Annotated in this window: 55 protein-coding genes and 2 pseudogenes (1 of these 57 only partly in view); 23 read left to right on the top strand and 34 right to left on the bottom strand. The window is 67.2% G+C overall.

Features of this window, described 5'->3' with window-relative positions; genetic code table 11:
- Together NM2_RS50450 and NM2_RS38660 are read left to right on the top strand one after the other, a co-directional pair.
- Nucleotides 1-190: pseudogene (locus NM2_RS50450) on the top strand (condensation domain-containing protein); the annotation flags it as partial.
- A gap of 32 nt (nt 191-222) precedes the next feature.
- Nucleotides 223-996, top strand: coding sequence for a hypothetical protein (locus NM2_RS38660; protein WP_067680175.1), 774 nt, complete (start codon nt 223-225; stop codon nt 994-996).
- Here the strand turns inward: NM2_RS38660 and NM2_RS38665 are convergent.
- Nucleotides 902-2,263, bottom strand: a complete 1,362-nt coding sequence (locus NM2_RS38665; protein ID WP_245718426.1) for a lipase family protein — start codon at nt 2,261-2,263, stop codon at nt 902-904. The two genes, NM2_RS38660 and NM2_RS38665, sit on opposite strands and share 95 nt — an antisense overlap.
- Nucleotides 2,264-2,509: 246 nt before the next feature.
- Between NM2_RS38665 and NM2_RS38670 the strand changes: the two genes are divergently transcribed.
- A complete protein-coding gene (locus tag NM2_RS38670) occupies nt 2,510-3,955 on the top strand; it encodes an MFS transporter (protein WP_067680305.1) in 1,446 nt (481 codons plus the stop codon).
- Here NM2_RS38670 and NM2_RS38675 read toward each other — a convergent pair.
- Nucleotides 3,933-4,925 (bottom strand): alpha/beta hydrolase, encoded by a 993-nt coding sequence (locus tag NM2_RS38675; protein WP_084532011.1) that lies wholly within the window; start codon nt 4,923-4,925, stop codon nt 3,933-3,935. The two genes, NM2_RS38670 and NM2_RS38675, sit on opposite strands and share 23 nt — an antisense overlap.
- A gap of 342 nt (nt 4,926-5,267) precedes the next feature.
- Between NM2_RS38675 and NM2_RS38680 the strand changes: the two genes are divergently transcribed.
- A complete protein-coding gene (locus NM2_RS38680) occupies nt 5,268-7,427 on the top strand; it encodes an AMP-binding protein (RefSeq protein ID WP_245718427.1) in 2,160 nt (719 codons plus the stop codon).
- 15 nt (nt 7,428-7,442) lie between these two features.
- Here NM2_RS38680 and NM2_RS38685 read toward each other — a convergent pair whose 3' ends face one another.
- From NM2_RS38685 to NM2_RS52175, 3 genes and pseudogenes are all read right to left on the bottom strand, one after another.
- Nucleotides 7,443-8,699, bottom strand: a complete 1,257-nt coding sequence (locus NM2_RS38685; protein ID WP_067680181.1) for a hypothetical protein — start codon at nt 8,697-8,699, stop codon at nt 7,443-7,445.
- A gap of 509 nt (nt 8,700-9,208) precedes the next feature.
- Nucleotides 9,209-10,207 (bottom strand): aldo/keto reductase, encoded by a 999-nt coding sequence (locus tag NM2_RS38690; RefSeq protein WP_067680184.1) that lies wholly within the window; start codon nt 10,205-10,207, stop codon nt 9,209-9,211.
- Nucleotides 10,208-10,339: 132 nt separating this feature from the next.
- Nucleotides 10,340-10,492 (bottom strand): annotated as a pseudogene (locus tag NM2_RS52175) (dihydrodipicolinate reductase); the annotation flags it as partial.
- Nucleotides 10,493-10,509: 17 nt separating this feature from the next.
- Here NM2_RS52175 and NM2_RS53515 point away from each other — a divergent pair.
- Nucleotides 10,510-10,710, top strand: coding sequence for a hypothetical protein (locus NM2_RS53515; RefSeq protein ID WP_067680187.1), 201 nt, complete (start codon nt 10,510-10,512; stop codon nt 10,708-10,710).
- Nucleotides 10,711-10,756: 46 nt separating this feature from the next.
- On the opposite strand, the gene NM2_RS38700 is transcribed toward NM2_RS53515, so the two are convergent.
- Nucleotides 10,757-11,776, bottom strand: a complete 1,020-nt coding sequence (locus tag NM2_RS38700) for a GlxA family transcriptional regulator (protein ID WP_067680190.1) — start codon at nt 11,774-11,776, stop codon at nt 10,757-10,759.
- A 69-nt stretch (nt 11,777-11,845) separates the two neighbouring features.
- Between NM2_RS38700 and NM2_RS38705 the strand changes: the two genes are divergently transcribed.
- On the top strand, nt 11,846-12,808 hold the full coding sequence (locus NM2_RS38705; protein ID WP_067680193.1) for an NADP-dependent oxidoreductase: 963 nt from the start codon (nt 11,846-11,848) through the stop codon (nt 12,806-12,808).
- Nucleotides 12,809-12,862: 54 nt separating this feature from the next.
- On the opposite strand, the gene NM2_RS38710 is transcribed toward NM2_RS38705, so the two are convergent.
- Nucleotides 12,863-13,513 carry a TetR/AcrR family transcriptional regulator gene (locus tag NM2_RS38710; RefSeq protein ID WP_218026081.1) on the bottom strand — a complete coding sequence of 217 codons (651 nt, stop codon included), beginning with the start codon at nt 13,511-13,513 and terminating at the stop codon, nt 12,863-12,865.
- A gap of 325 nt (nt 13,514-13,838) precedes the next feature.
- Nucleotides 13,839-14,588 (bottom strand): SDR family NAD(P)-dependent oxidoreductase, encoded by a 750-nt coding sequence (locus NM2_RS38715; protein WP_067680199.1) that lies wholly within the window; start codon nt 14,586-14,588, stop codon nt 13,839-13,841.
- Nucleotides 14,589-14,902: 314 nt separating this feature from the next.
- Here NM2_RS38715 and NM2_RS38720 point away from each other — a divergent pair, with 314 nt between their 5' ends.
- The 4 genes from NM2_RS38720 (at nt 14,903) to NM2_RS38735 (ending at nt 16,897) form a co-directional block, all read left to right on the top strand.
- On the top strand, nt 14,903-15,427 hold the full coding sequence (locus NM2_RS38720; protein ID WP_084532005.1) for a P-loop nucleotide/nucleoside kinase family protein: 525 nt from the start codon (nt 14,903-14,905) through the stop codon (nt 15,425-15,427).
- A gap of 6 nt (nt 15,428-15,433) precedes the next feature.
- A complete protein-coding gene (locus tag NM2_RS51100) occupies nt 15,434-15,826 on the top strand; it encodes a hypothetical protein (protein WP_218026082.1) in 393 nt (130 codons plus the stop codon).
- Between the two features lie 37 nt (nt 15,827-15,863).
- Nucleotides 15,864-16,253: a cupin domain-containing protein gene (locus NM2_RS38730; protein WP_084532006.1), complete on the top strand. Its 390-nt coding sequence runs from the start codon at nt 15,864-15,866 to the stop codon at nt 16,251-16,253.
- Nucleotides 16,254-16,396: 143 nt separating this feature from the next.
- Nucleotides 16,397-16,897, top strand: coding sequence for a polyketide cyclase (locus NM2_RS38735; RefSeq protein WP_067680208.1), 501 nt, complete (start codon nt 16,397-16,399; stop codon nt 16,895-16,897).
- A gap of 73 nt (nt 16,898-16,970) precedes the next feature.
- Here the strand turns inward: NM2_RS38735 and NM2_RS38740 are convergent, their stop codons facing one another.
- The 5 genes from NM2_RS38740 to NM2_RS38765 form a co-directional block, all read right to left on the bottom strand.
- Nucleotides 16,971-17,177 carry a DUF397 domain-containing protein gene (locus tag NM2_RS38740; RefSeq protein ID WP_067680211.1) on the bottom strand — a complete coding sequence of 69 codons (207 nt, stop codon included), beginning with the start codon at nt 17,175-17,177 and terminating at the stop codon, nt 16,971-16,973.
- Complete coding sequence (locus NM2_RS38745) at nt 17,174-18,052, bottom strand: helix-turn-helix domain-containing protein (RefSeq protein WP_067680214.1); 879 nt, start codon at nt 18,050-18,052, stop codon at nt 17,174-17,176. Before NM2_RS38745 ends, NM2_RS38740 begins: the two co-directional genes overlap by 4 nt.
- 1,201 nt (nt 18,053-19,253) lie before the next feature.
- Nucleotides 19,254-19,883: a LysE family translocator gene (locus NM2_RS38755; protein ID WP_067680317.1), complete on the bottom strand. Its 630-nt coding sequence runs from the start codon at nt 19,881-19,883 to the stop codon at nt 19,254-19,256.
- Between the two features lie 248 nt (nt 19,884-20,131).
- Nucleotides 20,132-21,610, bottom strand: coding sequence for an HNH endonuclease signature motif containing protein (locus NM2_RS38760; RefSeq protein WP_067680220.1), 1,479 nt, complete (start codon nt 21,608-21,610; stop codon nt 20,132-20,134).
- 203 nt (nt 21,611-21,813) lie between these two features.
- On the bottom strand, nt 21,814-22,842 hold the full coding sequence (locus NM2_RS38765; RefSeq protein WP_067680319.1) for an alpha/beta hydrolase: 1,029 nt from the start codon (nt 22,840-22,842) through the stop codon (nt 21,814-21,816).
- Between the two features lie 297 nt (nt 22,843-23,139).
- Between NM2_RS38765 and NM2_RS38770 the strand changes: the two genes are divergently transcribed.
- The 7 genes from NM2_RS38770 to NM2_RS38795 all read left to right on the top strand — a co-directional run bounded on the left by NM2_RS38770 (nt 23,140) and on the right by NM2_RS38795 (nt 32,175).
- The gene (locus NM2_RS38770) at nt 23,140-24,558 is read left to right on the top strand and encodes a condensation domain-containing protein (protein WP_067680223.1); all 1,419 of its coding nucleotides are present in this window, start codon (nt 23,140-23,142) and stop codon (nt 24,556-24,558) included.
- A gap of 2 nt (nt 24,559-24,560) precedes the next feature.
- A complete protein-coding gene (locus NM2_RS38775) occupies nt 24,561-26,210 on the top strand; it encodes an MFS transporter (RefSeq protein WP_084532007.1) in 1,650 nt (549 codons plus the stop codon).
- Complete coding sequence (locus NM2_RS49760; RefSeq protein ID WP_157121662.1) at nt 26,207-26,419, top strand: hypothetical protein; 213 nt, start codon at nt 26,207-26,209, stop codon at nt 26,417-26,419. The genes NM2_RS38775 and NM2_RS49760 overlap by 4 nt, the downstream gene beginning before the upstream one ends.
- Nucleotides 26,416-28,230, top strand: coding sequence for a glycosyltransferase family protein (locus NM2_RS38780; protein ID WP_067680226.1), 1,815 nt, complete (start codon nt 26,416-26,418; stop codon nt 28,228-28,230). The genes NM2_RS49760 and NM2_RS38780 overlap by 4 nt, the downstream gene beginning before the upstream one ends.
- Before the next feature lie 35 nt (nt 28,231-28,265).
- Nucleotides 28,266-29,267: a glucosyl-3-phosphoglycerate synthase gene (locus NM2_RS38785; RefSeq protein ID WP_084532008.1), complete on the top strand. Its 1,002-nt coding sequence runs from the start codon at nt 28,266-28,268 to the stop codon at nt 29,265-29,267.
- A gap of 226 nt (nt 29,268-29,493) precedes the next feature.
- Nucleotides 29,494-30,783 (top strand): PucR family transcriptional regulator, encoded by a 1,290-nt coding sequence (locus tag NM2_RS38790; RefSeq protein ID WP_157121664.1) that lies wholly within the window; start codon nt 29,494-29,496, stop codon nt 30,781-30,783.
- Between the two features lie 63 nt (nt 30,784-30,846).
- Entirely contained in the window at nt 30,847-32,175 is a 1,329-nt protein-coding gene (locus tag NM2_RS38795) for a class I SAM-dependent methyltransferase (protein ID WP_067680232.1), read from the top strand.
- Nucleotides 32,176-32,251: 76 nt separating this feature from the next.
- Here the strand turns inward: NM2_RS38795 and NM2_RS38800 are convergent, their stop codons facing one another.
- The 4 genes from NM2_RS38800 to NM2_RS38815 all read right to left on the bottom strand — a co-directional run bounded on the left by NM2_RS38800 (nt 32,252) and on the right by NM2_RS38815 (nt 35,097).
- Nucleotides 32,252-32,932, bottom strand: coding sequence for a CPBP family intramembrane glutamic endopeptidase (locus NM2_RS38800; RefSeq protein WP_067680235.1), 681 nt, complete (start codon nt 32,930-32,932; stop codon nt 32,252-32,254).
- 37 nt (nt 32,933-32,969) lie between these two features.
- The gene (locus NM2_RS38805; protein WP_067680238.1) at nt 32,970-33,761 is read right to left on the bottom strand and encodes an SGNH/GDSL hydrolase family protein; all 792 of its coding nucleotides are present in this window, start codon (nt 33,759-33,761) and stop codon (nt 32,970-32,972) included.
- Between the two features lie 126 nt (nt 33,762-33,887).
- Nucleotides 33,888-34,544, bottom strand: coding sequence for a maleylpyruvate isomerase N-terminal domain-containing protein (locus NM2_RS38810; RefSeq protein ID WP_067680241.1), 657 nt, complete (start codon nt 34,542-34,544; stop codon nt 33,888-33,890).
- Between the two features lie 94 nt (nt 34,545-34,638).
- The gene (locus tag NM2_RS38815; RefSeq protein WP_067680243.1) at nt 34,639-35,097 is read right to left on the bottom strand and encodes a hypothetical protein; all 459 of its coding nucleotides are present in this window, start codon (nt 35,095-35,097) and stop codon (nt 34,639-34,641) included.
- Nucleotides 35,098-35,457: 360 nt separating this feature from the next.
- Here NM2_RS38815 and NM2_RS38820 point away from each other — a divergent pair, with 360 nt between their 5' ends.
- The gene (locus NM2_RS38820; protein WP_245718432.1) at nt 35,458-35,874 is read left to right on the top strand and encodes a nitroreductase family deazaflavin-dependent oxidoreductase; all 417 of its coding nucleotides are present in this window, start codon (nt 35,458-35,460) and stop codon (nt 35,872-35,874) included.
- 263 nt (nt 35,875-36,137) lie between these two features.
- Here NM2_RS38820 and NM2_RS38825 read toward each other — a convergent pair whose 3' ends face one another.
- From NM2_RS38825 to NM2_RS38865, 8 genes are all read right to left on the bottom strand, one after another.
- Nucleotides 36,138-36,746: a TetR/AcrR family transcriptional regulator gene (locus NM2_RS38825; RefSeq protein WP_245718429.1), complete on the bottom strand. Its 609-nt coding sequence runs from the start codon at nt 36,744-36,746 to the stop codon at nt 36,138-36,140.
- A 73-nt stretch (nt 36,747-36,819) separates the two neighbouring features.
- Nucleotides 36,820-38,160: a cytochrome P450 gene (locus tag NM2_RS38830; protein WP_067680249.1), complete on the bottom strand. Its 1,341-nt coding sequence runs from the start codon at nt 38,158-38,160 to the stop codon at nt 36,820-36,822.
- An 86-nt stretch (nt 38,161-38,246) separates the two neighbouring features.
- Nucleotides 38,247-38,489, bottom strand: coding sequence for a hypothetical protein (locus NM2_RS38835; RefSeq protein WP_067680327.1), 243 nt, complete (start codon nt 38,487-38,489; stop codon nt 38,247-38,249).
- Between the two features lie 334 nt (nt 38,490-38,823).
- Nucleotides 38,824-39,471 carry a TetR/AcrR family transcriptional regulator gene (locus NM2_RS38840; protein ID WP_067680253.1) on the bottom strand — a complete coding sequence of 216 codons (648 nt, stop codon included), beginning with the start codon at nt 39,469-39,471 and terminating at the stop codon, nt 38,824-38,826.
- Between the two features lie 540 nt (nt 39,472-40,011).
- Nucleotides 40,012-40,158, bottom strand: coding sequence for a DUF1059 domain-containing protein (locus NM2_RS38850; RefSeq protein ID WP_067680259.1), 147 nt, complete (start codon nt 40,156-40,158; stop codon nt 40,012-40,014).
- A 55-nt stretch (nt 40,159-40,213) separates the two neighbouring features.
- Entirely contained in the window at nt 40,214-40,480 is a 267-nt protein-coding gene (locus NM2_RS38855) for a hypothetical protein (protein WP_067680262.1), read from the bottom strand.
- Nucleotides 40,481-40,807: 327 nt separating this feature from the next.
- On the bottom strand, nt 40,808-41,683 hold the full coding sequence (locus NM2_RS38860; protein ID WP_067680265.1) for an SDR family NAD(P)-dependent oxidoreductase: 876 nt from the start codon (nt 41,681-41,683) through the stop codon (nt 40,808-40,810).
- A gap of 150 nt (nt 41,684-41,833) precedes the next feature.
- On the bottom strand, nt 41,834-43,303 hold the full coding sequence (locus NM2_RS38865) for an aldehyde dehydrogenase (RefSeq protein ID WP_067680268.1): 1,470 nt from the start codon (nt 43,301-43,303) through the stop codon (nt 41,834-41,836).
- Between the two features lie 266 nt (nt 43,304-43,569).
- Between NM2_RS38865 and NM2_RS38870 the strand changes: the two genes are divergently transcribed.
- The 4 genes from NM2_RS38870 (at nt 43,570) to NM2_RS38885 (ending at nt 47,476) form a co-directional block, all read left to right on the top strand.
- Nucleotides 43,570-44,775: a cytochrome P450 gene (locus tag NM2_RS38870; RefSeq protein WP_067680271.1), complete on the top strand. Its 1,206-nt coding sequence runs from the start codon at nt 43,570-43,572 to the stop codon at nt 44,773-44,775.
- Nucleotides 44,776-44,832: 57 nt separating this feature from the next.
- The gene (locus NM2_RS38875; RefSeq protein WP_157121666.1) at nt 44,833-45,381 is read left to right on the top strand and encodes a Cif family virulence factor; all 549 of its coding nucleotides are present in this window, start codon (nt 44,833-44,835) and stop codon (nt 45,379-45,381) included.
- Nucleotides 45,382-45,400: 19 nt separating this feature from the next.
- The gene (locus tag NM2_RS38880) at nt 45,401-45,976 is read left to right on the top strand and encodes a TetR/AcrR family transcriptional regulator (protein WP_067680276.1); all 576 of its coding nucleotides are present in this window, start codon (nt 45,401-45,403) and stop codon (nt 45,974-45,976) included.
- 255 nt (nt 45,977-46,231) lie between these two features.
- Complete coding sequence (locus tag NM2_RS38885; protein ID WP_067680279.1) at nt 46,232-47,476, top strand: cytochrome P450; 1,245 nt, start codon at nt 46,232-46,234, stop codon at nt 47,474-47,476.
- An 84-nt stretch (nt 47,477-47,560) separates the two neighbouring features.
- Here the strand turns inward: NM2_RS38885 and NM2_RS38890 are convergent, their stop codons facing one another.
- The 3 genes from NM2_RS38890 to NM2_RS38900 all read right to left on the bottom strand — a co-directional run bounded on the left by NM2_RS38890 (nt 47,561) and on the right by NM2_RS38900 (nt 50,088).
- The gene (locus NM2_RS38890) at nt 47,561-48,193 is read right to left on the bottom strand and encodes an MBL fold metallo-hydrolase (RefSeq protein ID WP_067680282.1); all 633 of its coding nucleotides are present in this window, start codon (nt 48,191-48,193) and stop codon (nt 47,561-47,563) included.
- Entirely contained in the window at nt 48,190-49,275 is a 1,086-nt protein-coding gene (locus NM2_RS38895) for an S-(hydroxymethyl)mycothiol dehydrogenase (RefSeq protein WP_067680330.1), read from the bottom strand. Before NM2_RS38895 ends, NM2_RS38890 begins: the two co-directional genes overlap by 4 nt.
- A gap of 75 nt (nt 49,276-49,350) precedes the next feature.
- Nucleotides 49,351-50,088, bottom strand: a complete 738-nt coding sequence (locus tag NM2_RS38900; RefSeq protein WP_067680284.1) for a glucose 1-dehydrogenase — start codon at nt 50,086-50,088, stop codon at nt 49,351-49,353.
- Between the two features lie 116 nt (nt 50,089-50,204).
- Between NM2_RS38900 and NM2_RS38905 the strand changes: the two genes are divergently transcribed.
- Nucleotides 50,205-51,281: an NAD(P)H-dependent amine dehydrogenase family protein gene (locus NM2_RS38905; RefSeq protein ID WP_067680287.1), complete on the top strand. Its 1,077-nt coding sequence runs from the start codon at nt 50,205-50,207 to the stop codon at nt 51,279-51,281.
- 63 nt (nt 51,282-51,344) lie between these two features.
- Here NM2_RS38905 and NM2_RS38910 read toward each other — a convergent pair whose 3' ends face one another.
- The 6 genes from NM2_RS38910 to NM2_RS38935 all read right to left on the bottom strand — a co-directional run.
- Nucleotides 51,345-51,947 (bottom strand): hypothetical protein, encoded by a 603-nt coding sequence (locus NM2_RS38910; RefSeq protein WP_245718430.1) that lies wholly within the window; start codon nt 51,945-51,947, stop codon nt 51,345-51,347.
- A gap of 44 nt (nt 51,948-51,991) precedes the next feature.
- Entirely contained in the window at nt 51,992-52,948 is a 957-nt protein-coding gene (locus tag NM2_RS38915) for an MlaD family protein (RefSeq protein ID WP_067680290.1), read from the bottom strand.
- On the bottom strand, nt 52,945-54,057 hold the full coding sequence (locus NM2_RS38920) for an MlaD family protein (protein WP_067680293.1): 1,113 nt from the start codon (nt 54,055-54,057) through the stop codon (nt 52,945-52,947). The genes NM2_RS38915 and NM2_RS38920 overlap by 4 nt, the downstream gene beginning before the upstream one ends.
- Entirely contained in the window at nt 54,054-55,160 is a 1,107-nt protein-coding gene (locus tag NM2_RS38925) for an MlaD family protein (RefSeq protein ID WP_084532016.1), read from the bottom strand. The genes NM2_RS38920 and NM2_RS38925 overlap by 4 nt, the downstream gene beginning before the upstream one ends.
- Nucleotides 55,160-56,182, bottom strand: a complete 1,023-nt coding sequence (locus tag NM2_RS38930) for an MlaD family protein (RefSeq protein ID WP_245718431.1) — start codon at nt 56,180-56,182, stop codon at nt 55,160-55,162. Before NM2_RS38930 ends, NM2_RS38925 begins: the two co-directional genes overlap by 1 nt.
- Nucleotides 56,179-56,322, bottom strand: part of the annotated coding region (locus NM2_RS38935) for an MlaD family protein (protein WP_067680302.1) (this coding region is incomplete at its 5' end). The annotated region continues 736 nt past the right edge of the window; 144 of its 880 annotated nt are in view. The genes NM2_RS38930 and NM2_RS38935, both read right to left, overlap by 4 nt.

Raw genomic sequence — 56,322 nt, forward strand, 5'->3', positions numbered from 1 at the left:
CTTCGGCATGGCCGACTGCGGTGTGTACGCGAACCGGGCGTCCTCGGAGGAGGTGCTGATGTGGATCAACCGTTTTCCCGAACACACCACGCTGAGCGTCATCTATCCGGACACGCCGGTGGCGCACGAGTCGGTGGACCGGTACATCACCGCGATGGCCGCGGTCTTCGCCGAGGTCGCCGCGGCCTGAACGCGTATCCGTTCACTCGACAGGAGTTCAAGGTGCACACGGTCTTTCGCGACCCCGGCATCCCGGACGGCGAGCGGACCGCCTGCACCGTCCTGGTCGAGGACCGGCCCGGACGGCTCGATCTGACCGGAGTGATCACCCGCGAGCGGGACGGCTACGCTTCGGTTATCGAGGCCCGTGCCGAGGCCGGGGATTTCGAGATGACGGTGCATCAGCGATTCCGCCGGTTCGAGCAGGGACTGCACGCCGAAAGCTATTGTGCCGAATCGCGATCCGGCGGAGTCGTGGTCTCCCGTGAGGAAGGCCGGTTCCTGGGCGTGGCGCATCTGCAGTTCGGCGGGATGATCACACCGTTCCAGGCGAATGTGATGCCGCTGCTGGGCGGGCTGATCCTGTTGCGCGGCTTGGACTTCACCGAGGGCGCGGAGGAATCGGTGGATCTGTGGCTGGCCTACTCGGTTCATCTGCCGCTGTCCGCGCGGATCGAACAGTGCGCGAACATCGATGTCCCCGCCGGGCGTATCCGCTGTCGGCAGGTGCGATTGCGACCCCGCCTACCGCAGCTGAACATGATGGCGGACAAGGTGATCGGCGCAATGCTGCCCCGGCGGTGGCGCATTTCGAGGTGGCCGACCCGCACCGGATGGTGCGGCTCAGCTTCCCCGTCGGGCCCATGCCGTGGGATCCTCGGGCCGTGCTGGAGTTGTCGGCTCAGCGAGGCGTCGGCGTTGCGGCTACGGCCGGGCATTCGCTCGGAGCCGGACGTCCCTGGAGCCGCTCGTCCAGCCATTGGATCGCACCGATGAATCCGGCGAACATGCCGATCGCGTGCTCACCGGGCACCGTGCGGATCACCGCCCGCACCCCGCGCGCACACTGGCTGGTGAACAGATTCCGCGAATCCTGCTCCGGAATCCAGATGTCCCACGCCGCGTGATAGATGTACAGCGGTGCGGCGGAGGTCCGCCCGCGCAGATCCCACTCGGCGAAGATTCGTTGCGCCAGTGGACTGTTCAGCGGATCGGCTATGGTGGTGGCGACCTGGACCGGGACGCCGGTCACCCCGAGCGGGCCGTTGCTGTCCCCGCAGGTGTCCTTCACCGGCGAGGTCGCGGCCCACCGGCCCAGATGGTTGAGATACCGCAGCAGTTCGGGATGTTCCCGCGCGGTCGCCAACGCCACCACCAGCAGGATTCCCGAGGCCATATTGCCGTTGAACTTGTGCGCGATATTCCGGAAATCGGTGACCAGACCACCGGTGGTGGCGCCCACCAGCGTCCCGTTCAGGTCCGGTGCGTACTCGCGCTGCAGCATCGCCGCCGCATAGGAGGCGATCGCCCCGCCGGAATAGCCGCCGATCGCGAATCGGCTGTGCGAGAACTGATCCGGCACCCGCGCACGCACGGCGCGGATGGCATCCAGCACGATGTGCCCGGCCACCTTCGGGTCCGCGTACGCCATGCGCGGTCCCTCGTGATCGGGGATCAGCACCGCGTAACCGCGAGAAAGGCCCCACCAGGTCGTCGGCGGAATCAGGTCTCCCACACTGAATTTCGAGTGCAGTCCGTGCGCCATCGCATAACTCGGCGTGCAGCGCGACCCGAGGGAGTTGATCGGCAGGGTATTCACCACCACCGGGCGTCCGCCGGGCCCGGTCCACTTCGCGGCCGGGATCACCAATGTCGCTGTGCCGAACGAGGGTTGGCCGTTGCCATCGGTGGTGCGGAACTTCAGCAGCAGCGCCCGCTGAATGGGCACCGCCGCGAGCAGGGTCGAGGTCGCGGTCACATCGCGTACCTCGACGATGTCGCCCGGATGTAGCTCGTTCAGGTTCGCGGGCCGGGAATCGAAGATCGGATCGCCGGTCGGCGGAGACAGCACCGCCCGCCACAGCGCCGCCAGATCCGGTGACAGCTGGGCGTTCGGCGGCGAGGACGCCGCCGGAAGACCCGGTGCGGGAACGGTGTTGTCGATCCACTGCTGCGGACCGCTGGGGCCGGCGTCGGCGGGGGCCGCGGCGGCGAGGCCGGGAATCGGCGTCGTCAGCAGACACCCGGCCAACGTGGTGATCACAACTGTACGCAGAGACTTCACAATTCTTGCCATTCGTCCGAAATGGGGAACCACCCGACCACGAACACGGTAGAAAAGGCCGCGCATCGCGGCCGGTGGGCGCGTGAATTCGTTGCGGGTTCACAGTAGCCGGTCACCGGATTTGTGGTGTGCCAAGGTCTTCCCCGGAGCGGGTCGGGCGGCGAGGATCGCGCCGATACGCTCCAGCCGGACGTGTTCGGGGCAAGCAGTGATCGAGGTGTGGCCGTGGCCGGTATCGGTATTCGCAATCCCACAGCAGCCCTGCGCGGTGAAGTGGCCGCCTGGCTGACCTTCGCGTCCTGCCTGATCTCGGTGTTCATGCAGATGATCGATGTGACCATCGTGAACACCGCACTGCCGGATATCACCCGGGATCTGGCCGCCTCGCCGTCGGCTCAGCTGCTGGTGATCTCGGGATACTCCCTCGCGTTCGCCTGTACCTTGCTGACCGCCGCGCGGCTGGGTGCGCTGTGGGGTCGTCGGCGGCTGTTCCTGGCGGCCGCTGTGGCATTCACGGCGGCCTCGATCTGGTGCGGAATGTCCACCGGAGCAACCGAATTGGTGATCGCCCGCGTCGTCCAGGGGATCGCGGGAGGTGCGATGGCCGCGCAGACCCTGGCGATCCTGGCGGCCAGCTTCCCGCGTAGTCGTCATCCGCAGGTGTTCGCGCTGTACGGACTGGCCGCGGGCGGGGCGGGGATGATCGGTCCCATTCTGGGCGGAATCCTGCTGACGCTGAACCTGTTCGGCCTGGGCTGGCACTGGGTGTTCCTGATCAACCTGCCGCTGGGCATCGTGGCCCTCGCGCTCGCGGCGCGTTTCCTGCACGTCGGGGCCGAATCCGGCAGTGAGCGTTTGGATCTGGGCGGGGTGGTGCTGTCGGCGGCGAGCCTGCTGGCGCTGCTGTACGCGCTGGCCGACGTCCAGCAGCACGGGTGGCGGGCGATGTCGGTGGGCATCGTTGTCGCGGCGATCGCGCTCGGCGCGGGATTCCTTGTGTACCAACGTCTTCTGATCCGCCGCGGCCGGGGGCCGCTGATGCGCCCGGACCTGTTCGGCAACCGCGGATTCGCCGTCGGCTCGGTGCTGGTGACCGGATTCTTCGGCATGTTCACCGCTTTCGTGTTCGCCGCCTCCATCACCCTGCAGGACGAACTGCACTTCTCCGCGCTGCGCACCGGCATCGCGATGACGGTGTTCGCACTGGGCGCGGGTGCGGGCGCGCTCGCGGCGCCACTGCTGGTGCGGCGCTGGGGAGTTCGCTCACTGGCCGGGGGCATCGCCCTGTACGCCGGATGTATGGCCGTGGCCGCGGTGTATCTGGTCCTGACCGGCGGTGCGGTCAGCGTCGCGCTGACGGTGGTCCCGGTCTTCGTCTCGGGGCTGGGCGTGGGGGTGTTCGGGCTGCAGTTGCAGCCGGTGATGCTCGCCGGCCTGGATCAGGGGCAGATGGGGGAGACCTCGGGTCTGTTGCCCACCCTCGAACAGATCGGCAACGCGGTCGGCCTGGCGGTGCTGAGCACGGTGTTCTTCCGCGCGCACACCCTCGGCGGGAGTGTCGCCATGTTCGCCGCGATCGCCGTGGTGGCCGCGGGGCTGGCCGGGGTGACGTTTCTGCTGCCCGAACCGCCGCGGCACGAGGATGCTCTCACCGATTCAGCGCCGCGCTGAGCGTGGGCCACGCATTGTGCAGATCGCGCTGCCAGTAGCCCCACGAGTGGGTGCCGTCCGGCCGCAGCACCACCGTCGCCGGAATCCGCAACCGCCGTAACCGATCTCGCAACTCCTGCGTGCATCGCCCGGTCAGCGCGTCCAGGATGCCGCCGACCAGGAGCTGATCGCCCAGCTTCATCGGGTTGTGCCCGATGCCAGGCCCGTCCAGGGTGTCCAGCGGGCCGGGCAGGCCGTTCCCGGACACGACGTACAGCGCCAGCCCGCGCAACCGGTCCGCGTGCAGATACGGATCGTTGGCCGCCCACGCCGGATCGGTGGGCGGGCCCCACATGTTCAGGCTGTCGCCGCCGGTCGCGGTGACGATCGTGTCGACCATGAGCTGCCCGAGCGGATCGCTGGTGCGCACACAACCGCTGAACGACCCCACCCCGCGATACAGCTCCGGCGCGGCCAGGGCCAGCTGGAACACCGACACTCCCGCCATCGACAGACCCGCGATCGCGTTCGCCCCCGATCCGCCGAACGCCGAATCGATGATCGGCGGCAGTTCCCGGGTGAGGAAGGTGGTCCAGCGCTGGCGGCCGTGCACCGGATCGTCGGCGTGCCAGTCGGCGAAGAAACTGCCCGCCCCGCCGACCGGCATGACGACGGTGACCTGCTTGTCCGCGAAGAACCGCGCCGCGTCGGTGCGGGTCAGCCAGTTGCCGCCCCCGCTCCAGCCGCTCGGACTGCCGCCGCCGTCTATGCCGTTGAGCAGGTACAGCACCGGCGCGCGGCGTGAAATATCCGGTGGTGGAAGAACTTCCACGGATATCACGCGCCGCATGGCGGCGGAGTGGACGGTCAGCTCCACCACCCGTCCGCGCCCGGCCACGGCGGTGAGCAGATGTGATCCATCGGGTCCGGGACGGGCGTGCGCTGATGCGGCCGAGACGGCATCGGCGGGGACGGCCCGAGCGGGAGCCATCGCCTGGCCGCACGTCAGCACCGCCGCCGCGCACACCGCGACGAGGCGGAATCGGTACGAGCGACGGAGCCCGGTCGGACGATGCACGCGACGCCTCCCACTTGCCGGACACGATGGCAGCGACGCTAGGAGCCCGTTCGGCGCGGGACAAGATTTCCGCCCGCCCCTTGGGTTTTCCGCCAATCCGGGGCCGAAGGCATTGGCCGGGACCACAATCGGCCGAACGTGGTGGAGAAGTCCGCGATCGCGCCACTGTGACGGACGCGGACCGTGCCCGGCGGGTGCTGTGAATTCTCCGAAGGCGGTGGTGATCGCTCGATGCGGAGGTGAATATTCGGCAACATGGGTCTGCACGCCTGGAACGAGGAGTACGACCTTGGTCACCGATATCGTGGAGTGACCGCGGATATGCCGGTCGCCCGAAACACAGTGTGGCAGTTGCTGACCGAACCCGCCACTTATGCGCGGCTGTTCACCGGAATCGGCGCCTGCGATCCCGTGGAGGCGATCGGCGGCCTGCCGCAATGGCAGGTGCGGGTCGGCGGGCCGCACACCGAGGTACGCACCCTGACGATCGGGCTGCTCGACGGCGGTCGCGGCCGGCGGTTCGAACTGCGGTGCGCGGCTGTAGGCAGTTTCGTCGCGGTGCGGTTGCGACAGCGCGAGGACGACGTGCGGGTGACGGTGACCTATTTCGCGCCGGGCCGCATCCATCCCGCGGTCGCCGCCCTGAACAACGATCAGCTCGAAGCATGGACCCACGACGGGCTGGGGCGGCTGGTACAGCTGGCGCGGGGATCGGAGACCTCGATCGTGGTCAACGGCCAGGATTCGGCGCTGTCGTTCCGTGCGGCGGTGCTCCGGCAGATGGTCGCCTCCGGTGTGGTGCGCACGTACCGGCCCGATCACGGTGCGCGGCAGATCGGTTCGCTGGCCACCTGGGGTTTCACCCTGGGTGGCGGATACGCCGCGGCGGCGGCCAGAGAACCCGACGGCGCGGCGATCGTCGATCGCGACGGCGTGCGCAGCTTCACCGAGATGCACGAACGAACCCGGGCGCTGGCGGGTGCGATGTCCGAGAAGCTCGGGCTGACCTCCCGCGACGCGGTGGGACTGCTGGCCCGCAATCACGCCGGTGCGGTCGAAACCATGGTCGCCGCAGGCAAACTCGGCGTCGACGTGGTGCTGCTCAATGCGGGCCTGTCGCCCCGGCAGCTCGAGGAGACCGTGCAGCGGCATCGTCTCACCACGCTGTTCGTCGATGACTGCCTGGACCCGCTGATCCGCTACCTGAACTCCGATGTGCATCGCTACCGCACCGATTGCGTTGCGGCCGAACAGTATCGCGCACCGGCCGACCCGGCGCGGATCGGCATCGACGAGCTGATCGCCCTCGGGCACAACGAATTCCGTCGTCCGCCCAGGCCCGGCCGATTGATCGTGCTGACCTCCGGAACCAGCGGCGCGCCCAAAGGCGCCAGGCGGCCGCATCCGAAGGGCTTCGGCACCGTGGCCGCGCTGCTGTCCCGGATTCCGTGGCAGATGAACGAGACCATGGTGATTCCCGCGCCGCTGTTTCACACCTGGGGCCTGGCCGCGCTGCAACTGAGTACCGCACTGCGCGCGACGGTGGTGCTACAGGAGGAGTTCGACGCCCGTGAATGCCTGCGACTGGTTGCCGAGAACCATGCCAGCACACTGATTCTCGTGCCGACCATGGTGCAGCGCATCCTGGATCTGCCGGTGGCCGAGCGCGCCCGGTACGACACCTCGAGCCTGCGCGTGGTCGCCAGTTGCGGTGCGCCGCTGACCGCGGCGACCGTGCTGCGGTTCGCCGACGTGTTCGGCGAGATCCTCTACAACGTCTACGGATCCACCGAGGTCTCCTGGGCGACGATCGCCACCCCCGAGGATCTGCGCATCTCGCCGACCACCGCGGGCCGACCGCCGCTGGGCACGAGAATCGCTGTGCTGGACCAGGATCGGCGTCCGGTGCCGATCGGGGCGACCGGCCGGATCTTCGTCGGCAACCGCATGCTGTTCGACGGCTACGTCAACTACGCGCCGCCCGAAGAATCCGACGGCCTGCTGGACACCGGCGATCTGGGCTACCTCGACGCCGCGGGCCGCCTGTTCATCGCCGGGCGCGGTGACGAGATGATCATCTCTGGCGGCGAGAACGTCTTCCCGCGCCCGGTGGAGGAGGCGCTGTCCTATCTGCCGCAGATCACCGACGTGGCCGTGGTCGGAGTGCCCGATCACGAATTCGGCCAGCGCCTGGCCGCTTACGTGGTCAAACGCGAGGGTTCGGGCCTGGACTCGGACATGATCCGCACCTACATCCGCAACCGTCTCAGCAGATTCTCGGTACCCCGCGACGTCACCTTCCTGGAATCCCTGCCGCGCGGAGAGACCGGCAAGATCATCAAACGCCTGCTGTCGGGCGAATACCTGCCCGGCTCACCCGCTTTCGCGGACGGTCTACCGGACAGCGGTTCCTGACCGGCACAACGGTTCTCATTGCAGTGCGCGGAACTCGTCCACCCACTGGGTCGTCTGCCCGGGCAGTCCGCCCGGCTGCGAACGCACGGTGTACGGGCAGAACAGACTGTTGAGCATCCAAGGCGTCGAGCCTCGTCCGAAGTGCGCGACCATCGCGGTGTCCTCGGTGACGCCGTAGGCGGCCGCGGCGAGCTTTCCGGTGCCGCGGAACTTGCCGACCTGATCGGACAGGAAGGACCTGTTGTTCGCGAACCACGGCGACATCAGCAGGAAATCGTTCCACTTCTGTTGCGGGAAAGGATTTTCGATCGCCTCCTGGATGACCTGCCACACCAATGTGCCCGCGGGCAGGTGGTAGTGCGAGGCGAACTCCGCGGAGATCTTGTCGCCGAGATGTTTCTTGTAGAGCAGCACGAGCGAGAACTCGGTGGCCAGGAACGTCTGGTCCGCCCGGAGCCTGGGCAGGACGTAATCCAGATACGCCTGGCCCGCCGCGACATCGGGCAGATGCGGGTGCATATCGGTACCGGCGACGGCCGGAGTGTCGTGCACGAACTTCATCCAGCGGTCGGTAGTGGTTGTGCGCCAAGACTTCTCGTTCAGATGATTGAGCGCGCCCATGTAGATCCTGGTCTTGCTTCCCGACCCGCCGTGCTGATCGCGATAGGCGATGACGCGCTGCGCGATGGCCTCGTAGAACACGTTGAGCGCCGGATCGTTCCGGTTCCGGCATTCGATGAACGGCTCGTTGCCGACCGCGAGGATGTCCACCGTGCCCATCACGGCAGCGAGCACCGCGTCGACCCGCCGCTGCGCCGTCGCCATCTCGGCACTGCCCGGGGTGGGTACGGCCTGATCGAAGTAGGGGAACTTCAGCGACAGCATCGTCCCGTATCCGCGCCCGGCGGCATCGAGCAGCGTACTGATCGGCCGCTGTGTGTTCACCGCGCCCTTGTCGGCGTCGGGCACCGGAAAGAAGGCCCGCAACCAGCTCGCCTGCACCGCCTCGAGTTCGGCGAAATTCGACCAGTCCGAAGCGCCGTTGATATTGGCCCCGAGCACATTTCGCGGTGGTGGAGCGGTGATGCGGGTAGCGCTCGTGTTCCGCGGCGCGCTGCTGCCGGGCCCGCTCGCGACATCGGCACAGGCCGTCACACCGAATCCCGTCACACCGGCCGCCGCTGCCGCGAACGCCCCGGTCAAGCCGAGAGCACGTCGTCGCGAGAGCATTGTCGTGGTGTCCCCGGGGGCCGGGATGGTCGGCTCGGCCATACGTCTCCTTCGTCGTGCTGCGGTCCAGTGCGTGCCGACGCCCCGACCGCGCGGTCACCAGAGTGGTCCGCCGATGTGTCCTGGGGGCCGGACTGGTTGGCTCGTACGTGAGCGTCCTTCGCCGGTCACAAGGCACGTGCCGACGACCCGGACCACCTCGTTGCGGCCGGGCCGTCGGCACGGGACACGACCCTAGGTTCACCCGCGCGATATCGCATCCCGAGACATTCGGTGGTCCGGCGGCAGAATCCGTCGTCCGGTATGTGACCAGGATGTGCTCAGCGCTCGACGCCTGATCGCATCCCGAAGATCGCGCGATTCTGCGCTCTCCGAGCGAGACTCGACCAGGTGCAGTGCGCGTCATCGGCCGGAGCGGGCGACTGCGGATCGACGTGACCGGCGGGTGTCGCTCAGCGGTGCGTGATTCCGGTCTGGGCGTTGGGTCGCAAGGCTGGTCCGGTGACGGGGAGATCGTCGTGTGCGTCATCGACGTGCCCGGCGGGCGTGGCTCAGCGGTGCGTGATTCCGGTCTGGGCGTTGGGACCCAGAGCTGGTCCGGTGACCGGGACGTCGCCGAGTGCCTTGTCGACGGCGGCGAGCAGATCCTCCGAGAGTTCCACCCCGACGGCGGCGCTGTTCGCGTGGACCTGTTCGGGCCGCGAGGCGCCGATGATGGCCGAGGCGACCTCGCCGCGCCGCAGCACCCAGGCCAGGGCGAGCGTCGGCATGCTCAGGCCCGCGCCCTCGGCCAGCGGAATCAGTCGCTGCACCGCCTCGACCGCGGCCTCGCTGTTGACCAGGCCCTGCGCGATTCCCATTGCCTCACTGGCGAATCGGCTGTCCGCCGGAGCGGCCTGCCCGGGAACGTACTTGCCGGTCAGCAGCCCCTGAGCCAAGGGCGACCAGACGATATTGGAGATGCCGTTGCCCGCGCACAGGTCGAACAATTCGGCCTCGGGCGCCTGCCAGAGCATGGAGTACTGCGGCTGGGAGGAGACGAACAGATCGGGTCCGCCGATCTCGATCGCCGCCCGGATCTGCTCGACGGTCCACTCGCTGAACCCGAGATACCGAGCCTTGCCCTGCTCGACCACCCGCTGCAACGCCTCGACGGTATCCTCGATCGGCACGATCGGATCGAAGCGGTGCGCCTGATACAGATCGACGTAATCGGTCCGCAGGCGGGTCAGCGAGGCATCGATCTGCTTGGCGATCTGGGCGGGGGACAGGCCGCTGTCGGCGGGATCGTCGGACATCTGGCCCCACACCTTGGTGGCCAGGATGTAGGACTCGCGCGGATGGCCGGAAAGGATTTCGCCCCAAGCGGTTTCGGCCGCGCCGCGCCCGTAGACGTTGGCGGTGTCGAAGAAGTTGATGCCCGCGTCGAAAGCCGCCTCGGTGCAGGCGCGGGTCGCATCGGCGGCGACACCGCCGGAGTAGGTGAGCCAAGACCCGAGCGAAACCTCCGAAACCTGGAGATCGGAACTGCCGAGTGTGCGATACCGCATCGGTGCACCTTTCAGTGGTGGTGGCGCTGATCAAGGGTGCAGCCGGGGCAAAAACACTCGCCCCGGCACACCCACTCCATGTAACCAGCGCCCACCCGCACCCGCGCGGCCGGACCGCTCACCGCTCGAGGCCCCCGGGAATCCGCGAAGCGGCAGACCGGCACTGGTTAGGATCCCGGCGGGGCGGCGACCACCGAGCGGATGGCATCGAGGGCGGACAGACCGGTGATTTTCGATGCAGGCGAATGCGGTCGGATCGGACAGATCGACTCCCGCCCTGGGGAAACGGCTGCTCGTGGACGATGCCGCCCGCGACCCGCGAGAGTATGCGCGAGGCCACGCTGGCGCTGGCCTCTGGTGATGTGGCCGCGGTCTCGGACAATCGGATCGCCGAGGAGATCAGCGCGACCTGGGGTGCGGTGAAGTGTCGGCGTCTCGTCCGGCGTGGTCGCGTTGTCGTGGTCGGAATGATGAATAGCGTTGTGCTGGAAAGGGATTTGTAGACGACCGGGAGAACCGCCGAGCGCTCGGCCTGATCCAGGGGCGAGTTCAGTGTGCCGATGTGATCTGCGCGATGTCGGCCCGGGCTCGGAAGGTGCGGCGATAGGTCAGCGGTGCGATGCCGATCGCCTCGTGCAGATGTTGGCGCAGTGAGGTTCCCGTGGCGAAACCGACCTCCGCGGCGATCCGGTCGACGGACAGGTCGGTGGTCTCCAGCAACTCGCGGGCGCGGAAGACACGCTGCTGGATGAGCCAGCGGCCGGGGCTCATCCCGGCCTCGTCGCGGAATCGACGGGCGAAGGTGCGTCCGCTCATCCGTGCCTGCTGCGCCAGATCCGCCATGGTCAGCGGCAGGTGCAGATTCTCCAGGGCCCAGTTTCGGGCCGCGGCGGTGCCCCCGGAGGTCTGTGCGGGTATCGGCTGCTCGATGTACTGGGCCTGGCCACCGTCTCGCCACGGCGGCACCACACAGCGGCGCGCGACCGTGTTCGCGACCTCGCTGCCGTGATCGTTGCGAATCAGGTGCAGGCACAGGTCGATTCCGGAACTGGCGCCCGCGGAGGTGAGGATGTCGCCGTCGTCGACGTAGAGCACGTCGGGGTCCAGGCGCACGCGCGGGAATGCGCGACGGAAGATGTCGGCCAGATGCCAATGTGTCGTGGCGGGACGGTCGTCGAGGCGTCCGGTGGCGGCGAGGACGAAAGCCGCCGTGCAGATGGACACGACCCGCGTAGTCGGCCGGATCGAGTCGAGAACATCTGAAATAGCTTGTGGCAGAGAGCATATCGAGACCGCTCCGGATACTTCCGGATGGGGCGGGAGCGCCGCGAGCGCGATGTCACAGGGCGGGATCACGACGGTGTCGGCGGTGGGCACGATCGAGGCGTCGTGCTGCACGGCGATCGAGAAATCGCTGTTGGTGCGCACCGGATTTCCGTCGACCGAGCAGGTCAGCACCTGGTAGCGGTCGTCGGCGGCCCCGAATACCCGGTTCGGAATGCCGAGTTCGAACGGGTACACGCCGTCCAGTGCCAGGACGACCACGCGGTGCGGTTCGGAGCGCGTCATGGCGCGATTCTATCGAATAATGGCAATCATGCCATTTTCTCGGACGCTCGAGGGCGGCAGGCTGACCGTATGACGACGACGGACATCCCCGACACGATGCGAGCGATCAGCCAGGACACCCTCGGAGGTCCCGAGGTTCTGCGTGAGATCCAGCAGCCCGTCCCGCGACCGGGGCCCAGCGAGATCCTGGTCCGAGTCCACGCGACCAGCCTGAACCCGACCGACTGGAAACATCGTGCGCTGGGCGGTCTCTTCCTGCCCGAACCGCCGTTCGTACTCGGCTGGGACGTCTCAGGCGAGGTGGTGGCCGCCGGGCACGGTGTCACGCTGTTCGCGCCCGGCGACGAGGTTTTCGGAATGCTGCCGTATCCGCACGGCCACGGCGCTGCGGCGGAGTACGTCACCGGACCGGCTCGCGCCTTCGCCCGCAAACCCCGAACCGTGGACCACGTCCGGGCCGCCGCGGTACCGCTGGCCGGGCTGACCGCCTGGCAAGCCCTCATCGACACCGCGAATGTGCAAGCGGGACAACGTGTTCTGGTACATGCCGCGGCCGGCGGGGTGGGCCATTTCGCGGTGCAGATCGCCAAGGCTCGTGGTGCGCACGTCATCGGCACCGCGAGCGCGGCCAATCACGAATTCCTGCGCGGTCTCGGTGTCGATGAGGTGATCGATTACCGCGCAACCGATTTCGTCACCCAGGCGCGCGATATCGATGTAGCGATCGACCCGCTCGACACCGAGAACGTACTGCGCTCGATCCGCACCCTACGTCCGGGCGGGATCGTCGTCTCACTGCTGCGAGTGGACGCCGACCAAGTTCGAGCCGCCGCAGCCGAGGCCGGTGTGCGCTCGGCACTGATGCTGGTAGAGGCAGACCACACGGGTATGTCGGAGCTTTCCCGCATGGTCGACCAGGGAACTCTGCGACCCACGATCGCCAAGGCCTTCCCACTCGCCGAGGCCGCCACCGCCCACGCCCTCGGCGACACCGGCCGCACCGTCGGCAAACTCGTCCTCACCGTCCGCTGACGAATTCGGCGATCGGCAGGTGTACCGCTGGAATCCGCGCAACGGATCTCGGCATCAGGCGCCCGCGGTCTGCGGAGTCTGGTCAGCGTTGCGGGGGGAACCTGTATGAAGCGTTTTGTCCGGAAAGGCGAGGAGGGCCCGGTCGACGACGCGGTGCAGTTCGTCCCGAGAGGCGCCGGCGGCAGCCTGGACTGCGAGTCCGGCCGATACGGTGCTCACATACTTGGCCAAGTCGGCGGCGTTCTCGGAGCTCGGCAGGTCACCGTCCTCGATCGCACGTGCGAAGCGGTGTGCGAACCGAGCCTCGCCGTCGGCGCGTCGGTCGGCCAGGTACCGGACGACGCGATCGTCGTCGGGAGCTGCCGAGAGTCCCCCTTGGATCGACAGGCACCCCGCCGGCTTGCCCGGCGTCGTCACAGCGTCCACGTTGTCCCGAAGGTAGCGGCTGACGGTCTCATATGCCGTCGGCGCGGAGAGCGCGGTGCTCACATAGGCCATGTCGATGCGCGCGTACCGTTCGACGGCGAGTTTGAACATTTCTTCCTTGGTGCCGAACGCGCTGTAGAGGCTCGTCCGGCTGATGCCCATCGCCGCTGTCAGGTCGCTGAGGCTGGCGCCTCCGTAGCCCTGCCTCCAGAACACGTCGATCGCCTTGTCGAGCGCATCCTCCATGTCGAACTCGCGAGGCCTGCCTCTTTGCGCCACGACTGTTCCTCCCTTTCGAGCCCATTTAACTACCAACGGGAACAGAAAGGCGTGCTCGTCTCCAGTTCGACTCGGGAAATCCGGCCGCGCCTCGATGCCGACGGGTGCCCGGTCGGCCGGTCCGGTTGTTGCTCAGCGGCGCCGGACCGGTCGCAGGCTCAGCTCAGCGTCTGGACGATCTTGTCGCGCACCTCGCCGGACGCAACGTGCGTGACAGGAAGTGAGCGGTCCTCGAGCCGGAGCATGCCGGCCGCGAGCATCGGACGTCGAGCGCATCCTGCGGGAACACCTTGGTCAGCCGCCCCGCGCTCTACCCCCATCCTGATCAGATCTGGCTCGCGCCGCCGTCGACGTAGAGTTCCGCGCCCGTCATGTAGGAGCTTCGCGGACTCGCCAGGTAGAGCACTGCTTCCGCGATCTCCTCCGGCGCACCGAGTCGCTGCATGGGCACGCCGGCCGCGAGATCACCCAGCAGCGCCTCGGCCTGCGCGGGTTCGGCCGCGAGGCCGCTCAGGCCCGGCGTCGCGATGGGGCCGGGTGCGATGGCGTTGACGCGCACGCCACGACCGACGAGCTCCGCGGCCCAACTGCGCGTGAAGCTGCGGATCGCGGCCTTGGACGCGGCGTAGACGCTGAAGGACGGGCTGCCCTTGACGTCGATGTTCGAGCCGGTGAGCACGATCGACGCGCCGGGGTTGAGCAGCGGCAGCGCCTTCTGCACGGTGAACACGGTGCCGCCGACGTTCGCCTCGAAGGTTTCGGTGAAATGCTTCCACGTGATGTCCTCGAGAGCGGCGAACTCGCCACCTCCGGCGTTGGCGAAGACGACGTCGAGGCCTCCGCCGCGCTTGGTGATGACGTCGAAGACCGCATCCAGCTCGTCGAGTGAGGAGACGTCGCCGCGCACCGGGGTGACTGCGTCCCCGAACTCGGCCTTGACCGCGTCGAGCTTCTCGGGATTCCGGCCGGTCACCACGACGTGCGCGCCTTCCGCGGCGAACCGGCGTACGACCGCAAGGCCTATGCCCGACGTTCCGCCCGTGACGAGCGCCGTCCTGCCGTCGAGTTCTCCCATGATCCCGCCTCTCAATTGTGCACCGATCAGTACGTAAATGACGCTAGTACTACTGTCGTGCCTGGTCAAATTTTTGTACCGATCGATACATTGAAAATCTGAGCGTCGCACCGGCCGTCATCCGGCGACCAGGAATTCGCGGTGCGTGTTGACGTCGTGCTCGATGGCGCTGCCGTCGTCGAGCGCAGTCGCATCCGCCTCGATGGGGGGTCGGTACTCGCTCTCTTGCTGTCGCACGGCAGAGATCCGGTCTCCCGGACAGGCTGCGCCTCGTACCCGGTCGTAATCACAAGGGGTGCGGGGAGAATGCGCGAATGGGCAAACTGCTGGTGATGGTGAACGGCCTGCCCGGGTCGGGCAAGTCGACTCTGGGGAGAGCGCTGGCCCGTGAGCTCGACGCACGGTTCCTGTCGAAGGACGCTGTGAAGGAGGCGCTCGCGGCGACTGTCGATGGAGCCGCTGGTCTCCCGGCGCTGGGCGGTATCGCGATGGACACGGTATGGGCACTGGCACAGGCGATTTCGGGTGATGTCGTCATCGACTCGTGGTGGTTCGCGCCACGCGATCGAACCTTCGCTCGCGCGGGGCTCGCGGTCGTCGGTGTCGTCCATGCCGTCGAAATCTGGTGTGATGTACCTGCCGAGGTGGCCAGGGCGCGCTACGAGACCCGCAGCCGTCCAGCCCTGTATCGAGATCGGGAGCGACTGACCCGCGATTGGGATACCTGGGTGAGGAATGCCGAACCGCTCGGACTGTCCACCACGCTTCCGGTCGACACCTCGGCCCCGGTCGATTGTTCACTCCTCGCCGAACGGATCCGCTCGTCCGTCACCTACTGAATTCTCTTGTGCAGGTGCGACTTCGGCCGGACTCATGTCGCGCTCGGAGTGCAACTGTTCCATTCGCTGATCTCGGCCAACGTCGAGACGCGAGCCGCGATCGATTGCGCGGCCGAGGGGCTGCGCGCCGGTGTCGAGGCGCTGCTCTCCGGTTCGGGCACTGCGCTCGAACGCATTTCGGCCTACCTGCGCCGCGAGCGCAATGTCCTGAAGGGCTGCCCGATCGGTCGGCTGACCCAGGATCCGGCAGTCGTGGCCGAACCCGTCCTGCGGGAGCCGGTCGAGCAGACCTTCACCTGGTTGAGGTACGTCCTCGCCCGTGCCGCAGGCAGCGCAACTCCTTTCGAGCAGGCGGTCGACGGGATCCTTGCGCTGCTCGACGGCCATACGGTCCACTGATCATCGAGCACACAACGATCGAAGGAAGTCGGACAGCATGCGTATATCCCCTGCCGCTGACACCGGCGTGTCTGCCGAGGCCGAGCCTGTCCCCGGAGTGGGCCGGGTGATCATTCTGGAACAGAAGCTGCCCGAGCCCCTGTCCACCCAGCGCGTGGAGATTCGGCGGATCACCATCGCACCCGGGCACGCAGCCGGGCTGCATATCCACAACGGGCCGGTCTTCGGCAATATCGAGACGGGTTCGGTGGTTTACCAGATCGAGGGCGAGCCCGAGACCGTGCTCGGGCCAGGTGACGTGTTCTACGAGCCCGAGGGCGTGCGCATCGCACGCTTCGACGCCCGAGAGGATGGCGTCACGTTCCTCGGATACTTCCTGCTTGCCGATGGCGTGAACGCCGAACTCGTCTTTCCTGAAGCCTCATAGCACCGGAGAGTCCACCGCCGATCGTTCAGCGGCATGGGCGATGTCGCGTCGGAGACCTGTCCGAATGCTCTCAGCTCTTGGGTGCGGGTCGCCAACGGCTCAGCCACGTTTTCGGCAGGCCGACGTTGGCGGAGGATGGACGAATGATCGGTGACCGATGGGGCGTGAGCGAGAGCGAGGCCTTGCGCTCATACCCGTGCGACGACTTCGTCACCTCGCCCACGCTGGAGGCGTGGCGGGGCGTGACCATCCAGGCGCCTGCCGAAGTAGTGTGGCCCTGGGTCGGCCAAATAAGGCTTGCGCCATATTCATACGACTGGATCGACAACCTCGGCCGCCGCTCACCGCACGAGCTGGTCGACCTTCCGGAGCCTCGCGCCGGAGAAAGGTTCACTACTGCCGCCGGGCGCAAGCTGGGGCGGATCGTCTCGGTGACCCCGGGGGAACAGCTGACGGCAACCATCATGGGTGCCTTCATGTCCTACGTCCTCGCGCCCCGCGATCACGACACAACGCGCCTACTGCTGAAGGTCGTCATACAAACCAGCCCCTGGGTGGCCCCTTGGCTGTCAGTAGGCGATCTGATCATGGCCCGGCGGCAGCTGCTGAACCTGAAACTGCTCGCCGAGCGGCATCAGCACTGAGCCGCACGGCGTGGGGGCAGCCCCGGAGCAGTATGGACACCGGGGGCTCCCGATGTTTCATGAAGATGGTTGATCAGCTCTGTTCGAACGTGCCCGCCTGGACCTTCGCGGTGAAGGCGTCCCATTCGGTTGGTGAGAAGATCAGGGCCGGTCCGGTGGGATTCTTCGAGTCGCGTACTCCGACCATGTCGCCAGCGAGGAAGGCGGTTTCCACACAGTCGCGCTCCGGGCCGCTGTAACTGCTCTTGAACCACAGCGCCTCGGATAGGTTGTCGTTCATTCGAACTCCCTAGCTATGTCCAGGATCAGTTGCCTGGAGTCGTGCTCGCTCAGCGCCGCGGCTCGAATCGCCTTGCACGCCAACTTGTACCGGTCGATCTCACCGGGTTTGTCCAGGTACAGAGCGCCCGTGTAGCCCTCGACGTAAACAACCGGCGGCTCCGTCAGCCGCGATGTCGGATGCGAGGGGAACTCCAACAGTGTGAACGATCCAGCAACGAGATGCATGGGCATTTCGACTGTCAGAGGCACGACTTGAAGGGCGACTGTCGGCAACTGTGAAGCCGCGACGAGATGGTGAAGCTGGTCTGCCATGACGGCGCTGCCACCGACTCTGTGCCGGAGAGCCGCCTCGCTGAGGTAGGCGCGAATGCTGAACTGCCCGGGTGTTTCCCTCAGGCGTACTTGCCGTTTCAGAGCGAGCTCGATGCGGCGTTCGACTTCGACTGTCGGCATCGAAGGGAATGTCGCCCAGATCATCGCGCGTCGATAGTCGGCGGTCTGCAGCAGGCCGGGGAGCAAGGCGATCTGGAAGGTCGTCAGCCTGCACGCCGCCTCCTCCAAGCCGAGGTAGAGATCGAAATCAGTGGGCACCGCGTCCCCGTAGGCATGCCACCACCCCGGACTCTTCGTCTCGGCGACCAGACCGATCAGCACGGCCGCATCGTCTTCCGGTGCGCTGTACAGACGGCACAGCGTGTCCACATAGATGTCCTTCAGTTTGGGGCCGGGCTGGCCGGTCTCGATGCGCCACAAGGTTTGTGGGGCGATCTCGATGGCTCGGCACGCGGCGGCCTGTGACACTCCCGATCGTTCCCGCAGCTGCTTCAGACGCCGTCCCAGCATGCGTCGGGGGATCGTGGATCCAGCTGTCATTACCCTGCCTCACTATCGGTCGTGTCGAAATTTGGAATGGTTCCGCCGCCGGAATTGGATGTCGCGGAATTTCTCATCCAGTTCGGATTGCGGAAGGTTCCCCGGTGATGCCGGAGAGCGTACTACTGAACGTGCACCCGGTAGCCGGGATGGACATCTACGGCTCGAATCCAATTGTCTGCGAGCCTGTTTCGGTCCCTGCTATCGAGTGTTCCAAAACATCACATCCAGCCCGGAGTGTCCGTATGTATAGTTTGCCAGTTGCGAACCGCAGTGAATTGCCTGTGGTAACAATCGAATACGATAGGCTCGGTTACGAGTACGGCAATCACCTTGCCGCAGTTCTGTTTCCCGTCCCCACCTCCCGAACCGGACGTGCACAGTGGGGGTTCGCCAGTAAGGCGGGATATGGGCCCGAACCTCCTCGATTCCTTGCTGCCCTGTCTCACGCATCGGAGGTTGTGTGAGTGGCGTAGACGATCTCTGGTGCGATTGGTGCGGAAAGCGGAACCGCGAGGTTCACCGCCACGACGGTCGCGTGTTCTGCGGCGTGGACTGTATCGGCAGTTACCGGACCCGCCACGACATTCCGGAAACGGTCGAGCCGACCGAGCCCTGGGAATGAGCACCGACCACCCGCGCCACAGTGCACCCGATATTCCGCACTGCCGAACCGCATCACCGTGCCTGGCTCTGCTTGTCCGCGTCGCGGTCGGCGTGGACGACTGGGCCGACCGTCGTCCGAAACCTCACCAGGACAACAGGAATCAATGACCAAGGATCCGCGCCGGACGCCTCGAGTACCCGGCGAGCACGGTGCCGCCGAGTTCGGGCATCTGCTCAGACAGACTCGACCTACGGACACGCCCCCGCCAGAACTTCTGATCCGCGTCGCTGACGGCCTTGCCGTATGGAATCCCGATTCCCCACGGCGTGCGCCGGAGGTTCCGGCGGACCGCATCGCTTGCGGCCGGACAGTCGGTCACCCACAACCGAATTCATCGCCGTTGGCCTCGAATGACCAGTAGTGGCAACATAATTCAGAGAGGTACGAACGAACAGTGTCATGGTGGTCGCACCGGGAATGACCGGGGCAGAACCCTGTCGGCGGGATCGTCGGGGATCTGCCACCACACCTTGGTAGCCAGGATATGTAGGACTCGGATATATCCGAATGCTCCGGGCCGTTACGCGCTGGTCGTCACCGGTGACTTGCGGCCAACTTCAGCCCGAACCCAACCATGATGGTTCCTGTGACAGTGTCCATCACACGTTGTACCGCAGCGCGTCTCAACCACGTTTTCGCCAGGCTGGCAGCGCCGATGAGAGCGGTGAACCACAGCATGCCCTCGACATTGTGCACGACAGCAAGTGCGCAACCCATCAGCAGATGTGATACGCCGTCCGGCAGGAACTGCGGCAGCATGGCCACGTAGAACACCCCGACCTTCGGATTGAGCAGGTTGGTGCCCAGCCCGCGCCCCCAGGCCCCGAACACGCTCTGCGATGAGTTCTCCACGGGAGCTTCCGACATCGACCCTCTGTGCCGAAGTCCATTGCGGATCATGCCGATACCCATCCACGTCAAATAGATCGCGCCCGTGATTCGCAGCACCGTGTAGGCCAGCTCCGACGCGGTCAGCAGCATCGATACTCCCGCGGCAGCGGCCGCGCCCCATACCAGCGTGCCGCACCCGATCCCGATAGCGGTGGCGAATGCGTAGCGGCGGCCACAACTCACCGCCGCCCGCAGTACGAGAGCTGTATCCAAACCGGGGACGAGGGTGAGCAAACCGGCGACAACAGCGAAGGACAGCAGAGAATGCCACATGCGCACACAGTATGTCCGCTACCGCACGGAAGTGCGTGCGAATTGGCACATCGGCATTATGGGATTTCCCGCCGCTCACGCTTTGATAATCCGAGCCGGTGCAGCGAGTTGATTCCTACTTTGCGCGGCGGCCCGCCGTACCGATCCACCGCGTCCACGCCGCACAGGAGGTGGCAATCCGTGACAACAGTCGCGGGCGCAACCATCGCGCGTCGAAATACCCCGGCAGGGGGAGTTCCACGCCGGGGTCAGGCCGCGATATCACCAGGTCTTCGCCCCCGCCGATGCGCACCACGCTCCCTTTCCCGGCGAGCATGAATATCGGCCACGATCTGTGCGAGAAGCTCTCCCGCACGATGGCGATGGTTCACCCGTGGTGTCCCGGTAGGATCGATATGCTCCGGCGCGATCCACGCAGTCCGGCCCGCGAACTCTGAATCATCGCCCAACACAACAGTTTTCCAGCCTGCCTCGCTGTCATTGATCAGAGAATGACAGTGATCGCACGCCAGGACCAGGTTCTCGATATCGGTCGGCCCGCCCTTGCTGTAATCGTGGACGTGATGCACCGCGCACAGTGATGCGGGCGCATCACATCCCGGCCGTGAGCAGCCACTCAATGCGGCGATCAGCGAAAGCCGTTGCGCGGGTGAAGCCAACCGCCGCATCCGCCCGAAATGCAGCGGCAGCCCGGCATGATCGAACACCGCCAGATACGGGCGCGACCTCTCCGCCAACCGTAACGCCTCGGGAATCGCGACAGTGCCACCGGTCGCGGTGGTCGCTACTCCGGACAGCTGTTCCACATCCTCCAACCGGATCGTGAGCACGGTGGTGACCGGTATCCCTCGATGCGCACCGATCATGTTGGTATCGACCAGTTCTCGCAGCAGCAACGTGAACGCATCATGTGTCCGTTGAGCCGCAGTGCGGGTATCGCGTTGCGCGGCAGCGATGATCAGCTGCGGATCAGCGCGGTCGACTCCTGCGCCGGGACTGGTCGGATCCTCAGGGTTCGCTACACCCGGGCGCGCGTATTTGGCAAGCACCGGATCCAGCAGTGCCCGCAACACCGGATCGATCTCACCGCTGATCGGGGACATCCCGTCCGGACGTTGCCGTCCGATCCGGATTCCTCGCATCCGGGCACGATCGTCCTCATCGGTGATGCGTCCGTCCGGATCCAGATGCGCGAGGATGCTCTGGCCGACCTTGCCGATATCATCCGGTGATCCCGTGGCGGCGAACTCGGCCAGGAGTTTTTCGGCCGCTTCACGATCAGCGGCATCGACCCCACGAGGAACCCTGACCATCACCGCCGTGATCCGGCGAGCATGTTCAACCGAGATGTCTCCGCGGCGTAATGCTATTGCCGTACAGGGCAGTTCTGGTGCGAGCTCCGCGCCGGACATGTCACAGAACGTGCCCACCCGCGTAGCCGCACGCACCCGCGCACCAGCCTCCACATTGGACAACCGCAAGGTTTCCATCAGGAACAGTTTGATCGTCTTCGCACCCGTATCGGCAGGGATCGAGCGGGAATCCACCTCGATCAACACCCGATGCTGTACCGCGACCAACATGCGTGCGGCTCGTTCCACCCCACGCATCAGTTCCACCACGTCACGATCCGGCAGCGGGGTCAGGGACTGTTCGACCAGCTCACCAACCGCGGCCAGCAACGCATCCGCGTTGGGCCCTCCAGCCTGCTCACTGTTCGAATGCATGTTCGAACTCTATCGCGAAGATCGACCCGAAACACCCCCCCGAACCCATGTGAAATCAGAATCTTCACTCTGGACATTCGATCCAAAAAGGCTTGCACACACCACTTTTCGGACAAACCCATGGTCGCCCACGGCCGTGTATGCGGAATTGGTGTCCGCCCTGCCGGGTGGCCGATTCGGCCGCACGCCAACCAGAGGTGACCTCACCCCTGTTTCTCGGTCAGGGCGCGGCTGAACAGGGGCCACGATTTGTGGAGGTCTTCCTGCCAGTAGCCCCAAGAGTGGGTGCCTCGGGGGCGGAAGTTGAAGGTTGCGGAGATGTGGAGCTGGGCGAGGCGGTCGTGCATGAGGTGGGTGCACTGGTTGGTGGCGGCCTCGAGGATTGCGCCGCTGGTGAGTTGGGCGGCGAGTTTGCTCGGATTGTGGTTGATTCCGGGGCCGTCGAGGGTGTCCAGGGGGCCGGGGAGGCCGGTGCCCGAGGAGACGTAGATCGCGGTGCCGCGCAAGCGATCCGCGTGCAGGTACGGGTCGTTGGCGGCCCAGGCGGGGTCGCCGGGCGGGCCCCACATGTTCGCCGCGTTACCGGCCCAGCGGCTGACTACGGCGGTGACATATGCCTCGCCGAGGGGATTGCTGGTTTGCGCGCAGCCGCTGTCCGCGCCGATGGCCTGATACAGGCCCGGTGCGTCCATGGCGAGCTGGAATACCGATGTCCCGGCCATCGAAATTCCGGCCAGCGCGTTCTTGCCGGTCGTCCCGTGGAACGTGGAATTCATGATCGGCGGCAGCTCCCGGGTGAGGAAGGTGCTCCACCGCTGCCGGCCCAGCACCGGATCGTCGGTGCGCCAATCGGTGAAATAGCTTCCGCGCCCGCCCAGCGGGATCGCGACGGTGACCTGTTTGTCGGCGAAGAAATCGGCGATGTCGGTCTGCTCGGTCCAGCTCGAATCGTCGACGCCCCCGTTCGCGCCGTTGAGCAGGTACAGCACCGGCGCGGGTTTCGAATGATCCGGTGCGCGAAGCACTTTCACGGTGATGATCGAGTTCATCGCCGCCGAGTACACTCGCATGTTCACCATCCGGCCCGCATCCGGGGTGACGTTCACCAGATGCGAGCCGTCCACGGCGGGCCGGACGGCGGTGGTGAGCGCCGGGATCGAGGCCGGTGCGATCGGATCTGCACCGGCAGTGCCCGCCCATCCCGCGGCCAGCGCCACCACGGGTGCGAGCATCGTCGCCTGCCGGCCGCGCGAGCGTGACCTGCGTGGTGCGGAGTGTTTGCCCACCTGCTCCTCCCCGGAGATTCCGTTGGCCTGTTCACGGCAACGGTAGGGACGAATCATGAAGGGCGGCAAGCGCTGTCGGCGAATATTGGAAACGGCTGTCGCTTCCGGTGCGGGGTGCTGTCAATCGTCACAACATTGCTCCGCACCTATGGTCGGGGTTCATACGGCTGTCGTTGACTGGCCTGGAGTCGCCCGGCGATCGGGCGGCGGCACCTCTCCCGACGGCGTGAATCGAGGGCACTCGTGGTCAATTTCGGTTTCTTCGACGACTGGCACCCGCAGCCGGGCCGGGTCACCAGCTGGGGTGTTCCGGCGGCGGTGTTGGCCGCGATGCGGGACGCGCCTGAGCATCCGATCCCACCCTCGTATCAGCAACAGGAATATCTGCGCACGACCCAGCGCACCGCCGCCGCGGGCCACCGTGCCTCGCGGCTGTGCATGATCTCCTACGACATTCCGGGCGCCCCCGATATCGAGGCGATGACGCGTGCGGTCACCGCGTTCGTGCGGCGGCACGAATCGTTCTCCAGCTGGTTCACCGTGGAGCCCGGCGAACGTGTGGTGCGGCACGTCGTGGACCCGGAAATACTCGAGCTCGCGCCCACCGAGTACGGCGAGTTCGCCGACAGCGACGCGATCCGCCGACACGTACAGGACACGACACCCGATGCGCTGCACTGGAATTGCTTCAGCTTCGGGATCATCGAACAGGACCAGGCGTTCACCGTGTACGCCGCGGTCGACCACCTGCACACCGACGGCGTCGCGCAGGCGCTGACCTGTGTGGATCTGCTGATGCTCTACGGCGCGGAACTGTCCGGCACCGAGCCCGCGCTCGCGCCGGTGGACGGGCATCTGGCCTACTGCGCCCGGGAACGCGCCTACAACGCCGAACTCACCGAGCAGTCCCCGCCGGTCACCGCCTGGCTGGAGTTGTTGCGGCGCAACGGCGGTCAGATGCCGACGTTCCCGCTGTATCTGGGCACCGCGACCGCCCCGGGATACGTGCGCGGCGCGGTGCTGACGCTGCCGCTGTTCACCGAGGCCGATGCGCTGCGTTTCGAGCAGGCGTGCGAGGACGGCGGCGGCCGGTTCCTGGGTGGACTGTTCGCGGCGCTGGCGCTGACCGAGGTCGAATTGACCGGCAGCGATTGGCATTTCATCCTCAGTCCGGCCAACACCCGCAGCACCCCGGGCGAGGCCGGGGCGGTGGGTTACTACACGAATCTGCTGCCGATCGCCTTCGATGTGCCACCCGATGCGCGGTTCACCTCCCTGGTCGTCGCCGCGCAGGACGCCGCGGATCGGGCCAAGGTGCTCACCGACGTCTCCGCGCATCGGGTGCTGGAACTCGCCGACCCGGAGTCGGGCATCCGCGTGCGGCCGGGGTGGGCCGCGATGATGCTGTCCTACGTCGACGTGCGCAAGATCGCCGGGGTGGAGATGTTCGACCGGATCAACGGTGGTCTGTTCGGCAATCGGGCCGCGGCGAGCGAGGTCTACGTGTGGATCAACCGGTTCCCGGACGTGACCACGTTGAGCCTGGTCTTCCCGGATACCGAGGACGCCAACGAATCGGTCGGGCGATATGTGAAGACGCTGACCGAGATCACCGCCGCCGTGGCCGACAACGGTGACTACGCCCTGCGGGTCGACGCCTGACCGTGGCGATTCGGGGCATACCGATCCGGGCGGGCCGCGACATCGCGAATCCGCCCGCGTTCGATGGGCGTGCGTGGGCGGCACTGGCGGCCTGCCTCCTCGCGGTGTTCATGCAGATGCTGGACCTGACCATCGTCAACACCGCGCTTCCGGTCCTGGCTCGCGATCTGTCCGCCACCGGCTCGGTACAGCTGCTGGTCGTGACCGTCTACGGGGTCGCGTTCGCGTGCACGCTGCTGACCGCCTCCCGGCTGGGCGACCGGTTCGGGCGGCGACGGCTGTTCCTGATCGGCATGACGATCTTCACCGCTGCCTCGCTGGGCTGCGGAATATCCAGGGGCCCGATCGAACTGGTGGCCGGGCGAGTGGCTCAGGGAGTGGGCGGGGCGGCGGTGTCGGCGCAGACGATCGCCATCGTGGCCGCCGTGTTCCCGGTGCGGCGGCGACCGCTGGTCTTCGGCGTGTACGGTGCGGTCGCGGGGCTGGCGGGTCTGTCCGGGCCGCTGCTGGGCGGGCTGATCGTCGCGCTGAATCCTGGCGGACTGGGCTGGCGGTCGATCTTCCTGCTGAACCTGCCGCTGGGCCTGATCGCCCTGGCGCTCGCCGCCCGCTATCTGGACATCGGGCGGGCCGATCGACCCGGGCGGGTGGACGCGCTGGGGGCGGTGTTGTCGACGGTAGGTGTTGGCGCCGTGCTGTATCCGCTGTCCACGGGCCGTGATTCGGGGTGGCCGCCGAGCGCGGTGGGCCTGCTGGTGGCGGGCGTGGTGGTGCTGGCCGGGTTCGGCTGGCGGCAGCGCTGGGTGACGGTGCGCGGTGGGACGCCACTGATCTCCGCCGAGGTGTTCCGCGATCGCGGATTCGGCGTGGGATCTGTTCTGCTGCTGGTGTTCTACGGGCTTTTCGCGGCATTGCTGTTCACGGTGTCGATGACCGCGCAGACCGGTATGGGCTGGTCGGCGTGGCAGACCGCACGGCTGCTGCTGCCGTTCGCGCTGGGGGCGCTGCTGGCGGCGCTGACGTCTCCGATTCTCATGGTGCGCTTGGGTTCTCGGGCGTTGACCGCGGGTATCGGCCTGTTCGCGCTGGGGGTGGCCCAGATGGCGTTGACCGTGCATCCCGCCTCCGGCGGCGTGGACGCTCGCGCGCTGAGCGAGCCGGTTCTGCTGGCCGGGGCCGGGATGGGCTGGTTCGCCGCGCCGCTCCCGGCGGTCATGGTGGCCGGGCTGGGGGAGGGGCCGACGGGCAGTGCCTCGGGGCTCGCGCCGACCGTGCAGCAGCTCGGCAGCGCGCTCGGCGCGGCTGTGCTCGGCAGCGTGTTCTTCGCCCGCATCGCGGTGGGTTCCGGTGTCGATGGCGCGAAATCGCTTCTCGCGCAGCATCTGTCCGATCGCGGGCTGCCCCTCGGCGATCGGACGGAGACGGTCCGGCGCTTCGGTGACTGCGCGCATGCCGCCTTCGCCTCACCTTCGCATGTGCTGCCGGTACACGGCTGCGCGGGCGGCGGCCTCGACGCGACCGTGGCGTCCGCGGCCACCGCGCAGACGTTCCTACAGGCATGCGTGACGGTGCTGTGGATCGTCGCGGCGCTCGCTGGCGTGCTGACGGTACTCACGGTGGCGTTGCCGCGTCGACCGGGGGTGCGGTCGTGACTGCGATCTCCGGTCGTGCGGATCGAGGCGATCGAGTTGCCGTGGAACAGGATTCGGGCACTGCCGAAGTGCGGTTCGCGGCGCTGGCTGTTGCTGTGCCGACGTTCCTGCGGGCGTGCGTGACGGTGTTGTGGGTCGTCGCGGCGGTCGGGGGCGTGCTGTCTGTGCTCACGTTGGCGTTGCCGCGTCGGCCGAGGGTGCGCTCGTGACCGCGATCTCCGGCCGCGCGGATCTGATTGGCGTGGAACAGGATTCGGGCACTGTCGAGGATAGGTTCGCCACGCTGGCGGTCGCCGCCGTCGCGCTCGCCGTCGGGGTGATCCTGCTGGTGCGGTCAGGCCGCTACGGTTATTTCGGCGACGAGCTGTACTTCCTCGCGGCCGGGAATCATCTCGCACCGGGTTATGCCGATCAGGGGCCGCTGATTCCGCTGCTGGCTCGGGCGGCCTGGATGCTCGCACCGGGATCAGTTGTTGCACTGCGCATCCCATCGATCCTGGCCGCCGTCGCCGGGGTGCTGCTGGCCGGGGCGTTCGCCCGGGAGATGGGCGGAGGCCGCCGCGCGCAGGTACTTGCCGCCACGGCATATGCGACGTGTCCCTACCTGATCACGCAGGCCGCGACCCTGTCTACCTTCGCGCTGGACAGTGCCCTGAGTGCGGCCGCGCTGTGGCTGCTGGCCCGCTGGATTCGGCTGTCCGGCGAACGGGGTGGGACGAACTGCCCACCGCAGCCGATCGGAGCGTGCTCTACGTTGCGCCGGGATCGGCTGCTGGTGGCCGCCGCTGCCGTGATCGCGGTGGATCTCGAAGTGAAATTGCTGGTCGTGGTGTTGCTGGCCGGAATTCTCGCGGGGCTGGCGGTGGCCGGTCCGAGAGAGCTGTTGCGCCGGCCGACGCTGTGGTGGTGTGTGCCGGTCGTGGTGCTCACGGCGCTGCCCGGGATGCTGTGGCAGCAGCGGCACGGCTGGCCGCAACTGGGGATGGGTGCGGTGATCCGTGCCGAACAGCATGCCGCGACGGGTGGTGTGCTGGGCCTGCCGCTGCAATGGGCCGTGCTGACCGGGCTGCTCGGTGGCCTGCTGGCTCTACGCGGCTGGTGGGTTCTGCTGCGTCGCACCATGTTCCGTGACCATCGCTGGATCGGCATCGCCGCGATCGTGGAGGTCGTGTTCGTCATCGTCAGCGGCGGGCGGCCCTACTACGTCGCGGGGATGTTTCCGGCGCTGTTCGCCGCCGGTGCCGTGGCGATCCCGGGTGTGCGGCATCATGGGGAGCACGGAGCGGGTGCCGTTGCACCGCCGGGTGTTCGGGATCGCGTGGCGCGTATCGCCGGTGGCGGGACGGTAGCGAGTGTGCGGCATAGCGGGGAGAGCATCGCCAGTGGCGGGTCGATTCCTGATGTGCGGCATGGTGGGGAGCGTAACCCGGGTGCTGCCGCGAACTCGGGTGTGCGGCATCGCGTGATGCGCATCGCGGGGGCTGTGGTGGTCGCAGTGTCTGTCGCGGTCTCCCTGACGGTGGTGTCGGTGCTGCCGCTGTCGGTCACCCGGATCGATCGACCCGTGCGATCGCAGGCCGAATTATCGACGCGTATGCGGATATTCGGGACAACCGGCTGGTCGCGGCTCGTCACCGGCGTGGACGCCGCCTACCGCGCGCTACCGCCGGGTGAGCGCACCGGCGTCATCATCCTCACCCAGACCTATTGGCAGGCAGCGGCTTTCGACGAGCTCGGTCCGCCCGCCCACCCGCCGGTGTACAGCGCGGATCGCGGATACGCTTACTTCGGCAGGCCGCCGGATGCTGAGCGCACCGTGTTGTACGTCAGCACAGGTGCGTCGGAAGCATTGCCGCACACTGTGTTCGAAGTCGCCGAACCGGTCGCGCGGATCGACGACCCCCTCGGTTTTCCGGGCCTCGATCGCGGGGTGACGGTGTGGCGCTGCCGGCATCCCCGGCAGTCCTGGCCCGTGCTGTGGCCGCGCCTGACCACCCCCGTCCTGGATCCCGGACTCTGACCGCCGCCCGTGCGCCACCAGAAAGAAGCTGCCTGATGCCTGTCTCCCACACCGGTCCCGCCTGGTTCGATCGCCGCTGGTCCATTCCGGAACTCGTCGAGCGCAAACAGGGGCGCCGGGTGTCGGTGGTCCTGCCCGCGCTCGACGAGGAGGCCACGGTCGCCGGGGTGATCGCCTCGATCCGCCCGCTCGTGGGCGGGTTGGTGGACGAATTGCTCGTGATCGACTCGGGTTCCACCGACGGCACCATCGCGGCCGCCCGCAACGCCGGCGCGGCCGTGTACACCCGCGAGCATGCGTTCCCGCGGCTGCCGCCGCGTCCCGGCAAGGGGGAGGTGCTGTGGCGTTCGCTGGCGGTGGCGCGGGGTGATCTGATCGTGTTCGTCGATTCCGATCTGATCTCACCCAGTCCGATGTTCGTGCCGTCCCTGCTCGCACCGCTGCTCTTCGATGACGCTCTGCACCTGGTGAAGGGGTTCTACCGGCGGCCGCTGCGCACCGAGGGACGCACCGACGCCGACGGCGGCGGCCGGGTCACCCAGCTGGTCGCCCGGCCGCTGCTGGCGGCGCTGGCCCCCGAACTCGCCGAGATCGTGCAGCCGCTCGGCGGGGAGTACGCCGGCACCCGCGAACTGCTCACCGGCATCCCGTTCGCACCGGGTTACGGCGTCGAGATCGGTATCCTGCTGGACTGTTTCGCGCGATACGGCGTCGAGGCCATCGGGCAGGTGGACCTGGGCACCCGGCTGCATCGCAATCGCCCGAACGACCAATTGGCCGCGATGAGCCGCCAGGTCATCGCGACACTGCTGGACCGGCTCGGCCTCGAGGACTCCGGCGGCGGTCTGCCGCAATTCATTCCGCACGGTACCGGCTGGCGGCGAACGGTCACCGAACCCAGTTTCGCCGACCGGCCGCCGATGAGCCTGGCCATCGAGCCACCGGCCACCGCGGAGGCGGATTGGGCGTCGCCGAATTCGGTTACGGCTCACAATCAGACTCGAAGGTGGGCGGCCGTCGTTCGCGGCGCGAATTGACGCGGACGGTTACCCGATTAGTCGGTAATCGCCATTTATGGCCTCTACCAGCATATTCAATGACACTGAAGATCTCTGACGCACTTCGGTGGAAGTGCACAATGAGCGAGCCTCGCATTGTGTACTTCGAACATCCGTAATGTCCGGGGGGCTCGGTAAAGTCAGCACTCGGCAATGGAAATGAATCCTGCCGTCCTTTCCGCTCCCGAGCCGATGAGGAATTGTCATGACCCGCATGAGGACGAGCGCGATGTATTCGAACCGGGCGCCCGTGCGGAACGACCCGCAGCCGGTGCACCCGACCACACTCGTGCGGTCCGTGGTGGACGGCCTGGACCTGACGGCCGTCGCGGGCCGGATGGATCGGCGGCTCCGGGTGGATCTGACGGAACTCGTGCGGTGCAGCGTGCAGAGACTTACCGAGACGCCCACCGAAGGCGAAACCGAGCCGGTGTCCGATCGGATCGAATCGATCGCACGTCGCTGGGCCCAGCGGGATCTGCCGATCGAGATCCTGCATCGAGCGGTCCACGCGGCGGTCTCGGAGTCCCTGCAATGGTGGGCCCGCGGCGTCGCCTGGTCGGACGGGCGGATCGTACGCGCGGAGGGGTCCGGTCTGATCGATGTGCTGCGCGCCCTGTCGGCCGCGGTCGCCCGCGGATACACCGCCGAGGTCCGCGCGATGACCGCCGAGGGCCGCGTCGCCGCGGTGACGCTGGCCTCGGGTCTGCTGGCCGGACGCGCCGACGGCACCCGGGCCGCCGGATATGCTGCCGGGCAGGCGGATTCATATCTGGTCGTCGCCGTGGCGATCGGCGCGCATCCCCAGGAGAGCGATCCGCTGCTCGACGCCCGCGTGGTCGCCCGCCGCAAACTGCGCCGCATCCAGGCCGAACTCGCGACCGGTTGCCGCCCGCGCCCGCTGCCCCTGCTGAGCGTCGACGGCGGCACGATCCTGATTCCAGCCCAGGCATCGGGCGTCGATGCCGACTTCGCAACGGTCGAACAGTGGGTGAGCGAGCGGATCGATCGACTCGCACACGTCGCCGGTGCACCGGTCACCGCGACGTTCGTCGAGGCCGAACCGGCCGCGATCCCGCGGACCGCGGATCTGGCGCACGAATTACTGGATCTGGCAGTGCATCTGGGCCGTGGTCCGGGCCTGCACCGATTCCGGGATCTGGCCTGCGAATACCAGTTGTCGCGGCCGGGCCGGGCCAACCGGCGGATCCGGTCGGTCCTGGATCCGCTGCGCGGCGAGCCGACCCTGCTGGAGACCCTGCGCGCATTCCTCGGTTCGCCCGGAACCCAGGACGCGGTGGCCCGGCGGCTCGGCGTATCGGTCGGCACGCTGCGGCGGCGGCTCGGGCGTATCGAGGCGCTGACCGGACTGGATCCCGAGACCGCGGCGGATTCGTGGTATCTGCGCTCGAGTCTGGTCGCGCGCACCGTGAATGGCGAGAAGACCGGAACGAATGGCGAGAGAGCAGGGCCGTCACTGGACAAAGCGGGGTGAGTACTCCGGATTGACACCGAGTCGTTGTCATTCCCCCGTGCTATCGCGCGCCATAGTGAACTTATGGGCAACAGTGATGAGATGGCCAAGCAGGAATCCGTCGCCGACACACTTCGCCCGCTACTTCGCGCCGCCTTCGGGCTGGATCCGGGGGTGGCGTTCGAATTCTGGGACGGCAGTTCGATCCGGCCGGTGGGCGCGTCCCACGGCACTCTGCGGGTGCGTTCGAAGGAGGCGATCAGCCATTTGGTCTGGGCGCCCGGCCAACTGGGGCTGGGACGCGCATTCGTCTGCGGCGCAGCGGATCTCGACGGTGACATCTTCGAGATGATGCGGGCGCTGCGGTCCTCGGCCCCGCACACCCCGGGTGCGGGCATCGGCCTCGGGGTCGAGGCGACGTACAAGGCGATCGGCGCGGCGCGTCGGCTCGGCGCCCTGGGCCGTCCGCCCGAGCCGCCGCCGGAGGAGGTGCGTACCCGGATCGGCGGATTGCACACCCGTCGTCGTGACGCCGCCGCGATCAGCCATCACTACGATGTGGGCAACGACTTCTACAGTCTGATGCTCGGGCCGAGCATGACGTACTCGTGCGCGCGATTCGCCGGTGCCGGTGCGCAACCCGACGACACGATGTCCCTGGTGGACGCCCAGCGCGCCAAGCACGATCTGGTCTGCCGCAAACTGGGCCTGGACGCGACGCCCGGGACGCGCCTGCTGGACGTGGGCTGCGGCTGGGGTTCGATGGCCATCCACGCGGCCGCGACCTACAAGGCGCGCGTGGTCGGGGTGACGCTGAGCCACGAGCAGGCCGAACTCGCCCGCAAACGCGTTGCCATGGAAGGACTTTCCGATCTGGTCGAGATCCGGTTGTCGGACTACCGGGACCTGCGCGGCGAGCGGTTCGACGCGATCTCCTCGATCGGCATGTTCGAACACGTCGGCTCCAAGCGCGCCGCGGAGTACTTCACCACGATGCACACGCTGCTGCGGCCCGAGGGCCGTCTGCTCAACCACGCCATCTCCGCGATCGGCGGTTCGGTGATGACCAGCCGGTCGTTCGTCGGGCGATACGTGTTCCCGGACGGCGAGCTGATCGATGTCGGCAAGGTCGTTTTGGCCATGGAACGCGCCGGATTCGAGGTTCGCGATGTGGAGGGGCTGCGCGAGCACTACGCGCTGACCCTGCGTGGCTGGGTCGCCAATCTGGAACGGGAATGGGACCGGGCGGTCGAACTCGTCGGTGAGGGCCGTGCCCGGATCTGGCGGCTGTACATGGCGGCCTCGGCGCTGGGCTTCGAGGACGGCAGCCTGGGCCTGCATCAGGTGCTGGGCGTCGTTCCCGGCAGCGGGGGCGTTTCGGGGATGCCCGGCACCCGGCGCGCCTGGGGCTGAAAGCTGCGAACGTCGTGGTCGCCCGCGGACGGTCCGTGCCCTGAATCAGCAACGTCCGCAACGGTTTTCGATGCGCTCAGGCGGCTTCGAGGGCGGGGCGGGCGGCGGCCGGTGACACCGCGCCGTGATAGAAGTACCTGCCCAGGCCGATGGTGAAGATCAGCATCCCGTACAGCGAATGCTCCACCGAGGCGGTGAACAGCGACCGGCTGCGCAGGTAGCGCGTCGCGAACAGCCAGCCGCCCACACCGCTGGCCGCCACGGAGAACCAGTTGCCGAAGATGATGTGCACGTACCCGAACGCCGCCGCGCTCGCGGCGACCAGCCCCGGACCCTCGCCGAAAACCGGTGCGTACCGGTGGAACAGGAACGACCGGAACACCACTTCCTGCGGATACACGCTCAGCGCCGGGTACAGCACCATCACCGCGAGCCACAGCCAGGGATTGCGCCGGGGCAGATCGAACAGGTCCCCGCGGCGTAGCACGCTGGTCGCCGCGGTGAGCGCGAGGGCGTTCGCGCCCGCCGACACCGCCATCGAACCCGCCTGCTCGCCGAACGCCTCACTGCGCCACAGCGAATCACGATCGAAACCGGGGGAGCGCCGCAGATAGACCGTCGCCCCGGCGGCTAGCGCGAGCAGGGCCGGAATCGGCGGCTTACCGCGCAACAGCGCGTTGTAGGCGGTCGTGCCGCCGAAGAACAACGCGGCGTACTCGGCGGCCAGATAAGCCCGTCGCCATCGTCGAATTCTCATGAGCACACCGCCATTTCGCGAAAGTCGTCGCTCGTGTCTAGGTCACCGGAAGCAGTTCGGGACGCTTTGCCCCGAGCCGGTTGCCAGAGGAGACCCCGCGGATGCGGCGGCCCACCCAGGGGATGAGATGGCGTGTGGCCCAGCGTAGTTCGTCGGTGAACACGGCCGGGCGCGGGTGATTCGGATCGGGCGGCAGGGCGGTGCGCCAGGTGTCGTCCGCGCCCGGGAGTCCGAGACCGTCGGCGACCGCCCGGCTGACCAGTTCGTGGCCCAGCGGATTCAGGTGCAGCCGGTCGTCGGTCCACACCCGCCGATCGGTGGTGGCTGGTACGGGTTCGAAGTCGATCACGGTCACCCGATGCCGCGCGGCAACCGCGCGCAGGGCAATGTTCATCTCCCGGACGCGTCCGGACAGCGGCCGGACCATCGGGGCGACCGCGCCGATATCGGGAAAGGTGAAGGTGACCACCTGCGCGCCGATGGCGGCGAACGCCGCGAACATGCCCTCGATATCGGCCAGGACGGTGTCGCGGTTGTACCGCGGCCGCAGCAGATCGTTCATCCCGGCCACCACGGACACGAGATCGGGCTTCATCGCCAGGGCTGGTCCGAGCTGTTCCGCGCGGATCTGGGCCGCGCACCGGCCGCGAACGGCCAGGTTGGCGTAGTCGAGGCCCGAGTGCATGCGGGCGAGCACCTGCGCGAGGCGGTCCGCCCAGCCGAGTAGTCCGCCGCTGCCGTCGGGGTCCCCGACCCCCTCGGTCTGCGAATCGCCCAGTGCGACATAACGGGTGAACAGCGGTGTTCGAGAGGGACTCGACCTGGTCATGCTCGGCCTCCGGGATGGTTCGATGCGCGGGGCTCGGCGTCGAGCGATCCGGGTGTTCAGGGACGGGAACATTCAATAGATACACCAACCGGCACGAGCTGTCCCGCCGGTTCGTCGGCTGTTCACTCAGCCCAGGACGAAGGGTAGCTTTCCGGCCAGATCGCCCAGCTCGGCGCGCTCGTTGTCGCTGGCTGCGCGGCGTCCGGTGCCGATCAACAGGGCGTCCCGATCGGACAGTGCGGGCGGGAATGTCGCTCCGGTGATCTGCTCGAGCATCCGGCGCGCATGGGCCAGGCTGTCGGCGGGCGGCTCGGGTTCGCCGGGCAGCTGCGCGATCAGGTCGAGATGGTGCAGGGTCCACTCCAGGACGTAGGCGCCGAGATAGTCGGCGATGGTCAGGACCTCGCCGCGGGTGGCGACGCACTGGCCCGGATCGGCGAGTTCGGCCGCGCGGCCCGCCGCCGAACCGACGTCGTCGAAGTGGAGTTTGAGTAGTTGCGGCTCCCGGTAGGCCGCGGCCAGCCGGACGATCAGCGCGTCGAGCGGATCATCGCCGGTGGGCGTCGTCGTATCGATTTCCCAGTAGGACAGCGCGGTTCGCGTCGGTGCGGCATCGGCGGGGCTGACCAGCGTGATCAGGATGTCCTGTGCGCCGATGAGCAAGTGGCACACCAGATCTCGCACCAGCCATCCGGTGCATCCGGACGGCAGTGCGAAATCCTCGTCGTGCAGTTCGGCGACCGTGGCGCGCAGCGCCGACCACGAGCGTGAGAAGAGATCCACCGCCGCAAGCTAGCAGTCGGGGCGTGCGGTGGGACAGTTTCCGGATCCGGCGAACGGGACGTTCCGGCCGGGCCGTGGTGGTGAGCTGCGCGCGCTACGCCGAGCCGAGCGCGATGGCGGTGAAGATCAGGGTCACGAAGGCGATCGGCAAGAGGAACCCGAGCGCCGCGGGCCGCTGGAACAGCGGTTTGCCCGGATCCAGCGGGCGGCCCGGCATACCCGGGACCGGCGGTGCGAGCTTGGCGATGCTGTTGTAGGCGAACAGGTTGAACAGCATCGTCAGCGGATTGATGAACATCGACATCGGACCCCACCAGCCGAGCCAGACGCTCTCCACGGTCATGCGCCGATAGGTGGCCAGGCCGCAGTCGCGGCAGAACGGCCCCGACATTCGAAGGAACTGCATGAAAAGGATGAAGCCGCGATGTGCGCGGATGTCCACCGCGGCCGCCGGGGTCGCGCCGCAGTGCCTGCAGTAGAGCATCGGTTGGTGCTGTGGCATCATCGGCTGGACCTGTGGTGGAACACCGTGCAGCGCACCGGGATTCGTCATGTCGTTACCCCTACCCTCGAGCACGGCGAATCGCCGTGCTCGATCCGAAAGATTCTGTTCCGAAAGAAGCTGGGCGCGAATGTTACCGGGACGGCCACCGGGCTGTCAGCCTTATTTCCCAGTCGTGGTCGCGCGGCTCGCGATTCGGTGAAACCGGCTGGAGCGCAGAGGATTCGGAGTGCGCCGGATACGGTTGTCACGCACGGCCGAATGGAGGCGAATACTTGTGACCATACACGTGAGCGGATTATGTATGGTCGGGTGAGCCCGATCGACAGGACCGAAGGAACGCCCGTGACCGCAGCACCGCCGCGCCCGAAACAACTCGACTCCCCGATCCTGCCCAAGATCTTCAAGATCATGGGACGAGCCCAGGTCTGGATCTACCGACGCACCGGCGGTCGGATCGGCGGAAAGTGGCGTGTGGGAGCCGGTTTCCGCAAACCGGTGCCGACTCTGCTGCTCGAGCATCGAGGCCGCAAGTCCGGTGCTGTCTACACCACGCCGCTGCTCTACATCACCGACGGCACGGACACGATCATCGTCGCGTCGCAGGGCGGCCGGGCCACCCATCCGCAGTGGTACCACAATCTGCGCGCGAATCCGGACACACACATCCAGATCGGCCGCGACCGGCATGCCGTGCACGCCGTCGTCGCGGACGCGGGTCAGCGCAGCCGTCTGTGGCCGTCGCTGGTGGACGCCTACGCCGACTTCGACACCTATCAGTCCTGGACCGAACGCGAGATCCCGGTGCTCATCCTGCAACCTCGCTGAACAGGGTGCGGCTGATCCTGGCCGCCATTGAGGGTGCGGCACCGCAATCGGCCCCGATGCGGTGATCCGATCGGCCCGTCCGGTTCGCGTCGGAGCGCACGATTATGCGCAGCAAGATCGCGAAACCGGTGTCCGCATGGACCGCGCGGGGCGTCACCTGTCTCGGCGTGCCGGTGGCTCATCGGCGCGCGGATCTACTCCGGCTGGCGAGTTGTTTCGCGCGATTTGAATCAGGCCGCGCCACAGAATGATTCGTTGTGAGTTCAGCGTGGCCCGATGAGCGCGATCGCGGTTTCGACCGCGACGTCGATGATTTCGGAGACGTCGCCGCCCGCCTCGACGGTGGAGGCGATGAGTTCGCGGTAGCCGCCGTAGAGGATCGTCGCCATCGCTCGCGAGGGCGGGTGCAGTTCGGCCGACTGGAATTGCGGTGTGGCGGTGAGGTTTCGGATCAGCGTGACGAACGCCTCGCCGGTCGAGCGATGCAATTCGCGGGCATCGTCGCCGAGGGCGGGGATATCGCGAATCCACGCCAGGGTGATGGACGGGTCGTGCTGGGAGGCGGCGATCCACGCTTCGATCGCTTGGCGCACCTGCGCCCGCCAGGGAGCCGAGGGATCGACCGCCTCGTAGATCTGCCGGATCGTATCCCTGTTGCGTTCGGTCAGCAGCTCGATGAAACAGTCCTGCTTACTGCTGAAATGTTCGTAGAAGGTGCGGCGCGAGGTGCGGGCCCCGCGAACCACGTCGGCGACGGTGGCCTCCCGGTAGCCGTGCGCGCGCACCGCCTCGGCCATACCGTCGAGCAGGCGTCGCCGGAATCCGGACTCGGCCGCGGCGGCGGGGCCGGATGCGGGCTGGGCGCGGGTCACCGTATCGAGAGTAGTGGGCCCGTACGCATGCGACCGCATCCGCCGTCCGCGTCCCGTCCCCGCCATCCGCTGCTCAGGCGTTGGCTTCGGCCTGTGTGGCGGTGGTGACGGACGGCCGAGCGGCGCGGCGGTGGACCACCGCGCGGCCCTTGCGTGCGGGAGCCAGCGCCACGCCGCGGAAGTGCGGGCGCTCGTCCGGCGCGTCGGTCGGCTCGAGCGTGAAATCCCGTAGCAGCGTTCGCAATACGACGTTCATCTCCAGGGTGGCGAACGCCGCCCCGATGCAGCGACGGGCGCCGCCGCCGAACGGGATCCAGCTGAACGTGCCCGGCCGCACACCGAGGAAGCGATCCGGATCGAAGGTCCGCGCGCGCGGGAACAGGTCCTCGTTGTCGTGCATCAGCCGAATGCTGATCAGCACGTTCTGTCCCTTCGGCAGCGTCCAGCGGCCCAGTCGCAGCGCGTCGACGCGGACTTTACGGGCGGTCGCGTCGATCACCGGCCGCACCCGCTGCACCTCGAGCAGGGTCGCCTCGCGCAGTTCCGAACCGCCCGCGTCCACCTCGGATACCAAGCGGCGCAGCACATCCGGATGGCGGCGCAGCCGTTCGACGGTCCAGGCGAGCGTGGTCGCGGTGGTCTCGTGACCGGCGGTGAGCAGGGTCAGCAGCTCGTCGGCGATCTCGCTCCGGCTCATGGCCGTACCGTCGTCGTAGCGGGACTGCAACATCATCGCCAGCACGTCGTCGCGGCCGTCGAGTCCGGCGGCCTCGGCGTGATCGATCAGGCGGTCCACGATCCGGTCGTAGCGGCGGCGATGAACGGCGAACCGTTCCCAGGGGCCGAAGCGGCCCAGGAAGTTCGGCGGTATCGGCAGGACGGCCAGCGCGGAGCCCCACAGGACGATCCTGGGCAGCACCTCGCGCAGTTCGTCGAATTCCGCTCCGTCCGCGCCGAATACCGCGCGCAGGATCACGTTCAGGGTGATCCGCATCATCGAGTCCATCGTGGCGAATTCGCGGCCCGTGGGCCACGAGGCCATCTCCCGCACCGTCTCCTGCTCGATCATCTCCTCGTACACCGCCAACCGGCGGCCGTGGAACGGCGGGGTGAGCAGTTTGCGCTGCTTGCGGTGTTCGTCGCCGGTGAGCGAGAACAGCGAACCCGGCCCGAGGAACTGGCCGAGATTCACATCGATGTTGTCGGCCACCTCCGGGCCCGCGGTGAACAGCGCCTTCACCTCGGCCGGATCGGACAGCACCACCATCCGGCCCAGGCGCGGGGTGGTGACGGTGAACGCCGAGCCGTAGCGATCGTGCAGGCGTCGCCAGGCGCGCGTGCGTCCGGCCAGGATCTCCAAGGTCTGCACGAAACCCGGCGACGTCGGTCCGCCGGGCAGTCTCACTGTGGTCATCCGTGACCCCTCCCGCTCTGGTACGTCTCTGTACCAGGGGAACGGTACGCGTACGTACCGGGTGCGGCAAGAGGTGCGGCAGCCGATCAGCGCCAGAGGCGGCGACACGGCAGCGGGCGCAGACCGGGCCGGATCTTGCGATCCACCGTGATGGCCAGACCGCTGCGCACCGCGGCGGAGGCGAACTCGCACGCCTCGACAGATGTTGCCGCGTACTCGAGAACCAGATCGCTCGAAGTGCCGGGGCTCTCGAAGTACACGATGACCCTGCGGGTCGGTCGGTCACTGCACGTGCAGTTGCCGTTGGCGGGATGCGTCGTGCCCGTCATGTGCATGCTCCTTTGCATCGCGCTCCAGAGCGATCCGGTCGACGGATCCTCGAAGCGACGGCGACGCATTCCACGGTAAATTCGCCGACCCTCGGTGAACAGGTTTCAGAACTCTGTTTTGGCAGGTCACAGGAGTCCCCCGTGCGACTTGGTGCATACGAACATCGTCAAGGGAGGTTTGAGCCTTGAAATGCCCTGCCCAGAGCGCCGCAGGGGTATCACGACTTTCGCGATGGCGGCCGTTCGGTCTCTCGGCTGGTTCTGAGAGTTGTTGCCCGACTTGCGGTTGCGCATCTGATCGGTTCATCGCGAGCGGGTGGGCAACCCCGGGGACTCAGTCGGGCGGTGTGGTGCGTTCGCCGTAGACGGTCAGCCAGATCGTGCGGCCCAGGGTGCGGGCCAGGACGTCGTCGTCGGGTGGCGGATTCGCGAAGAACGCGTACTGGATGGAGCGTTCGACCATGGCGGTCAGGACGATCGCGGTCGATGCGGGATCGATCGAGGCATCGATGCGCCCGTGTTCCTGTTCGCGGATAAGTCGCTCGCACACAACCGTGACGAAGCGGGCGATCCGGCCCTGCCAGTACGCGCCGACCTCGCGGTCGTAGGCGGCGACCTCGATGAGCGCCTGCAGCAGATGTCCGTGGGCACGCGCACCGGTGATCATCGCGTGCATGGCCGCGCGAACGCCGGGTTCGCCCTCCGAATGGTCCTGGGACCACCAGCGTTCGGCGGTGCCGAACAGATCGGCGGTGGCGAGTTCGGCCATGCGGATCAGCAGGCGGCTCTTGTCCGGGAAGTATCGGTAGAAAGTGGACCGCGCCATATCGGCCTCGGCGGCGATGCGCTGGACGGCGATCTCGGTGAAGGCGGTCCCGTCGGACAGTAGTCGATCGACCGCGGTCAGTACCCGGCGTTCGATGGCCTCCCGATGTCCGTCACGCTGCCCGCGTGTCCGGGAGGTCCGGGTCAGCGAGGGCATGAGCGGTTGATTCCGAGTGGTGCGGGCATCCGGCCATTGTGCCGCAGAGATCGTCGGCGTCGTCGGTTTCGGGCCGCTTGACGCAGAACAGACCGATGTCATGATCGTCGGAACCCGTTGTGCCGGAACGGCTACCGCGATCGCATTCGCGCGGGCCGGTCGCCGGGTGATCGGCCTGGACAGTTCCTCGTTCCCCTCCGAGACGCTGTCCACACACCTGCTGTGGTCCTCCGGGGTGTTCGAACTGCGGCAGAGCGATGCGAACGCAGCCGGGCGTATCATTCGGGCCCGGCCCCGCTACCGGTACTGCCGACGGAATCCGTTCCGGCTGAGACACACTCGTAGCCGAAGACCTGAATGCGCCACGAATCCGGAGCGGCGAAAAGCGTAGATCAACGGCTCGAGACCTCCTGTGCACGGCGATGAAACGACTCGTCGGTGATCGCCACCGGGAACGAGGGCCGCCGTTCGGCGGTGTCGCGCCTGCCGGGTCGTCCCTGGGGCGGCCCGGCAGGGTTCGCCACACCGTGCGGTGCCGAATCAGTAGGCGATGAACAGGATCTCGTCGCGGCTGTAGTTGTGGTCCGGGTGCTTCTCGGCGAGATGCGCTTGGGTCTTCTCGATCAGATCATCCTCGTCCGTGCCGCGGATGTACTCCCCGCACGGGCAGTTGAGTCGTGTCTTCATGGAATTGCTTCCTTTCGCGATGCGGTACCGCCCGCGAGGGACGGCGCCGTCGATCTCAGTGCCGATTCAGTATGCGATGCGCCACATGGTCGATCGACCTGGCCCCATCGGTGAGGTCGGCGTAGCCCTGTCCGGCACTGAGCACCGCACTCGTGTAGAGGGCCGCGAGGCGTTCGGCGGTCGCGGGGTCCGCATCCGATCCGAGCGCCGCTCGAATCCGCAGGCGGATCTGCGCCTCGGTGCTGGAGGTGAGTCCTGGGGCGTCTGCTCGCCCGGCCTCGGAGCGGGTGGCCGAGCCTGCCTCGTACACGGGACCGTACATGTGTCTGAATGATAGTCCAGACAGTATTTATAGACAACACGAGTAAGTGTCGGCCTCGTCACTCACGCGAGGTGAGGTGAGGTCGCGGCTCGGGATTGATTCGGATCACTGTCCGAAATAACCCCCGTAGGAGATCGCGAGGATCTGGTGGCCCCTGCTCCGGGCGCGACCTGGTCGACCGGGACGGCTGGAATCTGATCGACTCCGCCGAACGCGCCAACGGCGCGGAATCGGGCCGCCCGCGAGTGAAATTCACCCGAACCGCGGAGATGCTGACCGCGGTCCGGCGAACCTAGCCCGACCGGTGACGGGTCGCGCGACGGCCCGTCACCGGTTCTCGAACAGCGAACTCAGTTCTTCGACCGCCCAGGGCGGCTGCTGCGCGTGGTCGCGATAGCCGATCGCGGTCATCTTCGGGCGCGCGAAGGCGCCGACGAATCCGCCTGCGGCGATGAAGATCTCACCGGTGACCGCGCGGGCGGCGTCGGAGGCGAGGAACAGGTAAAGTGCTGCAGCGTGTTCCGGCGGCGGCGCGTCGAGCGAACCCTGCATGGTGACCTCGTCGAGCAGGCCGCGCCGATGCAGATCGCGAATGTGTTCCTCGTAGTCCGGCCCCGTCGACAGCCGGGTCTTCGCCCCGGGACACACGACGTTGACCCGCACACCGGACTGCTTCAGCTCGGCGGCCATGGCCAGGCTCAAACTGGTGACCGCGCCCTTACCGGCCGGATAGCCGGTGCCGCCGTAGTCGCCCAGGTACGCGAACGATCCGGTGTTGACGATCGAGCCGCCGCGCTCGGCCATGAGTGGCGCGGCGGCACGGCAGGTGTGGAACACCGTGGACAGGTGCGAATCGAGCAGTGTGCGCCAATCCTCGCCGCTCACATCGAGAATCGAGGATCGGCGCGGTTCGGCGATACCGGCGCAGTTGATCAGGATGTCGATGCCGCCGTATGTTTCGGCGCAGGCGGCGATCAGACTTCCCGCGATCTGCTCGTCGGCGGCCGAACCGGCGATGCCCACGGCATGCCCGCCCGCACCGGCGATGGTCTCGGTGACCTTGCGGACCGACTCCTCGGTGCGCGAATTCACCACCACGCCCGCACCGTGTGCGGCGAGTAGTTCGGCGACTGCCCGCCCGACGCCGCTGCCGCCGCCCACGACGACCGCGCCGCGACCCGCGAGAAGGGATGTGTCGGTCATGTCCGGCTCCTCACCGTCCCGGTCGCGACTGGGCGTCCGGGCGAATCTCGGTGCGGGACAAGGGGGACGGGCCACCGTCGGGCCTCCCGCGCGGCCTACGAGCGGCGGATGCCGGAATCGGCGCACCGATTCCGGCATCGAAGGGAAAGATCAGGCGGGAGTGGCGACGAGTTTGGTCTCGAGGTACTCCTCGAAACCGGCCACGCCCATCTCCCGGCCGATACCGGACTGCTTGTAGCCGCCGAACGGGGCGTCGGCGTTGTACCACTGGCCGCCGTTGACGCCGAGCGTACCGGTCCGCACACCCGCGACTGCCCGCTCGATGCGCTCCTGGTCGGTGCCCCAGATCGCCCCCGATAGGCCGTACGGGGATTCGTTCGCGATGCGCACCGCGTCCTGGTCGCCGTCGTGCGCGATCACCACCAGCACCGGCCCGAAGATCTCCTCCTGCGCCACGGTCGCGGTATTGTCCAATCCGGCGATGACGGTCGGCTCGATGAAGAAACCACGGTCGCGATCCGCCGGCCGGCCACCACCGGTCGCGAAGCGCCCGCCCTCGCGCAGCGCACTGTCCAGATAGCCCTGTACCCGCTCGCGCTGACGCGCGGAAATCAGTGGGCCACAAATGGTTCCGGGGTTGGTCGGATCACCCGCGCCGAGCCCGGCCATGGCCTTGGCCGCGGCGGCGACCGCATCGTCGTAGGACGCCCGCGGCACCACCAGTCGCGTGGTCAGGGCGCAGCCCTGGCCGGCGTGCACCGCGACCGAGAAGGCGGTGAAGCTCGCCGCGCCCGCGATATCGGCATCGTCGAGGACGACCGAGGCGGATTTGCCGCCGAGTTCGAGGAAGGTTCGCTTGAGCGTCGCCGCTGCCCCGGACATCACCGAGCGCCCGGTATTGGTGGATCCGGTGAAGGTGATCATGTCCACCCGCGGGTCCTCCACCAGGCGTGCGCCCAGCGAATGATCCTGCGAGGTAACGATATTGAGCACACCGGCTGGAATGTCGGTGTGCTCGACGACCAGCTTGCCCAGCACCGCGGCGCACCACGGCGTATCGGGCGCGGGCTTGAGCACGACGGTATTGCCCGCGGCCAGGGCCGGGCCGATCTTGGCCAGGTTGATCTGATGCGGGAAGTTCCACGGCGTGATCGCCCCGACGACGCCCACCGCCTCGCGGCGGATGACGCGGCGGCTCGAGATGCCCATGGTCTCGCCGATGCCGAGATCCGTTTGCCAGCTGTAACTTTCGGCCAGGTCGGCCGCGAAGGACAGATCAGCGACCGGCCCCTCGAGCTGAGGCCCGCTGGTGAGCATGACCGGCGCGCCGACCTCGGCGACGGTGATCTCGCGCAGTTCTTCGATATGGGCCTGCATGGCGTCGCGCAACTGGCGGACGCAGTGGGCGCGGAATGCGTGATCGCGGGACCAGTCGGTGTCGTCGAACGCCGCCCGAGCCGCGGCGATGGCCGCATCAATATCCTCGGGTGAGGCGTCGGCGGCGTGGCCGAGCACCTCTTCGGTCGCGGGGTTGATCGTCGCGAAGACGCCCGACCCGCCGGGGACCAGTTTGCCGCCGATCAGCAGGGGAGTGCCGTCCGATGGGACGAGACCGTTCATCTGTCATCTCCGATGCATGTCTGGACAGGTGTTCGGAATATAATTCGGTTTACCGGCCGGATGCAAGGAGGAGCCGGAAAACGCCTTGTGCTCGGGCATTTCGAATTCGGCCGTCGCGGTCGCGTGAACAGTCGCGGACGGGGTGGCCGTTGTGGCGAGCCGGTGTCGATGATACCGTCCAGACACATGTCCAGCTATGTGTCTCTCGGGTTCCGGGCTCCGGTCCGGCCTCGAAGGCGCGCGTTCACGAATTCGAGGTACACGTGATGACTGCGGCATCGTTGGAGCCGTTCACGTTCGATCCGTACGACTACCGGTTCCACGACGACCCGTACCCGACCTATGCGCGGCTGCGCGCCGATGCGCCGTTGTATCACAACCCGGATCTGGAATTCTGGGCGCTGTCGCGGCACGCGGACGTCATCACGGGATTCCGGGACAACGTGCGCCTGTCCAGCGCGATGGGGGTGTCGCTGGATCCGGCGGCGTGGGGGCCGCACGCGCACAAGACCATGTCGTTCCTGGCCATGGACGATCCGCGGCATGTGCGCATGCGCCGCCTGGTCTACAAGGGATTCACGCCCCGGCGCGTGACCGAGATGGACGCGCGCATCCGCGAGCTGACCCTCGAGCATCTCGAACCGGCGCTCGATCGCGGAAGTTTCGACTGGATCGAGGATTTCGCCGGGAAACTGCCCATGGACGTGATCTCCGAACTCATGGGCGTCCCCGCACCCGATCGCGCCGAGGTCCGGCGGCTCGCGGATCTGGTGGTGCATCGGGACGAGGGCGTACTCGATGTCCCCGTGCCCGCGATCGAGGCGGCGCTGTCGCTGATCGCCTACTACAGCGAGATGGTCGAGGCGCGGCGGTCGAATCCGTCCGACGACCTGACCTCCGCGCTGCTCGACGCCGAGATCGACGGTGACCGGCTCTCGGCCGAGGAGATCATCGGTTTCATGTTCCTGATGGTGGTCGCCGGGAACGAGACCACCACCAAACTGCTCGGCAACGCGCTGTACTGGGCCGGGCGCAATCCGGCCGAATACGCGAAGGTTCAGGCCGAGCCCGATATGGTGCCGGACTGGGTGGAGGAGACGCTGCGTTACGACACCTCGAGTCAGCTCGTGGCCCGAAGTGCCGCAACCGATATCGAGATGTACGGGCAGAGGATTCCCGAGGGCGCGAAGGTGCTGCTGCTCATCGGTTCGGCCAACCGCGACTCCGAGGTGTTCGACGACGGCGACACCTACCGCATCGACCGCGCCGACAAGGGCAATCTCGCGAGTTTCGGTGCGGGCGTGCACTTCTGCCTCGGCGCGCACCTGGCCCGCCTGGAGGCGACCATCGCACTGCGCGAATTCTCCGCGCGGGTGCGCCGGTACGGCCTGGCCGAGACGGGAATCGAGCGGGTGCACTCCACCAATGTGCGCGGCTTCGCCCACCTGCCCATCCAGGTCGAGGTCTCCTGAGACGCCGACACCTTCGTCTACACATTCATGATCTCCCCTCACGAAAGGTCCACTGCCGTGCCGAAATTCGATCGCGCCGAACTCGACGAGATGATCACCCGCTGGGAACAGGCCAACAAGGACTGCGAAGCCGCGGGCGACTGGCGTCCGCTGGCCGAGTACTACACCGAGGACGCGACTTACGGCTGGAACTACGGCCCCAAGCAGGAATTCATGGCGGTCGGCCGCCAGGAGATCCGCGATATCGCGATCGGGCTCGAGATGGACGGCCTCGAGGGCTGGACCTACCCGTATCAGGAATTCGTCGTCGACGATCGCAGCGGCACCGTCATCGGCCTGTGGAAGCAGGTCGCCGACGCGACCCGGCCGGACGGCCGGCACTACTCGCCCGAGGGCATCGGCGGCAGCTGGTTCCGTTACGGCGGCAACTTCCAATGGTCTTGGCAGCGTGACTTTTTCGACTTCGGCAATGTCAGTGCGCTGTTCCTGGAGATGATCACCGCCAACGCGCTGTCGGATGGAATGCGCAAGCGCATCGAGCGCACCGGCTCGGGGCCGCTGCCGGGCTGGTACAAGATCGGTGAAGCGCCCGTTCCGCTGTGGTGAGCGCGTATACTCCAGACGCATGTCCGAACAAGTGTCCGCCAAACTGGAAGCCACACGTCGGCGTCTGACCGAGAAACAGGCCGACACCGTCGATCGCCTGACCGCGGCGGCGGTCGAGGTGCTGTCCCGGGAGGGGTATCCGGGGACGACCATCCGGCTGGTTGCAGCGGCGGCCGGGGTCGGCACGGCGACCGCGTATACCTATTTCTCCTCCAAGGAACACCTGATCTCCGAGGTGTTCTGGCGGCGCCTGGCGGCCGCGCCGTCGGTGCGGGTGGAGGGTGCGGATCGGGTGGCCCACGTGGTCGCGGTGTTGCGCCAGGTCTCGATGCTGGTCGCCGACGAGCCCGCGCTGGCCGGCGCGGTGAGCAGCGCGCTGCTGGGCTCGGATCCCGATGTGAAGCATCTGCGGCTGTGTATCGGTGGCGAGATCCGCAGGCGGTTGGGCGAGGCGCTGGGCTCGGGCGAACGCGAGACCATCGCCATTCTCGAAGTGCTCTACTCGGGTGCGCTGCTGCACGGTGGCATAGGCCATTTGTCCTACGAGGAAGCCGCCGATCTGCTCGAGGCCTGCGCACGCCGGCTGCTCGGCTGATCCGAACGAGGAAAGAGCCGACGCGGCGCCCGACCGCATCCGGACGGGCACCGCGTTCTTCTGTGTCCGCATCGGAATCGGTCCGGATCCAACCTTGTCGTGGAGTGGTTTCCGTAGTAGCGTCCAGACACATGTCCATCATATGTCTGGACAAGCTTTCCTACCGCCCTCGGCGGTGAAGATCAACGCCCGGCGGCGGATGCCGACGCGGGCGCATTCCGGTCCACGACGACGTCGACCCTCCAGGAGGCAGCAGTGTCCGCGCCCTCGCTACCCGCGGGATTCGATTTCACCGATCCCGCACTGTGGGAGACCCGAAATCCGGTCCAGGAGTTCGCCGAACTCCGCCGCACCGCGCCCGTGTGGTGGAATGCCCAATCCGACGAACAGTCCGGCGGTTTCCACGACGGCGGGTACTGGGTGGTGAGCCGGCACGAGGACATCAAGGAGGTCTCCCGCAAACCCGAGCTGTTCTCCTCCCAGGACAAGGGCGCGATCATCCGGCTGCCCGGTGTGGTCACCGCCGAGCAGATCGAGGTGACCCGCGCGCTGCTGGTCAACATGGACCCGCCCAAGCACACCAAGGTCCGCCGGATCGTCTCCAAGGGATTCACCCCGCGCGCGGTGGAGGCGCTGCGCGCCGCACTGGCCGAGCGGGCCACGCAGATCGTGCAGGCGGCCAAGCAGCAGGGCAGCGGGGACTTCGTCGAACAGGTCGCCTGCGAGCTGCCGTTGCAGGCCATCGCCGAGTTGCTCGGCGTGCCGCAGGAGGATCGCGGCAAGCTGTTCGCGTGGTCCAATCAGATGCTCAATTACGACGATCCGGAATACGGCGACACCAGCACCACCGATTCCGCGGCCAACGCCTCGATGGAAATCCTGGGCTACTCCTGGAACATGGCCGAGCAGCGGCGTGCGAACGCCCTGGACGATATCGTGAGCCAGCTCGTGCACGCCGACGTCGACGGTGAGGCCCTGGCTTCGGAAGAATTCGGTTTCTTCGTCATCCTGCTGGCGGTGGCGGGCAACGAGACCACCCGCAACGCCATCACGCACGGGATGAAGGCGTTTGTCGACAACCCTGACCAGTGGGAGCTGTACAAGAAAGAGCGCCCGCGCACCGCACCCGACGAGATCGTCCGGTGGGCCACGCCGGTGACGGTATTCCAGCGCACCGCCACCGAGGACACCGAACTCGGCGGCCAGCTGATCCGCAAGGGGCAGCGCGTCGGATTGTTCTACGGCTCAGCCAATTTCGACTCCGACGCGTTCGACGAGCCGTTCCGCTTCGACATCCTGCGCGACCCCAATCCGCATCTGGCCTTCGGCGGCACCGGACCGCACTACTGCGTCGGCGCGAACCTGGCCCGCCTGGAGATCGACCTGATGTTCAACGCGCTCGCGGACATCATGCCGGACCTGAGTCAGATCGCCGAGCCCGAGCGGCTGCGCTCGGGCTGGATCAACGGCATCAAGCACTGGGAAGTCAAGTACGCATGAGCGACGACGAAAACGGGGCCCGAGCGAGAATTTCGCTCGGGCCCCGTTTCGTTGTATGCGAGATACGTTGTGGCGGTGCGCAAATCAGTGTCCGCGGGCGATCCACTCCGCCAGATGCGGGCTCTCGGCGCCCAATTCGGTCGAACCGCCGTGCCCGGTCCGCACGGTCGTCGACTCGGGCAGGGTGAACAGCTTGTCGCGGATGGAGCCGATGATGGTCGGGAAGTCGGAGAAGGACCGTCCCGTGGCTCCGGGCCCGCCCTGGAAGAGGGTGTCACCGCTGAACAACGTCTCCAGCTCGGGCGCCCACAGGCAGATCGAGCCAGGGGAGTGCCCGGGGGTGTGCACGACCTGGATATCGGTGCCCGCCACCGGAATTCGCTGTCCATCGGAGAGTGGGCCGAAATCCTGTTCGGGATACACCACCCGCCACAGCATCTCGTCGCCGGGGTGCAGCAGGATCTGCGCGCCGGTCTCCTGCGAGAGCCGCTGGGCCGCGCCGATGTGGTCGTTGTGCCCGTGCGTGCACACGATGGCCCGCACGGTGCGATCGCCGACCGCCGCGAGGATCGGAGCCGGATCGTGCGCGGCGTCGACGATGACGACCTCGCTGTCGTCCCCGACGATCCAGATGTTGTTCTCGACGTCCCAGCTGCCCCCGTCCAGCTCGAAAGTGCCTGCGGTGACGACCTTTTGGATGCGCGCGCCGGAACTCACAGCATGACCACCGAGCGCAGCACCTTACCGGACTTCATGGTGGTGAAGGCCGCCTCGACCGCGTCCAGGCCGACCCGCTCGGAGACGAACGCCTCCAGCGGCAGGCGGCCCTGCCGGTACAGTTCGATCAGCGTCGGGAAATCGCGTTCGGGCAGGCAGTCGCCGTACCAGGAGGACTTCAGCGAGCCGCCGTGCGAGAAGAAGTCCAGCAGTGGCATCTCGAGTTGCATATCGGGGGTCGGCACGCCCACCAGAACCACGGTCCCGGCCAGGTCGCGGGCGTAGAACGCCTGCTTCCAGGTCTCCGGCCGCCCGACCGCGTCGATCACCACGTCCGCGCCGAAACCTCCGGTGAGCTCCTGAATTCGCTCGACCGCGTCCTCCGTGGCCGCGGCCACGGTGTGCGTCGCGCCGAGCTGGACGGCGGTGCTCAGCTTGGCCTTGTCGCGGTCGACGGCGATGATCGTGGTCGCGCCCGCGAGGCGTGCGCCCGCGATGGCCGCCGCGCCGACGCCGCCGCAGCCGATGACGGCCACGCTGTCGCCGCGCCCGACGTTGCCGGTGTTCATCGCCGCGCCGAGGCCCGCCATGACACCGCAGCCGAGCAGACCCGCGACGGCGGGATCGGTCGCGGAATCCACTACGGTGCACTGGCCTTCGTGCACCAGGGTCTTGTCGGCGAACGCGCCGATACCCAGTGCCGGGGTGAGTTCGGTGCCGTCGGTGAGCGTCATCTTCTGCTCGGCATTGAAGGTGTCGAAGCAGTACCAGGGACGGCCGCGGCGGCACGCGCGGCAGCGACCGCACACCGCACGCCAGTTCAGGATGACGAAATCGCCGAGCTCGACGTGGGTGACCTCGTCGCCGACGCGCTCCACGATCCCCGCGGCCTCATGGCCGAGCAGGAACGGGAACTCGTCGTTGATACCGCCCTCCCGATAGGTCAGATCCGTATGGCAGACGCCGCACGCCTGCACGCGCACGACTACCTCGTGCGGTCCGGGGTCGGGTATGACGATATCCACCAGTTCTACTGGCGCTCCGGTTGAGCGTGCGATGACACCGCGTACGGTCTCGGTCATCGTCACCACCTTTCCCATGCTGTGAGAGCGGAATCGGGTACCGCGAAGGTCATCGTAGTCTCCGGCGCGGCGCGCTCAGACCTTGTGTGGAACCGCGGTGACCAGGCCACCGTCGACGACGAACTCCGAACCCGTGGCATAGGAGGACTCGTCGCTGGCCAGGAACAGCACGAAGGTGGCGACCTCCTCGGGCTGCGCGGGGCGGCCCAGCGGGATGGTCACCAGATCGTCGGGGATGTTCTCGGTCATCGGCGTCCGGATCAGGCCGGGGTGCAGGGAGTTCACCCGGATCTTGTGCGGAGCCAGCTCGAGCGCCGCGGATTTCGCCAGACCGCGCACGCCCCACTTCGAGGCGACGTAGCCGTGCGCCCAGGGCGCGCCGCGCAGACCCTCGATGGAGGAGACATTGACGATGGATCCGCCGCCCGCGGCGATCATCGGCTCGACAACCGCGCGCATACCCAGGAACGTGCCGGTCAGGTTCACATCCAGGATGCGTCGCCACTTATCGATGTCGAACTTCTGCAGCGGACCGCCGTTGACGATCCCGGCATTGTTCACCAGCACGTTCAGCAGGCCGAACTCCTGCTGCGCGAGCGCGACCGCGGCCTCCCACGCGTCGGGATCGGCCACGTCGAGGTGGACGAAACGTGCTGCCGCGCCGAGTGATTCGGCCAGGGCCTTACCTTCGTCGTCGAGGATGTCGCCGATGACGACGCGCGCTCCCTCGGCCACCAACAATCGCGCGTGCGCCGCGCCCATTCCTCGAGCGCCGCCGCTGATGAGTGCAACTTTGCCGTCTACACGTCCCATGGCGGCCACGCTAACATACAAATTGGAACCTGTTCCAGACTACTGTCCGGAAAACTGATCGGACTCTGGCCAGCGGTGTAGCCACCCCGCGGCCACCTGCCCCTGAGGAGAGATACATGCCCATCCGCGTCGCTCACATCGGTACCGGCAACGTCGGCCGGCTCGCCCTGGCCGGACTGATCGAGAGTCCACACTACGAGCTGACCGGGGTGTGGGTGTCCACGCCGGAGAAGGTGGGCAAGGACGCCGGAACCCTTGCCGGACTGGATGTCTCGACCGGAGTCAGCGCGGTCGACTCGATCGACGCCCTGCTGGCCACCGAACCCGAATGCGTCGTGTACTGCGCGATGGGCGATACCCGGATCCAAGAGGCGATCGCGGACTGCTGCAAGATCCTGTCCGCGGGCGTGAACATCGTCGGTTCCGCGCCCGGACTGTTGATGTATCCGTGGCAGGTGCTGCCGGGCAAGTACATCGACCCGGTGCAGGCGGCGGCCAAGGAGGGGAACGTCAGCCTGTTCGTCACCGGCGTCGATCCGGGATTCGCGAACGATCTGCTGCCGCTGGCCCTTGCGGGCACCTGCCAGACCGTGGAACAGGTGCGCTGTTCGGAGATCGCCGACTACGCCACCTACGACGGGGCGATCGTCATGTTCGACGTGATGGGCTTCGGCAAACCGCTGGACGAGGTGCCGATGCTGCTGCAACCCGGTGTGCTGAGCGTCGCGTGGGGGCCGGCGATCCGGCAGCTGGCGGCGGGCCTGGGCGTCGAGATCGATTCCATCACAGAGGAATACGAGCGGATCCCCGCGCCCGAGGCGTTCGATGTCGCGGCCGGGCGGATTCCGGAGGGCGGCCTGGCGGCGCTGCGTTTCCGGGTGCGCGGGATGGTCGGTGACGCACCGGTCATCGTCGTCGAGCACATCACCCGGTTGCGCGAGGACCTGTGCCCGGACTGGCCGCAGCCGGCCCAGGCGGGCGGGTCCTACCGGGTCGAAATCGCCGGTGAGCCGAACTATCTCGTGGACATCTGCCCGACCAGCCGCAAGGGCGACCACAACCACGCCGCGATCGTCGCGGCCGCCGGACGCATCGTGAACGCGATTCCGGCGGTCGTGGCGGCCGAACCGGGCATCCGCACGACGCTCGATCTGCCGCTGATCGGCCGGCCCGGCGTCATCGCACGCCGCTGAGCCGTACGGCCGTACGGCGGTGGCGCGCCCGCCAGCCCTGGGCGCACCACCGCGGTACGGCCGTCACTTGGTGGGCAGCGCGTTCTCCAGGCCGCCCACATCGGTGATCTTCCAGCCGGAATCGCGATCGATCGTCAGCGAGTAGGTCACCGTGGTCTGTGCGCCGTCTGAGGTCTGCGCACTGGTCGAATTGACGTTGAGGTAGGCGTTCACCTTGTAGATCCCGCCGGATTCGGAGGTCACCGACGCGGACAGCGGCGCGGCCTTGGAGGTCCACTGCAACGGCAGCAGGATCTGCTCCAATTGCGGTGCGGTGGCGTCGAATTTGGCCGACAGCTGCGGGCTCGTACCGTCCTTCAGCCGCCCGATCCACCCCTTGACGTCGTGGTAGTCGATGGTGGACGCGCCGACCGCGTACTTCGAGGCGATGTTCTCGGCGTGTTCGTCATCGGCCGCGCGGGCATTGGTGTCCGAGATGGTCGAGCGCGCCGAGAAGTACAGCCACCCGAACACGATCGCCACGACCAGCAGGGCGACGATCACCGATGTGGTCAGCACGGTCGACAATCGGATGGCCAGGGTGCGGGGCTCCCGAGGTTCGGCGGGCTCCTTCTTCGCGTCGGCCGGAACCGTCTCGTCGATCTTGTCGTCTGTCGCGGTGCCCATGGTGATCTCCTTCTGCCGGGCCGGCGTTGGTGATGTCCGGACGGCTACTTGAGCTTTATCCGGAAGTGCAATGTCCCGTCGGGGTCGGTGCCCTGTAGCGCCTGGCTGATCAGCGCGCTGATATCGATCCGGGGCGCACGGGCGACCGCGCCGTTCACCACGGGTTGCAGTACGGGCGCGAGCGGCGCGATGCCGGGACCGATCTTCTGCATCAGCGCGTTCAGATCGTTCAGGAACGGCACCAGCCCGGTTCCGGTGAAATAGTCCTGCAGGGGACGTCTGCCGGCCAGAACCGAGCCGGACTCGACGATCTTGGTCAGCGACGTGCCGAACAAGCCCAATTGCGGTCCGGCCGCGGCCAGCGACGGTCCGACCCAGGCCATGTCGCCGCCCATCGCCTGCATATCGCTGAATAACCGGCGGACCGCGGGGGTCCGGCTCAGCAGCGTGGCCGCGAGCAGATCGGTGGACCGCTGCAATGTCTGCATGGCCGCGTCGGTGCCCGAGAGCGCGGTGTCGAAGGTGCCGACCAGATGCGAAACCGACTCGGGGTGAAGCTGATCCATCAGTTGCACCAGTCGCGCCGAGAGCGCGGTGATGGTCATCGGCATGTGGATCCGATCGGCCGCGATCACCTGGCCGTCGCGCAGGTACGGGCCGTCGCCGGTGGTCGGCGCGAACTCGATGTACGGCTCGCCGAGCGCGGAGAGCTGCTCGATGCGCACGGCACTCGACGCGGGGATGTGATAGCGGTCGTCGATCCGCAGGCGCACGAGTACCCCGGTGGCCTGTTTGCTCACCGTCTGGGTGCGGCCGACCTGCACGCCGTCGTACAGCACGGGCGAATTCGCGCCGAGCCCGCCGGAATTGTCCAGCTGCATATCGGCGTTGAAGTAGCCGCGCCGCGGATCCAGATGCAGCACGCCCACCGTCATATAGGCGATGCCCAGCACCAGTACCGCGGCGATCGCGGAAAGCGACACTGTCGCACGGAGATTCATCGGACCACTCCGATCATGCGCAGGGTGTCGATGATGCGGCCGGTCTGCTCGTCCGGCGACATCGCCGGGGGAGCCGGGCGCACATTCACGCCGACCATGTCGAGCTTGGGACCCCTATCGACGAAGGGGATGAGCTTGTTCTGGATCAGATCGACCAGCTTCGCGTAGTTGGACGGCGATCCGGAGTCGAGAGGGTGAGCGCCGAACAGCATGGGCACCAGCGCGTGCACGGAGTTGTCGAGCGAACCGACAACCGGCCCCAGCCATTTCGTGCTCACCGCCATCGGGCCGAGGGCGGTGAGCACGAAGATGACGCCGATCTCGGCGTTCATCACATCGGTGGTGTGCTGCACCCCTTCGGAGGTGAGCAGGGGATCCAGGGTCGGGGTGTTCTTCAGCAGGCCGTCATCGACGGTGGACCCGATCCCGTTGACGACCTCGTGGATCGAGTTGGTGTGGTCGGCCAGATCACCCAGATCGAAGCCTAGGGTTGCGGCGATCCGCGCCGTCTCCCTGGGCTCGCGGGGAAGGATGCCGTTCATCTTGTGCACGATGGCCTGGATGTCGGTGATCGCGCCGCTGCCGACGAAGGTGGCCAGCCGGGCCAGGATGTCCTCGATCGGCGGTGACTGTTTGGTGTCGGTCAGCGGGATCGTGGTATCCGGGCGGATCGTCGCATCGGACGTCGTGGTCCCGGTGTGTGCACCGGTCGGTTCGGTGAGCTGGATGTGCACGTCGCCCAGCGGAGTCTCCTGCTGTAGTTCCGCGGTGGTGCCGACCGGCAGTCGCACCGTGGAGCTGATGTCGACATCGGCGATCACGTATCCCTTGCGCGCTGGCCGATTCGCCTTTGCCGCAACGGGATCGACGAGGGTGACGTGTGTCAGCTGCCCCACCCGCACGCCGTCGGCGATGATCTTCGCGCCCTGCGGGAGGTTGAGCACATCGGCGAATTCGATCCGCAGATGATAGGTCGGGCCGCCGACACCCGTTCCGGGAACGGGAATGTCGGCCGGTTGGAAATCGCATCCGCCGCACGCTACCGCGAGGGTGGCGGCGAGCAGTGTGTGCGCGGCGATCCGCCGGACGGGCAGGGTGGGTCGTCTCATTTCGTGCTCGCCGCCGCCAGTAGCGCGGGCAGGGAAGGGAGGGTCACCGACCCGTTGGCTGCCGTCTGACATCGCTGCCCGGTGACCGACTGCATCGCCGCGCACAGCTGGGCGGTGTTCTGTTGCGGCAGAGCGAGTTTCGGCGGCGCGTAGCCGATCGTGAACTGACCGCTGACCGGGTCGATCGCACCGGCGAAACCGCTGGCGATGCCCGGAGCCATGCGGATGATCTCGGCCAGCGACCCCACCCCGGCGGAGATCAGTTGCGCGAGATTGGGAATCGAGTCCAGTGCCCGCAGCGCGGGGGTGCCGAACATCATGATGACATCGTTGAGCTGGGGCAGCACATCGGTGAGCCCGGCGACCATCTGGATCACCGGCGGAAAGGCGAGAGTGTTGATATCGCTGAAGGTCTGGGCCAATGGTGTGAGTGTGGCCTGCACCTTCGGCCAGCCGTTTCGGGCCCGGTGCGAGAGCTCGGTCAGATCGTCCAGGAGCTTGCCGATGTGCCCGATCGCGGCATCGGGCGAGTTCAGCGCCCGGCTCAGTTGCAGGACAAGGGAGTTGATCTGCTGGCCGGAACCGGAGGTGGCGCGATCGAGCGCGTCGAGACCGGAGCCCACCGCGTCGCGTTGCGCGGGATCCTTCGCCGCGTCGAGCTGATCGGACAGCGTGGCCAGCGCGTCGAAAGTCTGCGAAAGACTTTTGGGTGTCAGGGTTTTGGTGATGCACCGGCCCGGATTCCAGCCCGGGCCCGAGGCGGGCTCGTCACCGATCAGCGCCAGGTTCCGATCGGCGATCAGGGTGTTGCTGACCGTCACCGCGCCCACGTCCGGGGGCAGCGTGCGATCGGACCGGACGGTGAAACGCACACGGGCAGCGGGCCCGTCGGGTTCGATGCTGGTCACCTTGCCGACCTGCACGCCCATGATGGTGACCGCGCTGTCCTTGTACAGGCCGATGCTGTCGGGCATGTCGGCGCAGTAACTGCGTTCGCCCGGACCGGATTTGGTGAGTTCGAGCCCGATGCCCGCCACGAGCACCAGCACGACGATCACGGCGGCGGACATCAGACCGCGTGAGCCCAGAATCTTGGCCAGCATCAGCATCCCCCTCCGGGAATCGGCACGCAGATGTCGGTGGTCGTCGCCGCGGACTGGTCCACCGTCACACCGTTGCCGGACTGGGTGAACGGAACGAGGCGTTGCTCGAGTGTGCGCAGCGAATCCAGCAGGGCATTCATTTTGCCGCCGAGTTCCTGAAGCTTGGGGATGGCGTCGGCGAGCGGTTGTGCGCGCGCTTTCAGCGATCTGTCCCAGGCCCGTCCGAACGGGCTGAAATCCTGCACCACCTCCGCGAGCCAGTGCAGCGCCTGATTGAGCTGGTCACGGTTGTTCGCGACGAGCACCTCGAGGGTGCGGAAGGTGGTGAGCAGCCGCACCAGGACATCGGCATTCTTGTTCAGGGCAGTGAGGTACTCGTCGGCCATCGACAGGGTCCGCGAAATGTCCGCGTTCTGCCTGTCCATGATCCCGGTCAGATCGCCGGCCGCCCGGATGGCGACGCGCAGCGCATCCGGGCTCGCGTTCACCGAGGAGCTCAGCGCGGCGAGATCCTGGCGGATGACATCGCCGTCGGCGTTCTGGATCGGGGTGATCGCGTCCTGGAACGCCTGAGTCAGGTTGTAGGGCAGGATGACTCGCTGTGCGGGAATCACCTTCGACCCGAGCGGCTGGGTTCCCGCGGGCTCCACCGCGACGTAATATCCGCCGACGATCGTCAGCATGCGAATGCCGAGCGTGGTCTGATCCCCGAGGAAGACACCGTTCTGGACGGTGAACTTCATCCGGACCCGATCGCGCAGCAGGGCCACCGAAGTCACCTTCCCCACGGGGATCCCGGCGATGCGCACGTCGTCGCCGGTCCGCACGGATTGGGCGTCGGTCACCTCGGCGGTGTAGGTGCGGGCCGGGGTGGTGCCGACGATGTCGATCACGCCGATGGCCACGATCAGGAGGATCACCGCGCCGATTCCCGCGATACCCCACCTCAGATCGCGGCCGGCGCCGCTGAGTGCGGTTCGAACAGTGCTGGGGCGCAAGAGCATTCGCGCTCTGGATGTCATCGGTGGCACAGCGTGATCCTCTGTCCGGCGATGAGCGCCGCGATCGGCGCCGGGGCGACCGCGACACCGTGCGAGCAGGTCATCTTCGCGCCGGGACCGGTCGGGGGAATGGTCGCGGCCATGGTCTGGATGAGTCCGGG

Source organism: Nocardia miyunensis NBRC 108239 (assembly GCF_001613065.1).
GTDB classification, from domain to species: Bacteria; Actinomycetota; Actinomycetes; order Mycobacteriales; family Mycobacteriaceae; genus Nocardia; species Nocardia miyunensis.

Excerpts from the sequence above, each read along its gene's own strand:
- NM2_RS38900 (WP_067680284.1), bottom strand. The coding sequence starts at position 50,088 with ATGGGACGTGTAGACGGCAAAGTTGCACTCATCAGCGGCGGCGCTCGA.
- NM2_RS38815 (WP_067680243.1), bottom strand. The coding sequence starts at position 35,097 with ATGACGAATCCCGGTGCGCTGCACGGTGTTCCACCACAGGTCCAGCCG.
- NM2_RS38905 (WP_067680287.1), top strand. The coding sequence starts at position 50,205 with ATGCCCATCCGCGTCGCTCACATCGGTACCGGCAACGTCGGCCGGCTC.
- NM2_RS38865 (WP_067680268.1), bottom strand. The coding sequence starts at position 43,303 with ATGAACGGTCTCGTCCCATCGGACGGCACTCCCCTGCTGATCGGCGGC.
- NM2_RS38880 (WP_067680276.1), top strand. The coding sequence starts at position 45,401 with ATGTCCGAACAAGTGTCCGCCAAACTGGAAGCCACACGTCGGCGTCTG.
- NM2_RS38840 (WP_067680253.1), bottom strand. The coding sequence starts at position 39,471 with ATGCCCTCGCTGACCCGGACCTCCCGGACACGCGGGCAGCGTGACGGA.
- NM2_RS38700 (WP_067680190.1), bottom strand. The coding sequence starts at position 11,776 with ATGACGCGCTCCGAACCGCACCGCGTGGTCGTCCTGGCACTGGACGGC.
- NM2_RS38835 (WP_067680327.1), bottom strand. The coding sequence starts at position 38,489 with ATGACGGGCACGACGCATCCCGCCAACGGCAACTGCACGTGCAGTGAC.
- NM2_RS38735 (WP_067680208.1), top strand. The coding sequence starts at position 16,397 with ATGATCGGTGACCGATGGGGCGTGAGCGAGAGCGAGGCCTTGCGCTCA.
- NM2_RS38805 (WP_067680238.1), bottom strand. The coding sequence starts at position 33,761 with ATGACCAGGTCGAGTCCCTCTCGAACACCGCTGTTCACCCGTTATGTC.
- NM2_RS38675 (WP_084532011.1), bottom strand. The coding sequence starts at position 4,925 with ATGGCTCCCGCTCGGGCCGTCCCCGCCGATGCCGTCTCGGCCGCATCA.
- NM2_RS38855 (WP_067680262.1), bottom strand. The coding sequence starts at position 40,480 with ATGTACGGTCCCGTGTACGAGGCAGGCTCGGCCACCCGCTCCGAGGCC.
- NM2_RS38795 (WP_067680232.1), top strand. The coding sequence starts at position 30,847 with ATGGGCAACAGTGATGAGATGGCCAAGCAGGAATCCGTCGCCGACACA.
- NM2_RS38765 (WP_067680319.1), bottom strand. The coding sequence starts at position 22,842 with ATGCTCGCACCCGTGGTGGCGCTGGCCGCGGGATGGGCGGGCACTGCC.
- NM2_RS38925 (WP_084532016.1), bottom strand. The coding sequence starts at position 55,160 with ATGCTGGCCAAGATTCTGGGCTCACGCGGTCTGATGTCCGCCGCCGTG.
- NM2_RS38850 (WP_067680259.1), bottom strand. The coding sequence starts at position 40,158 with ATGAAGACACGACTCAACTGCCCGTGCGGGGAGTACATCCGCGGCACG.
- NM2_RS38705 (WP_067680193.1), top strand. The coding sequence starts at position 11,846 with ATGACGACGACGGACATCCCCGACACGATGCGAGCGATCAGCCAGGAC.
- NM2_RS38720 (WP_084532005.1), top strand. The coding sequence starts at position 14,903 with ATGGGCAAACTGCTGGTGATGGTGAACGGCCTGCCCGGGTCGGGCAAG.
- NM2_RS53515 (WP_067680187.1), top strand. The coding sequence starts at position 10,510 with ATGCCGCCCGCGACCCGCGAGAGTATGCGCGAGGCCACGCTGGCGCTG.
- NM2_RS38870 (WP_067680271.1), top strand. The coding sequence starts at position 43,570 with ATGACTGCGGCATCGTTGGAGCCGTTCACGTTCGATCCGTACGACTAC.
- NM2_RS38690 (WP_067680184.1), bottom strand. The coding sequence starts at position 10,207 with ATGCGGTATCGCACACTCGGCAGTTCCGATCTCCAGGTTTCGGAGGTT.
- NM2_RS38820 (WP_245718432.1), top strand. The coding sequence starts at position 35,458 with ATGGGACGAGCCCAGGTCTGGATCTACCGACGCACCGGCGGTCGGATC.
- NM2_RS38860 (WP_067680265.1), bottom strand. The coding sequence starts at position 41,683 with ATGACCGACACATCCCTTCTCGCGGGTCGCGGCGCGGTCGTCGTGGGC.
- NM2_RS38910 (WP_245718430.1), bottom strand. The coding sequence starts at position 51,947 with ATGGGCACCGCGACAGACGACAAGATCGACGAGACGGTTCCGGCCGAC.
- NM2_RS38895 (WP_067680330.1), bottom strand. The coding sequence starts at position 49,275 with ATGACCGAGACCGTACGCGGTGTCATCGCACGCTCAACCGGAGCGCCA.
- NM2_RS38920 (WP_067680293.1), bottom strand. The coding sequence starts at position 54,057 with ATGAGACGACCCACCCTGCCCGTCCGGCGGATCGCCGCGCACACACTG.
- NM2_RS38685 (WP_067680181.1), bottom strand. The coding sequence starts at position 8,699 with ATGGCCGAGCCGACCATCCCGGCCCCCGGGGACACCACGACAATGCTC.
- NM2_RS38785 (WP_084532008.1), top strand. The coding sequence starts at position 28,266 with ATGCCTGTCTCCCACACCGGTCCCGCCTGGTTCGATCGCCGCTGGTCC.
- NM2_RS38680 (WP_245718427.1), top strand. The coding sequence starts at position 5,268 with ATGGGTCTGCACGCCTGGAACGAGGAGTACGACCTTGGTCACCGATAT.
- NM2_RS38760 (WP_067680220.1), bottom strand. The coding sequence starts at position 21,610 with ATGCATTCGAACAGTGAGCAGGCTGGAGGGCCCAACGCGGATGCGTTG.
- NM2_RS38800 (WP_067680235.1), bottom strand. The coding sequence starts at position 32,932 with ATGAGAATTCGACGATGGCGACGGGCTTATCTGGCCGCCGAGTACGCC.
- NM2_RS38715 (WP_067680199.1), bottom strand. The coding sequence starts at position 14,588 with ATGGGAGAACTCGACGGCAGGACGGCGCTCGTCACGGGCGGAACGTCG.
- NM2_RS38930 (WP_245718431.1), bottom strand. The coding sequence starts at position 56,182 with ATGACATCCAGAGCGCGAATGCTCTTGCGCCCCAGCACTGTTCGAACC.
- NM2_RS38745 (WP_067680214.1), bottom strand. The coding sequence starts at position 18,052 with ATGACAGCTGGATCCACGATCCCCCGACGCATGCTGGGACGGCGTCTG.
- NM2_RS38730 (WP_084532006.1), top strand. The coding sequence starts at position 15,864 with ATGCGTATATCCCCTGCCGCTGACACCGGCGTGTCTGCCGAGGCCGAG.
- NM2_RS38755 (WP_067680317.1), bottom strand. The coding sequence starts at position 19,883 with ATGTGGCATTCTCTGCTGTCCTTCGCTGTTGTCGCCGGTTTGCTCACC.
- NM2_RS38740 (WP_067680211.1), bottom strand. The coding sequence starts at position 17,177 with ATGAACGACAACCTATCCGAGGCGCTGTGGTTCAAGAGCAGTTACAGC.
- NM2_RS38830 (WP_067680249.1), bottom strand. The coding sequence starts at position 38,160 with ATGACCACAGTGAGACTGCCCGGCGGACCGACGTCGCCGGGTTTCGTG.
- NM2_RS38915 (WP_067680290.1), bottom strand. The coding sequence starts at position 52,948 with ATGAATCTCCGTGCGACAGTGTCGCTTTCCGCGATCGCCGCGGTACTG.
- NM2_RS38790 (WP_157121664.1), top strand. The coding sequence starts at position 29,494 with ATGACCCGCATGAGGACGAGCGCGATGTATTCGAACCGGGCGCCCGTG.